Source organism: Amycolatopsis sp. NPDC089917, assembly GCF_040684635.1.
Taxonomy (GTDB): Bacteria; Actinomycetota; Actinomycetes; order Mycobacteriales; family Pseudonocardiaceae; genus Amycolatopsis.
In genome coordinates this window covers 1-57,671 of sequence record NZ_JBFBGL010000042.1, presented here as the reverse complement: position 1 = coordinate 57,671, position 57,671 = coordinate 1, and the positions used below count along the sequence as shown (strand labels likewise).

The 57,671-nt window shown below is 69.9% G+C and carries 48 protein-coding genes (1 of these 48 running past the window's edge); 21 read left to right on the top strand and 27 right to left on the bottom strand.

From position 1 onward, the window contains the following. Positions 1 to 97: the final stretch of a quinone oxidoreductase gene (locus AB0N89_RS27525; protein WP_364209809.1), read on the top strand. 875 nt of this gene lie to the left of the window's left edge; 97 of the gene's 972 nt are visible here — the last part of the coding sequence; its start codon lies off the left edge, out of view; the stop codon is at positions 95 to 97. Next, positions 94 to 624, top strand: a complete 531-nt coding sequence (locus AB0N89_RS27520) for a GNAT family N-acetyltransferase (RefSeq protein WP_364209806.1) — start codon at positions 94 to 96, stop codon at positions 622 to 624. The genes AB0N89_RS27525 and AB0N89_RS27520 overlap by 4 nt, the downstream gene beginning before the upstream one ends. Positions 625 to 761: 137 nt before the next feature. On the opposite strand, the gene AB0N89_RS27515 is transcribed toward AB0N89_RS27520, so the two are convergent. From AB0N89_RS27515 to AB0N89_RS27505, 3 genes are all read right to left on the bottom strand, one after another. After that, entirely contained in the window at positions 762 to 1,337 is a 576-nt protein-coding gene (locus AB0N89_RS27515) for an FKBP-type peptidyl-prolyl cis-trans isomerase (protein WP_364209803.1), read from the bottom strand. A gap of 10 nt (positions 1,338 to 1,347) precedes the next feature. Beyond that, the gene (locus tag AB0N89_RS27510; RefSeq protein WP_364209857.1) at positions 1,348 to 3,603 is read right to left on the bottom strand and encodes a UvrD-helicase domain-containing protein; all 2,256 of its coding nucleotides are present in this window, start codon (positions 3,601 to 3,603) and stop codon (positions 1,348 to 1,350) included. A gap of 331 nt (positions 3,604 to 3,934) precedes the next feature. Further along, positions 3,935 to 4,915, bottom strand: a complete 981-nt coding sequence (locus AB0N89_RS27505; protein ID WP_364209800.1) for a heme o synthase — start codon at positions 4,913 to 4,915, stop codon at positions 3,935 to 3,937. A gap of 300 nt (positions 4,916 to 5,215) precedes the next feature. Here AB0N89_RS27505 and tkt point away from each other — a divergent pair, with 300 nt between their 5' ends. From tkt to AB0N89_RS27470, 7 genes are all read left to right on the top strand, one after another. Further along, entirely contained in the window at positions 5,216 to 7,318 is a 2,103-nt protein-coding gene (gene tkt, locus AB0N89_RS27500; protein ID WP_364209797.1) for a transketolase, read from the top strand. A 14-nt stretch (positions 7,319 to 7,332) separates the two neighbouring features. Continuing rightward, positions 7,333 to 8,445, top strand: coding sequence for a transaldolase (gene tal / locus AB0N89_RS27495; RefSeq protein ID WP_364209794.1), 1,113 nt, complete (start codon positions 7,333 to 7,335; stop codon positions 8,443 to 8,445). A gap of 8 nt (positions 8,446 to 8,453) precedes the next feature. Further along, positions 8,454 to 10,073, top strand: a complete 1,620-nt coding sequence (locus tag AB0N89_RS27490) for a glucose-6-phosphate isomerase (protein WP_364209791.1) — start codon at positions 8,454 to 8,456, stop codon at positions 10,071 to 10,073. After that, complete coding sequence (zwf, locus tag AB0N89_RS27485) at positions 10,070 to 11,599, top strand: glucose-6-phosphate dehydrogenase (RefSeq protein ID WP_364209788.1); 1,530 nt, start codon at positions 10,070 to 10,072, stop codon at positions 11,597 to 11,599. Before AB0N89_RS27490 ends, zwf begins: the two co-directional genes overlap by 4 nt. Then, entirely contained in the window at positions 11,596 to 12,618 is a 1,023-nt protein-coding gene (gene opcA / locus AB0N89_RS27480) for a glucose-6-phosphate dehydrogenase assembly protein OpcA (protein WP_364209786.1), read from the top strand. Before zwf ends, opcA begins: the two co-directional genes overlap by 4 nt. Beyond that, a complete protein-coding gene (gene pgl / locus AB0N89_RS27475) occupies positions 12,615 to 13,370 on the top strand; it encodes a 6-phosphogluconolactonase (RefSeq protein ID WP_364209783.1) in 756 nt (251 codons plus the stop codon). The genes opcA and pgl overlap by 4 nt, the downstream gene beginning before the upstream one ends. An 885-nt stretch (positions 13,371 to 14,255) precedes the next feature. Then, on the top strand, positions 14,256 to 15,458 hold the full coding sequence (locus AB0N89_RS27470) for a histidine kinase (RefSeq protein WP_364209780.1): 1,203 nt from the start codon (positions 14,256 to 14,258) through the stop codon (positions 15,456 to 15,458). Positions 15,459 to 15,465: 7 nt separating this feature from the next. Here AB0N89_RS27470 and AB0N89_RS27465 read toward each other — a convergent pair whose 3' ends face one another. The 7 genes from AB0N89_RS27465 to AB0N89_RS27435 all read right to left on the bottom strand — a co-directional run bounded on the left by AB0N89_RS27465 (position 15,466) and on the right by AB0N89_RS27435 (position 21,474). Next, positions 15,466 to 15,807, bottom strand: a complete 342-nt coding sequence (locus AB0N89_RS27465) for an RNA polymerase-binding protein RbpA (protein ID WP_034311760.1) — start codon at positions 15,805 to 15,807, stop codon at positions 15,466 to 15,468. 65 nt (positions 15,808 to 15,872) lie between these two features. Then, on the bottom strand, positions 15,873 to 16,103 hold the full coding sequence (gene secG, locus AB0N89_RS27460; RefSeq protein WP_016333144.1) for a preprotein translocase subunit SecG: 231 nt from the start codon (positions 16,101 to 16,103) through the stop codon (positions 15,873 to 15,875). A gap of 140 nt (positions 16,104 to 16,243) precedes the next feature. Further along, positions 16,244 to 17,029 carry a triose-phosphate isomerase gene (gene tpiA, locus AB0N89_RS27455; protein ID WP_364209776.1) on the bottom strand — a complete coding sequence of 262 codons (786 nt, stop codon included), beginning with the start codon at positions 17,027 to 17,029 and terminating at the stop codon, positions 16,244 to 16,246. Further along, on the bottom strand, positions 17,029 to 18,237 hold the full coding sequence (locus tag AB0N89_RS27450; protein WP_364209854.1) for a phosphoglycerate kinase: 1,209 nt from the start codon (positions 18,235 to 18,237) through the stop codon (positions 17,029 to 17,031). Before AB0N89_RS27450 ends, tpiA begins: the two co-directional genes overlap by 1 nt. Before the next feature lie 9 nt (positions 18,238 to 18,246). Further along, complete coding sequence (gene gap, locus AB0N89_RS27445; RefSeq protein WP_364209773.1) at positions 18,247 to 19,251, bottom strand: type I glyceraldehyde-3-phosphate dehydrogenase; 1,005 nt, start codon at positions 19,249 to 19,251, stop codon at positions 18,247 to 18,249. A gap of 184 nt (positions 19,252 to 19,435) precedes the next feature. Next, positions 19,436 to 20,617 (bottom strand): winged helix DNA-binding domain-containing protein, encoded by a 1,182-nt coding sequence (locus tag AB0N89_RS27440; protein ID WP_364209770.1) that lies wholly within the window; start codon positions 20,615 to 20,617, stop codon positions 19,436 to 19,438. A 428-nt stretch (positions 20,618 to 21,045) separates the two neighbouring features. Next, a complete protein-coding gene (locus tag AB0N89_RS27435) occupies positions 21,046 to 21,474 on the bottom strand; it encodes a nitroreductase family deazaflavin-dependent oxidoreductase (RefSeq protein ID WP_364209767.1) in 429 nt (142 codons plus the stop codon). A gap of 87 nt (positions 21,475 to 21,561) precedes the next feature. Here AB0N89_RS27435 and AB0N89_RS27430 point away from each other — a divergent pair, with 87 nt between their 5' ends. Beyond that, positions 21,562 to 22,506, top strand: coding sequence for an AraC family transcriptional regulator (locus AB0N89_RS27430; RefSeq protein WP_364209764.1), 945 nt, complete (start codon positions 21,562 to 21,564; stop codon positions 22,504 to 22,506). Between the two features lie 340 nt (positions 22,507 to 22,846). Here the strand turns inward: AB0N89_RS27430 and AB0N89_RS27425 are convergent, their stop codons facing one another. Genes AB0N89_RS27425 through AB0N89_RS27415 form a run of 3 tightly spaced genes read right to left on the bottom strand, consistent with a single transcriptional unit; the run spans position 22,847 to position 29,584 of the window. Beyond that, complete coding sequence (locus AB0N89_RS27425; protein WP_364209761.1) at positions 22,847 to 27,322, bottom strand: hypothetical protein; 4,476 nt, start codon at positions 27,320 to 27,322, stop codon at positions 22,847 to 22,849. A gap of 10 nt (positions 27,323 to 27,332) precedes the next feature. Beyond that, positions 27,333 to 28,133, bottom strand: a complete 801-nt coding sequence (locus AB0N89_RS27420) for a hypothetical protein (RefSeq protein WP_364209758.1) — start codon at positions 28,131 to 28,133, stop codon at positions 27,333 to 27,335. Continuing rightward, the gene (locus AB0N89_RS27415; RefSeq protein WP_364209852.1) at positions 28,130 to 29,584 is read right to left on the bottom strand and encodes a hypothetical protein; all 1,455 of its coding nucleotides are present in this window, start codon (positions 29,582 to 29,584) and stop codon (positions 28,130 to 28,132) included. The genes AB0N89_RS27420 and AB0N89_RS27415 overlap by 4 nt, the downstream gene beginning before the upstream one ends. A 109-nt stretch (positions 29,585 to 29,693) precedes the next feature. Here AB0N89_RS27415 and AB0N89_RS27410 point away from each other — a divergent pair, with 109 nt between their 5' ends. The 3 genes from AB0N89_RS27410 (at position 29,694) to AB0N89_RS27400 (ending at position 33,550) form a co-directional block, all read left to right on the top strand. Further along, complete coding sequence (locus AB0N89_RS27410; protein ID WP_364209755.1) at positions 29,694 to 30,131, top strand: PPOX class F420-dependent oxidoreductase; 438 nt, start codon at positions 29,694 to 29,696, stop codon at positions 30,129 to 30,131. A 274-nt stretch (positions 30,132 to 30,405) separates the two neighbouring features. After that, a complete protein-coding gene (locus tag AB0N89_RS27405; RefSeq protein WP_364209849.1) occupies positions 30,406 to 32,910 on the top strand; it encodes a PQQ-dependent sugar dehydrogenase in 2,505 nt (834 codons plus the stop codon). A gap of 130 nt (positions 32,911 to 33,040) precedes the next feature. Further along, positions 33,041 to 33,550 carry an NUDIX domain-containing protein gene (locus tag AB0N89_RS27400; protein ID WP_364209752.1) on the top strand — a complete coding sequence of 170 codons (510 nt, stop codon included), beginning with the start codon at positions 33,041 to 33,043 and terminating at the stop codon, positions 33,548 to 33,550. Here AB0N89_RS27400 and AB0N89_RS27395 read toward each other — a convergent pair. Then, entirely contained in the window at positions 33,525 to 34,136 is a 612-nt protein-coding gene (locus AB0N89_RS27395; RefSeq protein ID WP_364209749.1) for a TetR/AcrR family transcriptional regulator, read from the bottom strand. The two genes, AB0N89_RS27400 and AB0N89_RS27395, sit on opposite strands and share 26 nt — an antisense overlap. Before the next feature lie 91 nt (positions 34,137 to 34,227). On the opposite strand from AB0N89_RS27395, the gene AB0N89_RS27390 reads away from it, so the two are divergent. Further along, positions 34,228 to 35,106 (top strand): sterol desaturase family protein, encoded by an 879-nt coding sequence (locus AB0N89_RS27390; protein WP_364209746.1) that lies wholly within the window; start codon positions 34,228 to 34,230, stop codon positions 35,104 to 35,106. Here the strand turns inward: AB0N89_RS27390 and AB0N89_RS27385 are convergent. Next, on the bottom strand, positions 35,103 to 36,011 hold the full coding sequence (locus AB0N89_RS27385; RefSeq protein ID WP_364209743.1) for a hypothetical protein: 909 nt from the start codon (positions 36,009 to 36,011) through the stop codon (positions 35,103 to 35,105). The two genes, AB0N89_RS27390 and AB0N89_RS27385, sit on opposite strands and share 4 nt — an antisense overlap. Positions 36,012 to 36,061: 50 nt before the next feature. Between AB0N89_RS27385 and AB0N89_RS27380 the strand changes: the two genes are divergently transcribed. Then, entirely contained in the window at positions 36,062 to 39,070 is a 3,009-nt protein-coding gene (locus AB0N89_RS27380) for an FHA domain-containing protein (protein ID WP_364209740.1), read from the top strand. A 77-nt stretch (positions 39,071 to 39,147) separates the two neighbouring features. Here the strand turns inward: AB0N89_RS27380 and whiA are convergent, their stop codons facing one another. Genes whiA through uvrC form a run of 4 tightly spaced genes read right to left on the bottom strand, consistent with a single transcriptional unit; the run spans position 39,148 to position 43,982 of the window. Next, a complete protein-coding gene (whiA, locus tag AB0N89_RS27375; protein ID WP_005152315.1) occupies positions 39,148 to 40,137 on the bottom strand; it encodes a DNA-binding protein WhiA in 990 nt (329 codons plus the stop codon). Further along, a complete protein-coding gene (gene yvcK / locus AB0N89_RS27370) occupies positions 40,128 to 41,132 on the bottom strand; it encodes a uridine diphosphate-N-acetylglucosamine-binding protein YvcK (protein WP_364209737.1) in 1,005 nt (334 codons plus the stop codon). Before yvcK ends, whiA begins: the two co-directional genes overlap by 10 nt. Next, positions 41,119 to 41,976: an RNase adapter RapZ gene (gene rapZ / locus AB0N89_RS27365; RefSeq protein ID WP_191254737.1), complete on the bottom strand. Its 858-nt coding sequence runs from the start codon at positions 41,974 to 41,976 to the stop codon at positions 41,119 to 41,121. Before rapZ ends, yvcK begins: the two co-directional genes overlap by 14 nt. Positions 41,977 to 42,026: 50 nt before the next feature. Further along, positions 42,027 to 43,982 carry an excinuclease ABC subunit UvrC gene (uvrC, locus tag AB0N89_RS27360; protein WP_364209734.1) on the bottom strand — a complete coding sequence of 652 codons (1,956 nt, stop codon included), beginning with the start codon at positions 43,980 to 43,982 and terminating at the stop codon, positions 42,027 to 42,029. A gap of 250 nt (positions 43,983 to 44,232) precedes the next feature. Here uvrC and AB0N89_RS27355 point away from each other — a divergent pair, with 250 nt between their 5' ends. Both AB0N89_RS27355 and AB0N89_RS27350 read left to right on the top strand, forming a co-directional pair. Then, a complete protein-coding gene (locus AB0N89_RS27355; protein WP_364209731.1) occupies positions 44,233 to 44,970 on the top strand; it encodes a trypsin-like serine protease in 738 nt (245 codons plus the stop codon). 95 nt (positions 44,971 to 45,065) lie between these two features. After that, positions 45,066 to 45,845 carry an exodeoxyribonuclease III gene (locus AB0N89_RS27350; protein WP_364209728.1) on the top strand — a complete coding sequence of 260 codons (780 nt, stop codon included), beginning with the start codon at positions 45,066 to 45,068 and terminating at the stop codon, positions 45,843 to 45,845. 297 nt (positions 45,846 to 46,142) lie between these two features. Here AB0N89_RS27350 and AB0N89_RS27345 read toward each other — a convergent pair whose 3' ends face one another. The 5 genes from AB0N89_RS27345 to rpe all read right to left on the bottom strand — a co-directional run bounded on the left by AB0N89_RS27345 (position 46,143) and on the right by rpe (position 49,840). Next, a complete protein-coding gene (locus tag AB0N89_RS27345; RefSeq protein ID WP_364209725.1) occupies positions 46,143 to 46,586 on the bottom strand; it encodes a PH domain-containing protein in 444 nt (147 codons plus the stop codon). Positions 46,587 to 46,603: 17 nt separating this feature from the next. Beyond that, positions 46,604 to 47,110, bottom strand: a complete 507-nt coding sequence (gene ribH / locus AB0N89_RS27340; RefSeq protein ID WP_005152326.1) for a 6,7-dimethyl-8-ribityllumazine synthase — start codon at positions 47,108 to 47,110, stop codon at positions 46,604 to 46,606. Continuing rightward, positions 47,107 to 48,381 carry a bifunctional 3,4-dihydroxy-2-butanone-4-phosphate synthase/GTP cyclohydrolase II gene (locus tag AB0N89_RS27335; protein WP_364209844.1) on the bottom strand — a complete coding sequence of 425 codons (1,275 nt, stop codon included), beginning with the start codon at positions 48,379 to 48,381 and terminating at the stop codon, positions 47,107 to 47,109. Before AB0N89_RS27335 ends, ribH begins: the two co-directional genes overlap by 4 nt. 53 nt (positions 48,382 to 48,434) lie before the next feature. Further along, a complete protein-coding gene (locus tag AB0N89_RS27330) occupies positions 48,435 to 49,058 on the bottom strand; it encodes a riboflavin synthase (protein WP_005152328.1) in 624 nt (207 codons plus the stop codon). Positions 49,059 to 49,171: 113 nt separating this feature from the next. Further along, on the bottom strand, positions 49,172 to 49,840 hold the full coding sequence (gene rpe, locus AB0N89_RS27325; RefSeq protein WP_039915865.1) for a ribulose-phosphate 3-epimerase: 669 nt from the start codon (positions 49,838 to 49,840) through the stop codon (positions 49,172 to 49,174). A gap of 145 nt (positions 49,841 to 49,985) precedes the next feature. Here rpe and AB0N89_RS27320 point away from each other — a divergent pair, with 145 nt between their 5' ends. The 4 genes from AB0N89_RS27320 (at position 49,986) to AB0N89_RS27305 (ending at position 54,604) form a co-directional block, all read left to right on the top strand. Further along, positions 49,986 to 51,221, top strand: coding sequence for a histidine kinase (locus AB0N89_RS27320; RefSeq protein ID WP_364209721.1), 1,236 nt, complete (start codon positions 49,986 to 49,988; stop codon positions 51,219 to 51,221). Next, positions 51,218 to 51,877 (top strand): response regulator transcription factor, encoded by a 660-nt coding sequence (locus AB0N89_RS27315; RefSeq protein WP_020637219.1) that lies wholly within the window; start codon positions 51,218 to 51,220, stop codon positions 51,875 to 51,877. Before AB0N89_RS27320 ends, AB0N89_RS27315 begins: the two co-directional genes overlap by 4 nt. Positions 51,878 to 51,984: 107 nt before the next feature. After that, the gene (gene phoA / locus AB0N89_RS27310; RefSeq protein WP_364209718.1) at positions 51,985 to 53,370 is read left to right on the top strand and encodes an alkaline phosphatase; all 1,386 of its coding nucleotides are present in this window, start codon (positions 51,985 to 51,987) and stop codon (positions 53,368 to 53,370) included. 109 nt (positions 53,371 to 53,479) lie between these two features. After that, positions 53,480 to 54,604 carry a serine hydrolase domain-containing protein gene (locus AB0N89_RS27305; RefSeq protein ID WP_364209715.1) on the top strand — a complete coding sequence of 375 codons (1,125 nt, stop codon included), beginning with the start codon at positions 53,480 to 53,482 and terminating at the stop codon, positions 54,602 to 54,604. Here AB0N89_RS27305 and AB0N89_RS27300 read toward each other — a convergent pair. From AB0N89_RS27300 to fmt, 3 genes are read right to left on the bottom strand one after another with little or no spacing between them, the layout of a single operon-like run. Next, on the bottom strand, positions 54,601 to 55,107 hold the full coding sequence (locus AB0N89_RS27300) for a flavoprotein (protein ID WP_364209712.1): 507 nt from the start codon (positions 55,105 to 55,107) through the stop codon (positions 54,601 to 54,603). The two genes, AB0N89_RS27305 and AB0N89_RS27300, sit on opposite strands and share 4 nt — an antisense overlap. Next, the gene (locus tag AB0N89_RS27295; protein ID WP_364209709.1) at positions 55,104 to 56,540 is read right to left on the bottom strand and encodes an RsmB/NOP family class I SAM-dependent RNA methyltransferase; all 1,437 of its coding nucleotides are present in this window, start codon (positions 56,538 to 56,540) and stop codon (positions 55,104 to 55,106) included. The genes AB0N89_RS27300 and AB0N89_RS27295 overlap by 4 nt, the downstream gene beginning before the upstream one ends. After that, a complete protein-coding gene (gene fmt, locus AB0N89_RS27290; RefSeq protein ID WP_364209706.1) occupies positions 56,537 to 57,463 on the bottom strand; it encodes a methionyl-tRNA formyltransferase in 927 nt (308 codons plus the stop codon). The genes AB0N89_RS27295 and fmt overlap by 4 nt, the downstream gene beginning before the upstream one ends. Positions 57,464 to 57,671 lie beyond the last annotated feature (208 nt).

Sequence of the window (57,671 nt, the reverse complement as noted above, 5' to 3'; positions counted from 1 at the left end):
CCGGATCGGCGGCCGCTACCCGCTGGCCGATGCCCGTCAGGCGCACGAAGACCTCCAGGGTCGCCGCACCACCGGCAAACTCCTGCTGATCCCGTGACGGCGCCTTGGCCCGAAGACCTGCGGCTCACCGGCGAGGGTCTCGTCCTGCGGGAGTGGATCGAAGACGACGTCGCGTTCCTGCCCGGCCTGTTCGACAATCCCGCCGTCGCGCGCTTCACGCCGCTGCCGTCGCCGTTCGACGAGGTGGCGGCGAAGGGGCATTTGGAAAAGGCCCGGCTCCGCCGCGCGGACGGCTCGGGACGGCGGCTCGCCATCACGACCGACGGCGATGAGCCACTCGGCGAAGTGGTGGTGTTCCTGCAGGAAGAGGGCCACGTCGAGCTCGGCTACGCGGTCGGCCCGGCCCACCGCGGGCAAGATCTCGCGGCGCGGTCTCTGCGAGTGCTCACCGCTTACGCGCTGGAACTCGGGCTCGGGCCGCTCCGGCTGAAGATCGACGCGGGGAACGCGGCGAGCGAGGCCGTCGCGCGCCGGGTCGGCTACGCCCTGACCGACGCGCCTCCGGAGCCGAAGGTCGAGAAGGGACAGGAGATCACCCTGCTCACCTGGGAGTACTCGGGCTGACAGAGAAGTCCGTGAAGGACTCCTTGAGGGACCCAGGGTCCCTCAAGGAGTCCTTCACGGACTTCAGCCGCTAGTGCGGGCCCAGATGGGGTCGGCGAAGTCGGCCGACTCGACGACTCCCCAGCCGGAAGCCCCCATCAGCCCTTGTCGGTCGGGACGCTCACCGCGTCGGTGACGAACACCAGGGTCTCGTTCGGCGCGATGCCGCGGCCACCCTCGCCGTAGCCGAGGTCCGGCGGGATGATCAGCAGCCGCCGCGCGCCCTGCTTGATCCCTTCGAGACCCTGGTCCCAGCCCTTGATGACCATGCCGGCGCCGAGGGTCAGGTCGAACGGCTCGCCCCGGTCGAAGGAGCTGTCCAGCTTCTGCTTGTTGGACCAGGTGACCAGCGAGTAGTTCATCTTCAGGTTGGCGCCGGACTTGGCGCCCTCACCGGTACCGGGCTCCAGGTCCTTGGTGATGAGCTTCTTCGGCGGGTCGCAGTCGTCCGGGATGGTGATGGTCGGCGCCTCGCCGAACTTCCCGGTGGTCTTCACGTCCTCCGCCGTGCACTCCTTGCCTGCCGGGGCCTTCGAGGCCGGAGCCGACGTCGAGGCCGACGCGGGGGCCGCGCCGGAGGACTGGACCGAACCCGCGGTGTCCTGTTTCTCGCCACAGGCCGCCAGGGCGAGGACGCCCGCGCCGATGACCACGATCTTGCCGAATGTGCGCATGCGGCCGACCTTAGCCAAGACCCTCCAGCGCGGGAACAAGGTCACCGGTCTGCACTACGCCCATCCGACGGGTCGCCCTGGTCAGGGCCACATAGAGGTCGTTGAGCCCGCGCGGGGACCCGGCGACGACCTCGTCCGGGGCGACCAGCACCACCGAGTCGAACTCCAGGCCCTTCGCCCGCTCGACCGGCATCACCGACACCCGGTCCCCCGCCTCGCCGAGCGCCTCGGACAGCGTCTCGATCATCGGGACCGGGCACAGCACCGCGACCGTCCCACCGTCCACAGCGGACAGTTCGGCGTCGACGATCCCCGGCAGTTCGGCGACGAGATCCGCGGGGTCCACGGAACGCAGCCACGGCTCGAAACCCGTCTCCCGCACCGAAACCGGCGCATCCAGCTCCGGGTCGACGTCGGCGAGCACCCGGGCCGCGACGGCCATGATCTCCGCCGGGGTCCGGTAGTTCACGGTCAGCTCTTCGAGCCGCCAGCGATCGGCGACGTACGGCGAAAGCACCCCGCCCCACGACCGCGCACCACCGGAAGCGCCGGTCTGGGCGACGTCGCCGACCAGCGTCATCGACCGGTTCGGCGACCGGCGCATCAGCAGCCGCCAGTCCATCGCGGTCAGTTCCTGCGCCTCGTCGACGATCACGTGCCCGAACGTCCAGGTCCGGTCCTGGGCGGCCCGCTGCGCCGCGGTCATCTCGCTGCGGCGATGCTGGCGCTCGGCGAACAGCTCGGCGTCGAGGACGTCACCCACCCGCAGCAGTTCCTCGTCGATGATCTCCTCGTCCTGTTCGAGGATGTCGAGCACGCCTTCCGCGTACGCGCGGTCTTCCCGCTCGCGGCGGGCACGCTCGGCACGGGCGTCGGTGTCGTCCTCGCCGAGCAGCTCGGCGAGCTCGTCGAGCAACGGGACGTCCGACGGGCTCCACTTCGCGTCCGTCGGGCTGTGGAGATGCTCGCGATCGGTGTCCGACAAGGCTTTCCCCGCCGCGCTGCGCAGCCGTTCGCGGTCGGCGAACAGCTCGTCGAGCACGATCTCGGGGGTGAGCTGGGGCCACAGGCCGTTGATCGCGGCGGCCACGTTCTTGTCCGCGGCGACCTCGGCCCGGATGTCCTGGACGTCGCGCGCGTCGAGCAGGTCCTCCCCCAGTCTCCGGGCGGCCTGGCGGGTCAGCGCGTCGAGGAGGTCGGACACGAAGACGCGGCGGGCGAGGTTGTGCGGACGGCGCGACCGGCGGGCCCGTGTCCGCGCCTCGGTGCAGGTCTTGCGGTCGAGCATGAGGATCTCGCGCTCGAATTCGATCTCCAGCACCGGTTCCGGCACGCGCTGGCGGTCGCGGACCGCGTTGGCCAGCACGTCGGCCATCACCGGACGGCCCTTGATCTCGGCGGCCTCGCGGGTGACCGGCCCGGTGGCGTCCAGGCCCGGGTACAGCTGCCCCATCGTGGCCAGCAGCACCCCGGTCTCGCCCAGCGACGGCAGGACCTGCCCGATGTAGCGCAGGAACGTGCTGTTCGGCCCGACCACCAGCACGCCGCGCGTGGTGAGCTGCTGGCGGTGGGTGTAGAGCAGGTACGCCGCGCGGTGCAGCGCGACCGCGGTCTTGCCGGTGCCCGGCCCGCCCTGGACCACGAGGACGCCGTTCGGCGACGCGCGGATGATGCGGTCCTGCTCGGCCTGGATGGTGGCGACGATGTCGCTCATCTCACCCGTGCGACGGCGTTCGAGCGCGGCCAGCAGCGCCGCCTCCCCCGCGAGACCGAGGTCCTGCCCCTGGTCGGCGGCGGAGAGGTCGAGGATCTCGTCGTCGACGCCGACGACCTTCCGGCTCAGCGACCGGATGTGCCGGCGCCGCCGGACACCTTCGGGTGAAGCGGCGGTGGCGAGGTAGAACGGCCGCGCGACCGGCGCACGCCAGTCGACGAGCAGCGGGCGGTAGTCGTCGTCCTCGTCGAACAGCCCGAGCCGCCCGATGTAGGTGGTCTCCTCGGCGTGGCCGGGCAGGAAGTCGAGGCGGCCGAAGCACAGGCCCTGCTCGACGGAGCTCAGCTGGGACAGCCGGTCGGTGTACAGCGTCGTGGCGACATCGCGTTCGGTGCGCGCCTGCGGGGTGCCGCCGGTCTGGCGCAGCGTCTGGTCGAGCCTGCGCTGCGCGTCGACGCGTTCGGCGTCGAGCTTGCGGTAGAGGGTGGTGACGTACTCCTGCTCGAGCGCGACATCCCGCTCGAGCGCGTCGAGTTCCCGGTCCGGGGACACGGACAAAAGCAGCCTGCTTTCGGAGGTGGGACAGGGGCCGAAGAAGGTACAACGGCGCCGGTCATCATCTCATTCCCGCTGTCTCACCCGGACCAGGAGGAAGGCACCGGGTGCCGAGGCCGCCTCTCCGCCACCACCCGGCGGCAGTGTCGCGAAAGCCACTTTCGCGACGTCTGATGTCCCGAAAGTGGCTTTCGCGACATGCTCCACCTAGAGCCAGCTCAGCCAAGCGGATCCTCGCGCTACCACCCGACACGCGTGAAGGCCCCCTTCCCTCGGCTGGTCACTCAGAACCAAGGCCGAGGGAAGGGGGCCTTCACGCGCTACAAAGCTAGAAAGGCAGGCCGATGGCGGGGAGCCCGATGGCCGAGTCCACGGCCAGCGCGACGAACACGATCATCAGGTACGTGTTCGACCGGTGGAACAGCGACATCGGCTTGGTCTCCTCGCCGCGCCGCACCGCCGCGTTCAGGCTGTGCGCGTAAAAGAGGAACCAGCCGCCCGCCAGGATCGCGAACGTCGTGTAGATCCAGCTCGTCACCGGGACCAGCAGCAGCGTCCACGCGACCATCACCCACGAGTAGATGACGATCTGCCGCGCCACGTGCTGCGGGGTGGCGACCACCGGCAGCATCGGCACGCCGGCGCGCTCGTAGTCGTCGCGGTACTTCATGCCCAGCGCCCAGGTGTGCGGCGGGGTCCAGAAGAAGATGACGCCGAACATCACGAACGCGGGCCATTCGACGGTGCCGGTGACGGCGGCCCAGCCGATGACGACCGGCATGCAGCCCGCCGCGCCGCCCCAGACCACGTTCTGTGACGTACGCCGCTTCAGCACGAGCGTGTAGACGAAGATGTAGAACAGGATCGTCGCGATCGCGAGGATCGCCGAGAGCAGGTTCACCGTGAAATAGAGCACGGCGAACGACAGGACCCCGAGCGTCAAACCGAAGATCAGAGCGCCGCGCCGGGGCACCGACTCCTTCACCAGCGGACGCCGTTTGGTGCGGTTCATCACCTTGTCGATGTCCGCGTCGATGACGCAGTTCAAGGCGTTGGCGCTACCAGCGGCCATGGTGCCGCCCACGAGCGTCGCGAGCACCAGCCACGGCGACGGGATCTCCCGTCCCGCCAGGAACATCGCGGGAATCGTGGTGACGAGGAGGAGCTCGATCACCCTGGGCTTCGCGAGGGCGGCGTACGCGCCGACGACCTGGCGGATTGTTCGCCGGCCACCGTGCGGTCGTTCACCGGTCGGATGTACGGCGCTGGTGCTGTCACTGCGTCCGTGCGCAGCGTTCACCAACGACATTTCACTCCCTGCGTCAGTTTTCGGGGCGGGGCCCACCAGGCTTCCGGGTGATGTGGCGGCCCCGGATCCCTAGTGTTCTGAACCCTTCCCCGATGTTAGACGTGCTGTTTCCAGAGGGTGATCGCGGGTCCTCGACCGGCCGAACCATTAGGCTGGCCGCGGTAGGTCGCGGCGTGCCTCTGCGAACGGCCCGGAGCAGGAATATCGTCCCTTCCGGATCGATTGAGATTAGTAGCGGTACACGTGGGTTACCCACGAGGGAAGAGAAGCCACAACCTGATGACGGGGAGTTCGAGTTCAGTGTCCGAAACCGCCTCTACCAGCGAGAAGAACCCACTCCTCCGGCGCAACACGCCCGCCGACTGGACCGACCTCGACACGCGGGCCGTCGACACCGTGCGGGTGCTCGCCGCGGACGCGGTCGAGAACTGCGGCAGCGGTCACCCCGGCACCGCGATGAGCCTGGCGCCGCTCGCCTACACGCTGTTCCAGCGGACGCTGCGTCATGACCCGGCGGACCCCGAGTGGCCCGCCCGCGACCGCTTCGTCCTCTCCGCCGGTCACTCGAGCCTCACCCTCTACATCCAGCTGTACCTCGCCGGCTTCGGCCTGGAGCTGGAAGACCTGAAGCAGCTCCGCAAGTGGGACTCGAAGACCCCGGGCCACCCGGAGTACCGCCACACCAAGGGCGTCGAGACCACCACCGGGCCGCTCGGCCAGGGCCTGGCCAACGCGGTCGGCATGGCGATGGCGGCCCGTCGCGAGCGCGGTCTGCTGGACCCGGACGCTCCGCAGGGCGAGAGCATCTTCGACCACCACGTCTACGTCATCGCCTCCGACGGTGACATCGAAGAGGGCGTCACCGCCGAGGCCTCCTCGATCGCCGGCCGCCAGGAGCTGGGCAACCTCATCGTCTTCTGGGACGACAACGAGATCTCGATCGAGGACGACACCAAGATCGCGCTGTCCGAGGACGTCGTGAAGCGCTACGAGGCCTACGGGTGGCACACCCAGGTCGTCGAGGGTGGCGAGGACGTCGTCGCGATCGAAGAGGCCATCAAGGCCGCGAAGGCCGAGACCGAGCGCCCGTCGTTCATCGCGCTGAAGACCGTCATCGGGTACCCGGCGCCGAAGAAGATGGGCACCGGCAAGGCCCACGGCGCCGCGCTGGGCGCCGAAGAGGTCGCCGCCGTCAAGGAATACCTCGGTTTCGACAAGGACCGGGACTTCCAGGTCGACGACGAGGTCATCGCGCACACCCGCGCCGCCGTCGACCGCGGCAAGACCGCCCGCGCCGAGTGGCAGGAGAAGTTCGAGGCGTGGGGCACCGCCAACCCGGAGCGCAAGAAGATCGCGGACCGGATGTCCACCCGCTCGCTGCCCGAGGGCTTCGCGGACAACCTGCCGAAGTGGGAGCCGGACGCCAAGGGCGTCGCGACCCGCAAGGCCTCCGGTGAGGTGCTCAACGCGCTCGCCGACCCGCTGCCCGAGCTGTGGGGCGGTTCCGCGGACCTCGCGGAGAGCAACAACACCACCATGAAGGGGGCCGACTCGTTCGGCCCGGAGAAGGCTTCCACCGACATGTGGAAGACCAGCCCGTACGGCCGGACGCTGCACTTCGGCATCCGCGAGCACGCGATGGGCTCGATCCTCAACGGCATCGCGCTGCACGGCGGCACCCGCCCCTACGGCGCCACGTTCCTGATCTTCTCCGACTACATGCGCCCGCCCGTGCGGCTGGCCGCGCTGATGAAGGCGCCGGTCACCTACGTCTGGACGCACGACTCGATCGGCCTGGGCGAGGACGGCCCCACCCACCAGCCGATCGAGCAGCTCTCCTCGCTGCGCGCGATCCCCGGCCTCAACGTCGTCCGCCCGGCGGACGCCAACGAGACCGCGTACGCGTGGAAGGCCGTCCTGGAGGACGTCCACCACCCGTCGGGCCTCGCGCTGACCAGGCAGAACGTGCCGGTCCTGGAGGGCACCAGCGCCGAAGGCGTCAAGCGGGGCGGTTACGTCCTCGCGGAGGCGTCCGACGGTAAGCCCCAGGTCGTGCTGATCGCGACCGGCTCCGAGGTCCAGCTGGCCGTCGAGGCCCGCAAGACCCTCGAAGCCGACGGCATCGCGGCGAGCGTCGTCTCGATGCCGTGTGTCGAGTGGTTCGACGCGCAGGACCAGTCCTACAAGGACTCGGTCATCCCGCCGTCGGTCAAGGCACGCGTCTCCGTCGAAGCCGGTATCGCCCAGTCGTGGCACCGCTTCACGGGTGACGCCGGGGTGAACGTTTCGATCGAGCACTTCGGTGCGTCGGCCGACGCCGCCACACTGTTCCGTGAGTTCGGTTTCACCGCGGAGGCAGTCGTCGAGGCCGCCCGTCGCTCGATCTCCAACACCAAGAACTGAAGGGGAACGAAAGCATGAGCAACGACAAGCTCGCGCAGCTGTCGGAAGCCGGGGTGTCGATCTGGCTCGACGACCTGTCCCGTGAGCGCCTGAACACCGGCAACCTCGCCGGCCTGATCCGCGACAAGCACGTCGTGGGCGTGACGACCAACCCGACGATCTTCGCCAACGCGATGTCGAAGGGCGAGGCGTACGACGAGCAGACCCGCGAGCTCGCCGCCCGCGGCGCCGACGTCGAGGCCACCATCCGCGAGCTGACCACCACCGACGTGCGCAACGCCGCGGACCTGTTCCGCGACGTCTACACCGCCACGAACGGGGTCGACGGCCGGGTGTCCATCGAGGTGGACCCGCGGCTGGCCAAGGACACCGACAAGACGGTCGCCGAGGCGCAGGACCTGTGGAAGACCGTGGACCGGCCGAACGTGCTGATCAAGATCCCGGCCACCGAAGAAGGCATCCCGGCGATCACCAAGACCCTGGCCGAGGGCATCAGCGTCAACGTCACGCTGATCTTCTCGGTCGAGCGGTACAAGGCGGTGATCGAGGCCTACTTCGCCGGGCTGGAGCAGGCGAAGGCCAACGGCCACGACCTCAAGGGCATCCACTCGGTCGCGTCGTTCTTCGTGTCGCGTGTGGACACCGAGATCGACAAGCGGCTCGGCGCCATCGGCACCGACGCCGCCACCGCGCTGCGCGGTGAGGCCGCGATCGCGAACGCGCGCCTCGCGTACGCGGCGTTCGAGGAGCTCTTCGCTTCGGACCGCTGGAAGGCTCTCGCCGAGGCGGGCGCGAACGCGCAGCGCCCGCTGTGGGCCTCCACCGGCGTGAAGGACCCTGAGTACTCCGACACCCGCTACGTGGACCAGCTCGTCGTCAAGGACACGGTCAACACGATGCCGGAGAAGACCCTCGACGCCGCGGCGGACCACGCCGACGTCACCGGCGACACGGTGACCGGCAAGGGCGCCGACGCGCAGGCCGTCTTCGACAAGCTGAGCGCCGTGGGCATCGACATCACCGACGTGTTCCTGACCCTCGAGAACGAGGGCGTGGAGAAGTTCGAGAAGTCGTGGACCGAGCTTCTCGAGACCGTCACCGGACAGCTGGAAAAGGCAAAGGACTGATCTGGACCATGGCAGGGGAAACGACCGGCGTCGAAATCGTCGACGCCGCCCTGGCCGGCGAAGCCGCTCCGTTCGCGGAGCGGCTCATCGCCGACCAGGTCGCATCGAAACTGGCGTCCCAGGACGCCACACTGTGGGGTCCCGAAGCCGAGTCCGAAGCGTCGATCCGTCTGTCGTGGACGACGCTGCACAAGTCCTCGCGGCCGTTGATCGGCGAGATCGAGGCACTGCGGACCGACCTGCGTTCCGAGGGCGTCGACCGTGTCGTCCTCGCGGGCATGGGCGGTTCGTCGCTGGCCCCCGAGGTCATCACCGCGACCGACGGCGTCCCGCTGACGGTCCTCGACACCACCGACCCGGGGCAGGTCGCCGACGCGCTCGCCGGTGACCTGGAGCGCACGGTCATCGTCGTGTCGTCGAAGTCCGGCGGCACCGTCGAGACCGACAGCCACCGCCGGATCTTCGCGAAGGCCTTCGCCGACGCGGGCATCGACGCGGCGCGGCGGATCGTGGTCGTCACCGACCCGGGTTCGCCGTTCGCGGAACTGTCCGAAAAGGAGGGTTACCGCAAGGTCTTCCTCGCCGACCCGAACGTCGGCGGCCGCTACTCGGCGCTGACCGCGTTCGGGCTCGTCCCGGCCGGGCTCGCCGGCGCGGACGTCGCCCGGCTGCTCGACCAGGCCGCTTCGGTGGCCGACTCCCTCGCTGCCGACACCGTGGACAACCCTGCGGTCAAGCTCGCGGCGGCATGGGCGGCGGCGCACGAAAAGGGCGCCGAGAAGGTCGTCATCGCGGACACTGGTTCGGGCATCAAGGGCTTCGCCGACTGGGCGGAACAGCTGATCGCCGAGTCCACCGGCAAGCAGGGCACCGGTCTCCTTCCGGTCGCCGTCGAAGGCCCGGACTCCCCCGGTTTCGCCGACGCCAAGGACGACGCCACCCCGGTGGCCGTCGGCCAGGCGCAAGGCGCCGCGAAGATCTCCGTGACCGGCTCGCTCGGCGCGCAGTTCCTGCTGTGGGAGTTCGCGACCGCGTTCGCCGGACGGCTGCTCGGGATCAACCCGTTCGACCAGCCCGACGTCGAGGCCGCCAAGAAGGCCGCGCGTTCGCTGCTCGACAACCCGGACAAGCTCAAGGGCGGCGAAGCGCCGTCCACTGTGGACGGCGCGGTCGAGGTGTTCGGCTCGGATGGCGTTGTCACCGAAGGGAAGCTCGCGGACATTCTGCGGGCTTTCTTCGACTCCGCCCCGGAAACCGGCTACATCGCGGTACAGGCGTACCTCGACCGTCTCGACGACGCGTCGACGTCGCTCCTGCGCGGCGAGATCGCCAAGCGGACCGGCCGCCAGACCACCTTCGGGTGGGGGCCGCGGTTCCTGCACTCGACCGGGCAGTACCACAAGGGCGGGCACCAGAACGGTGTCTTCCTGCAGATCACCGGCGCCGTCGAGCAGGATCTCGACGTCCCGGACCGGCCGTACACCCTCGGCGTGCTCCAGCACGCGCAGGCGCTCGGCGACGGCCAGGTGCTCGCCGAGCACGGCCGTCCGGTGCTGCGCCTGCACCTCGCCGACCGGGCCGCCGGCCTGGCCGAGCTGGTCCGCGCGGTACAGGAGGCAGGCGAGTGACCCGAGCCTGGAACAACCCGCTGCGCGACCCGCGCGACAAGCGGCTGCCGCGGATCGCTGGGCCGTCCAGCCTGGTGATCTTCGGGGTGACCGGTGACCTCGCCCGCAAGAAGCTGATGCCGGCGATCTACGACCTCGCCCACCGCGGGCTGCTGCCCGCCGGGTTCTCCCTGGTCGGGTTCGCCCGGCGGGACTGGGAGCACCAGGACTTCGGCGAGCTCGTGCACGACTCGGTCAAGGAGCACGCGCGGACGCCGTTCAAGGAGTCGGTGTGGAACCGGCTCGCCGAAGGCATCCGGTTCGTCCAGGGCACCTTCGACGACGACGACGCCTTCGACAGGCTCGCGCAAACGGTCAAGGACCTCGACGCCGAGCGCGGGACCGGTGGCAACACCGCGTTCTACCTGTCGATCCCGCCGAGCGCGTTCCCGGTGGTGACCAAGCAGCTCGCCCGCTCCGGCCTCGCCGACGCGAGCGAGGAGACCTGGCGCCGCGTCGTCATCGAGAAGCCGTTCGGCCGCGACCTCAAGAGCGCCAAGGAGCTCAACGAGATCGTGAACGACGTCTTCCCCGAGGAGTCGGTGTTCCGCATCGACCACTACCTCGGCAAGGAGACGGTGCAGAACCTGCTGGCGCTGCGGTTCGCGAACCAGCTGTTCGAGCCGATCTGGAACGCCAACTACGTCGACCACGTGCAGATCACCATGGCCGAGGACATCGGTCTCGGCGGCCGCGCGGGGTACTACGACGGCATCGGCGCCGCCCGCGACGTCATCCAGAACCACCTGCTGCAGCTCCTCGCGCTGACCGCGATGGAGGAGCCGGTCTCGTTCGCTCCGCGCGCTCTCCGCGCGGAGAAGGTCAAGGTGCTCTCGGCGACGAAGCCCCTGGGCCCTCTCGACGAGACCACCGCGCGCGGCCAGTACGCGGGCGGCTGGCAGGGCGGCATGAAGGTGCCGGGCCTGCTGCAGGAAGGCGGCTTCGCGAAGGACTCGACGACCGAGACCTACGCCGCGGTGACGCTGGAGGTGCAGAACCGCCGCTGGGCGGGCGTGCCGTTCTACCTGCGCACCGGCAAGCGGCTGGGCCGCCGGGTCACCGAGATCGCCGTGGTGTTCAAGCGGGCGCCGCATCTGCCGTTCGACTCGACCTCGACCGAGGAACTGGGCCAGAACGCGCTGGTGATCCGGGTGCAGCCCGACGAGGGCATCACGCTGCGGTTCGGGTCGAAGGTGCCGGGGACCACGATGGAGGTCCGCGACGTCACGATGGACTTCGGCTACGGCCACGCGTTCACCGAGTCGTCGCCGGAGGCCTACGAGCGGCTCATCCTGGACGTGCTGCTCGGCGAGCCGTCGCTGTTCCCGGTGAACGAAGAGGTCGAACTGTCCTGGGAGATCCTGGACCCGATCCTCGACCACTGGGCGAAGAAGGGCGCGCCCGAGGCGTACCCGCCCGGTTCGTGGGGACCGCCGTCCGCCGATGAGATGCTGGAACGTACCGGCCGGAACTGGAGGCGTCCGTGATCATCGACCTGCCGTCGACCACGACGTCGCAGCTGAACAAGAAACTCGTCGAGATCCGCGAACAGGGCGGACAGGTCGCGCTCGGCCGCGTGCTGACGCTGGTCATCGTGGCGGACGACGACGACCGCCTCGAAGAGGCGATCGAGGCCGCCAACGAGGCCAGCCGCGAACACCCGTCGCGGGTGATCGTGGTGGCCAAGGGCGCGCGGACCGCCGCGCCGCGGATCGACGGCCAGATCCGGGTCGGCGGCGACGCCGGCGCGAGCGAGGTCATCGTCCTGCGGCTCTACGGTCCGCTGGCCGCGCAGGGCCAGAGCGCGGTCGTGCCGCTGCTGCTGCCGGACGCGCCGATCGTCACCTGGTGGCCGGGCACCGGCCCGAAGGCCCCGGCCAAGGACCCGCTCGGTGAGCTGGCGCAGCGCCGGATCACCGACTCGGCGGCGGAAAAGGCGCCCATAAGGGCACTCACCACGCGGGCGAAGTCCTATGTAGAGGGTGACACCGATCTGGCGTGGACCCGGCTGACCAGCTGGCGCGCGCAGCTCGTGTCCGCTCTGGACCTTCCGCCGCACGAGAAGGTCACCGGCGCGACCGTGACCGGTGAGGCCGACTCGCCGTCGACCGAACTGCTCGCCGGCTGGCTGGCCGAGTACCTCAAGGTGCCGGTGAAGCGGGTCAAGAGCACCGGCGCCGCGGGCATCATCTCGGTGACGCTGGACCGGCGTTCCGGCCCGGTGGAATTGCACCGGCCGGACGGGCGGGTCGGCACGCTGACCCAGCCGGGCCAGCCGACGCGCCGGATCGCCCTGCAGCGGCGGGACAACAAGGACTGCCTGATCGAGGAGCTGCGGCGGCTCGACCCGGACGAGATCTACGAGGCTTCGCTGAACGGGCTCGGCAAGATCTCGTCGGGCACCGCGGCCAAGGCGACCCCGGCGAAGAAGGCGGCTCCGGCGGCCAAGAAGGCGCCCGCCGCGAAGAAGGCGGCGCCCGCCAAGACCGCGAAGAGCGCCTCATGAGCAAGACCGAGGTAGTCGTCTACGAGAACCCGGACCTCCTGGCCGCCGCCGCGGCGGCCAGGCTGGTCACCCGGATCGTGGACGTCCAGGCCGCCAAGGGTTCCGCTTCGGTGGTGCTCACCGGCGGCGGCACCGGGATCGCCATCCTCGCGGAACTGCGCGACTCCAGCGCCCGGGACGCCATCGACTGGTCGCGTCTCGACGTCTACTGGGGCGACGAGCGGTTCGTCCCGGCGGACTCGGACGAGCGCAACGAGAAGCAGGCCCGCGAGGCGCTGCTCGACCACGTCCCGCTCGACCCGAAGCGGGTGCACGCCATGGCATCCTCGGACGGCGAGTTCGGCGACGACGTCGACGCGGCGGCCGCGGCCTACGCGGAGGTCCTGGCGGCCAACGACGCGGCGTTCGACATCATGCTGCTCGGTCTCGGCGGGGAGGGGCACACCGCCTCGATCTTCCCCGAGAGCCCGGCGGTGTTCGAGAAGGACCGCTCGGTCGTCGCGGTGCGCGACTGCCCGAAGCCGCCGCCGACCCGCGTCTCGCTGACCCTGCCCGCGATCCGTCGCGCGCAGGACATCTGGCTGGTCACCGGTGGCGACGCGAAGGCGGACGCCGTCTCGCAGGCGCTTTCCGGTGCGGGCGAGGTCCAGATCCCGGTGGCCGGAGCCCGCGGCAGCCGTCGCACGCTCTGGCTGCTGGACCGGGGTTCCGCTTCGAAACTCACGAAGGTCTATCAGACCCCGACAGCCTGACCTTGTGACACGTGAAGGCCCTTCCCTCGGTTGTAAGGGGTAAGGCACAGGTGGCGTGTCCGGTCACCGCCCGCCGACCTCGGGTGCCGCGAAAGCCACTTTCGCAACGTTGAACGTTGCGAAAGTGGCTTTCGCAACGCTTCCGGAACTCCGACTCCGACTCCGAACACCGGTCCGTGAAGGCCTCCTTGAGGGACCCTGGGTCCCTCAAGGAGGCCTTCACGGACTTGGCCTGACCTGCACGGGAGGCGTCCGCGTGCGCTGGGATCGACGGTGAAGGAATCGGGACACTCAACGTCCCCCGCCAACCACACGGCCTCCAGAACAAGCCCCACCCCGGCGCCGAGACACACCAAGCCACCCCGGCGGGTAAGCAAATGCGAGTCCGCTAAGGAGGCCTTCACGGACCTGGTACCCGGCCAAAGACGCTTAGGCCCCCTTCCTCGGTTGAGCCGAAGGAAGGGGGCCTTCACGCGCATTCGGCGGGTTCGTGACACCCCCATGGCGGACGTCCAGGGGGCCGCTTCTTCCCTACGCTGAGGGAACCCGAGCTCCAGTCCCCGGCCCCAGTCACCGTCCGAACGCGAAAAGTGACATAGATCAACTCGCGCCGGTTCGTCGTCAGAACCGGACCACTCGCCCGTCGAAGTGATCAGCGGACCACCGAGCCCGAGTGGTCCGGTGTGGATCCGACCGACCGAACGTTCATGCACTTGTCCGCAGAACGGACAGTGACGAGACAGTCGCTAGCCCGACTGGGGGAAACTTACCGTCCTGCTACATCCACCCGTTAGCATCCGCACATTTGTTCGTTCCTGCGCGTCCCGATCGGGCGAAGAACACGTCTCACCATTCAAGTCCACAAGACGAGTGAGGTCGCCAGCGATGAGCACAGAGGGTCTCTCGATGCCAGGTATCTCGGTGGGCGGCTCCGGAGCGGAGGCCGCCGACCGGATGCGCCGTGCCGCCGGGGTCATGTCGTTCGCCAAGATCAAACGTCCGGCGCTGGTCGCGCTGGGCATCGACACGCTCGCGATCTTCCTGGCGGCACTCGACGTCTGGCTGGTCATCCCCGAGAAGGCCCAGCCGTACTCCATCTACCTGTCCGGCGCCGCGTGCCTCGGCCTCGCCTTCCGCCGCAAGCTGCCGTTCCTCGCGGTGATCGTCACCGTCCCGGGCTTCCTGGCGGGGTGGTCACAGCTGGCCGCGATGATCGCGCTCGGCTTCCTCGCCACCCGCAAGCAGATGCACTGGCAGACCTGGACCGGGTTCGCGCTCGTTTTCACCTGCCGGTTCGTCCAGTGGCCGCTGGCGGACTTCGTCGAGCTCAGCTGGCGCGAACACGTCCTGGACGGGATCTACGGCGTCATCGTCGCGGGGATGCCGGTGGCCATCGGCCTGCTCATCGGAGCGCGGACCGAGGTCTCGCAGAAACTCGCCGAACTCGCCGCCAGCCGTGACCGCGAACGCCGTTTCCACGCCGACGCCGTCCGCGCGGAAGAGCGCGCCCGCCTCGCGCGGGAGATGCACGACGTCGTCTCACACCAGATCACGCTGATCGCGATGCAGGCCGGCGCGCTGCAGGCGCAGACCTCGGACGCCCGATCGCTCGAAACCGCGCAGGTCATCCGGAAGCTGAGCACCAAGACCCTCGAAGAACTGCGCTCACTCGTGAGCGTGCTCCGCTCGAGCTCCGAAGAAGACGGGCCCCGGCCGGGGATCAACGAACTCGACCGGCTGATCCGGGGCTCGGACGTCCCGGTGCACCTGACCGTCGAGCGGATCCCCGACCTGCTGCCCAGCCAAGTCTCGGCGGCGGCCTACCGGACCGTGCAGGAATGCCTGACCAACGTGCACAAGCACGCGCCGGGCGCCACCGCGACCATCCGGATCCAGGGCGAGCACGGTTCGCTCAAGGTCGAAATACGCAACGAGCGCGCTCGGACGCCCGGTGCGGCCCTGCCCTCGGGAGGGCACGGGCTGACCGGGCTGGCCGAACGCGCTCGACTGCTGGGCGGGAGTTTCGAAACCGCCGACACCGAGGACGGCGGGTTCCGGGTGCGTGCCCGGTACCCGCTCGACCGGTGAGGGAAGGCTAGATCTCCCGGCGCTGGCGCAACCGCTCCAGCGCCTCGGCGAGGATGGCCTCGCCATCGGCGTCGGAACGCCGTTCCTTCACGTAAGCAAGGTGGGTCTTGTAGGGCTCGGTCCGCGGCGCGGCAGGCGGGTTCTTCTCGTCCTGCCCACCGGGGAGCCCGCAGCGCGGGCAATCCCACTCGTCGGGAATCTCGGCGTCCATCGAGAACGAGGGCTGCGCCTCGTGCCCGTTGGCACACCAGTAGGAGATGCGGCGCCGCGGCGCCGACTCACCCCGCTCCGATTCGCCCGAAGGCCCGGCACCCACACGGGTGCCCCGAATCGCGTTACCGCCAACCATGAATCCTCACACCTATAGGGATCGGCGGCGCGCCCCCCATAGGCACGCCGAAACACCTGGATCGATCAGACCTTGAGCAGGAGCCCGAGGCCGATGATGCTGATCAGCCACACCGCGCCCAGCAGCAGCGTGATCCGGTCGAGGTTCTTCTCGGCCACGCTCGAGCCGGACAGGCTCGACTGCATACCGCCACCGAACAGCGAAGACAGACCGCCGCCACGGCCGCGGTGCAGCAACACGGCTACCACCAGCAGCACGCTGGAGGCGATCAACAGGATTTGCAGGAACAGCTTCATGTCATCCTCTGCGCTCTTGGAGAATGCAGGAAAACGGTGTGCCACCGGCGGCTCATGACCGCCAGAACACACCGTACTCCTGGACTCGTCCACTGCTGTGTGACGGACCGGATACCCAGGTTACCCGGTAGGTGCCCCGATCAGGGCAGGGGCCCGCCCGCGGCGAGTGCGCAGAGTTTGGTGAACTCGTCACCATCCAGGCTGGCACCACCGACGAGCGCACCATCGATGTTCTCGCAGGCGACGAGGTCACTGATGTTGTTGGACTTGGCGGAGCCCCCGTAGAGCACGCGGACCGAGGACGCGACCTCGGCGCCGTACTTCTCGGCGAGGGTGGCGCGGATGGCGCCGCACACCTCCTCGGCGTCGGCCGGGGTCGCGACCTTGCCGGTCCCGATGGCCCAGACCGGCTCGTAGGCGACGACGACGTCCTTGACCTGCTCGGCCTTGAGCCCCTTCAGGCCCTCCACCAGCTGGGTCGTGGTGTGGGCGATGTGCTCGCCGGCCTCGCGGACCTCGAGCTTCTCCCCCACGCACAGGATCGGCGTGATGCCGTGCTTGAGCGCGGCCTTGACCTTCTTGTTGACCAGCTCGTCGGACTCGCCGTGGTACTCACGCCGTTCCGAGTGCCCCACGGTGACGAAGCTGCAGCCCAGCTTCGCCAGCATCGGGCCCGACACCTCACCGGTGTAGGCACCGGAGTCGTGCGGCGACAGGTCCTGGGCGCCGTAGGTGAGCGACAGCTTGTCGCCGTCGGTCAGCGTCTGGACGCTGCGGATGTCGGTGAACGGCGGAAGGACCGCGACGTCGACCTTCGCGTAGTACTTCTCCGGCAGGGCGAAGGCGATCTTCTGAACCAGCGCGATGGCTTCGAGGTGGTTCTGATTCATCTTCCAGTTGCCGGCGATGAGCGGTTTGCGCGCCACTAGTCGTTCTCTCCCAGCACAGCGACTCCGGGCAGTTCCTTGCCCTCCAGGTACTCCAGCGACGCGCCGCCGCCGGTCGAGATGTGCGAGAAGCCGTCCTCGGGCAGGCCCAGTCGCCGCACGGCCGCGGCGGAGTCGCCGCCGCCGACCACGGTGAAGGCGTCGCTCTTGACCAGCGCTTCGGCCACGGCACGGGTGCCGCCGGCGAAGGACTCGAACTCGAACACGCCCATCGGGCCGTTCCAGAACACGGTCGCGGCGTCGGCCAGCTTGCCCGCGAAGAGCTCACGCGACTTCGGGCCGATGTCGAGGCCCATGCGGCCGGCCGGGATGGCCGTCGCGTCGACGACGTCGAACTCCGCGTCGGCCGCGAAGCCCGTCGCGGCGAGGACGTCCACCGGCAGGATCAGCTCGACGCCGCGCTTCTCCGCCTCGGCGAGGAAGCCGCGGACCTGGTCCAGCTGGTCCTCCTGCAGCAGCGAGTTGCCGACCTCGTGGCCCTGGGCCTTGAGGAAGGTGTACGCCATGCCGCCGCCGATGAGCAGCCTGTCGACCTTGGTCAGCAGGTTGGCGATCACGCCCAGCTTGTCCGACACCTTCGCGCCGCCGAGGACGACGACGTACGGCCGGGCGAGGTCCTCGGTGAGTTTCTTCAGGACCTCGACCTCGGCCAGCACCAAGCCGCCCGCGTACGCCGGAAGCGCACGGGCGACCTCGTAGACCGAGGCCTGTTTGCGGTGCACGACACCGAAGCCGTCGGAAACGAACGCGCCGCCCGGGACGAGCGCGGCCAGCTCGGCGGCCAGTTCCTGGCGTTCCGCCTCGACCTTGCTGGTCTCGCGCGCGTCGAAACGCACGTTCTCCAGCAGGGCCACCTGACCGTCGGTCAGGCCCGCGACGGTGGCCTTGGCGGACTCGCCGACCAGGTCACCCGCCAGCGGGACGTCGACGCCGAGCAGCTCGGTGAGCTTCGCGGCGACCGGCGCGAGCGAGAACTTCGGGTCCGGCTCGCCCTGGGGACGGCCGAGGTGCGCCGTGACGACCACCTTCGCGCCCGCCTCGGCGAGCCGCTTGAGGGTCGGCAGGGCCGCGCGGACGCGGCCGTCGTCGGTGATGGTCTCCCCGTCGAGGGGGACGTTCAGGTCGGAACGCACGAGTACGTACCGGCCCGAAACGTCCCCGCTCAGCAGGTCTTCGAGGTTCTTCAGCGCCATCGGTCAGGAAAGCTTGGTGCCGACGAGCTTGACGAGGTCGGCGAGGCGGTTGGAGTAGCCCCACTCGTTGTCGTACCAGCCGACGACCTTGACCTGGTTGCCGATGACCTTGGTCAGCGGCGCGTCGTAGATGCAGGACACCGGGTCGGTGACGATGTCGGCCGAGACGATCGGGTCGTCGCTGTAGCGCAGGATGCCGGCCAGGGGGCCCTCGGCGGCGGCCTTGTACGCGGCGTTGATCTCTTCGAGGGTCGCGGCCTTGGTCAGCGTGACGGTGAGGTCGGTGGCCGAGCCGGTCGGGACCGGGACGCGGACCGCGTAGCCGTCGAGCTTGCCGTTGAGCTCCGGCAGGACCAGGCCGATGGCCTTGGCGGCACCGGTCGAGGTCGGGACCATCGACAGCGCGGCGGCGCGGGCGCGGCGCAGGTCCTTGTGCGGGGCGTCCTGCAGGTTCTGGTCCTGCGTGTACGCGTGGATCGTGGTCATCAGGCCCTGCTCGATGCCGAACGCGTCGTTCAGCACCTTGGCCAGCGGGCCGAGGCAGTTGGTGGTGCAGGACGCGTTCGAGATGATGTTCTGCGAGCCGTCGTACTTGTCGTCGTTGACGCCGAGCACCACGGTCAGGTCCTCGCCCTTGGCGGGCGCGGAGATGATGACCTTCTTGGCGCCGCCGGCGATGTGCGCCTTGGCGGCGTCGCCGTTGGTGAAGAAGCCGGTCGACTCGACGACGACGTCCACGCCCAGGTCGCCCCAGGGCAGGTTGGCCGGGTCGCGCTCGGCGAGGGCCTTGATCGTCTTGCCGTCGACGACGATGCCCTCGTCGCTGACGCTGACCTCGCCCGGGAAGCGGCCGAGGATGGAGTCGTACTTCAGCAGGTGGGCCATGGTGGCGACGTCGCCGAGGTCGTTGAACGCGACAACCTCGATGTCGTGACCGGCGGCCTGCACGGCCCGGAAGAAGTTGCGGCCGATGCGGCCGAAGCCGTTGACACCTACGCGAACCGTCACTGCTGCCACTCCCTTGAGACTCGTCCGGGATAGCCCCGGTAAGACGTCCTTTACTCGGGCGCAACCCTAGCGTGCGTGCTCGGGCGACCCTCTTTGCCCTGACGAGACTTCCACCACTCGGTGGGTCAGGTCAAGAATCGATTAAGTGCGTCGCTACCAGGACGTCTTGGGAAAACTCTCAGCTTCACTGTGCTAGCCGTCGCTCCAGGGGTGTCCGCATCCGTGGCGTGACTCGCACCTCTCCGAACCACTCGGCCAGGTGGTTCGCCTCCGCCTCGACGGCCCGTTCGGCCTCCGCGCCGACGTCCTCCAGGAGGTGGTGGACGACTTCGCCGCCGGGACGCTGCGCCCAGCCGCCGACGATCCGGCCGTCGGCCCAGACGGTGGGCCCGATGTTGCCGGTGCCGTCGAACAGCGGAGCTCGATGCGGGCCGAGGTACCAATCCCGCTCGATCCATCCCATCGCCGCCGGGTCGAGGGACGGGAGCAGCGCGACCCACGGCTCGGGCTCCGCGACCGGTTCCAGATCGTCGGCGAGCACGACCCCGGGGACGCCGTCGAGGTCGACCTCGATCGGCTGAACCGCGGCGAGCGCCTTCTTGGTCTGCCCGACCGTCCAGCCCGCCCACCATCGCAGGTCCGCGATCGGCGCCGGCCCGTAGGCGAACAGCCACCGGCGGGCGAGTTCGGCCCTTGCCTCGTCGGCGTCCCATCCGGCGAGGCCCTGTGGCAGCCAGTCGGCCATCGTGGACCAGTAGTGCTGGCTGCTGATCCAGCTCCCGCGCGGGCGGCCGCGGACGATGCGGCCGTCGACCGCGAGCTGGAACAGGACCCGGCTGGTGACGTTGGCGATCGCCTCGTACGGCTTTCCCTTCGACATGACGAGCTGCTGCCTGAGGCGCGGCTCGTCCTGGGAAAGCTGTTGCGCCGTGGCGGAACCACGGGCCTTCAACGCTTGCTCTGTCGCGTCCTCGACCTCGGCGAGCCAGCGTTCCGGCTCGGGCACGTTCTCCGGGTGTCCCTGCGTGCCGAGATGCTGTTCGAGCAGGCGGCGCTGCTTCTTGGCGATGTCCGCCGAGCACGCCGCCTGGATCAGCGCCGCGTTCTCCTGGCCGACCACGAAGACCGTGCGGCGCATGCCGAGCATCCGCACCAGCGCGCGCTCGTCGTAGAGCGCGTGCTCGACGTCCTCGACGCCGTCTCGTTTGAACCGCGCCCACGCCGAGAGATGGACCGTCGCCGGGTCCGTGGCGTGCAGCGCGACGACCGCGTCCGCCACGGCGTGCACCGACGAGGCGGGCACGGCCAGGTGGTGACGCGAGGCGAGGCGCGCGCGGCGCTGCCGGACGTCGATCTTGGGGGTCACCGCTCGGTTCTACCACCGGCCCCCGACAGAACCGGTCCCGAGCGGCGGTGACAGGTCGGCCTCGTGGGTCGTGAGTGGAGATTCGGGTCAGTGAGAGGCGAGGCGAATACGGCGTGATCGAGTCTCCCGTCGAGCAGGACTTTCGCGGCATGGCCTGAAGTGGCCTCAGGAGCCGATCGCGACCTTGACCGTCCACAAGGGACGCTCCTTCTCGCCCGAATACCCGTTTTAGGCACTTGTACGCCTTCGCGAAGGGGTCGTGAGTGGCAAAGAGGGTTAGAACGCTCTTCACCACTCACGACCACCCTGACCGAACCAGTACTTTCGCGTGACGGAATGGACGACACGGGTGATCAGACGGACGACACTCGGCGACGCCCGGATCGCCACTTACGAGCACCCCGGCAGAGCGCCCCGCTTCAGCCCCCTCAGACGCGCTCCAGCTCGAACACCGGGATGACGCGGGTGGTCTTGCTCTGGTAGTCGGCGAACTGCGGCATGACCGCGGACTGCCTGGCGTAGACGTCCTCGCGCTCGGAGCCGGTGAGCACCCGCGCGCGGACCGGGAAGGTCTCGGTGCCGAGTTCGACCTTGGTGTCCGGGTTGGCCACCAGGTTGTGGAACCACGCCGGGTTGTCGTCGGCGCCGCCCTTGCTGGCGAAGATGTAGATCCGGTCGTCCTCCAGCAGCGGGACGAGCGGCGCGATCCGCTCCTTGCCGGACTTCGCGCCGGTGTGGTGGACGAGGACCAGCGGGTAGCCCTCGAACATGCCGCCCGCCTTGCCGCCGGTCTCGCGGAACTCGGCGATCACGTTCCGGTTGATCTCGTCGAAGTCGAAATCGATCGTTTCTGCCATGGGACCGATCGTATGGCGCACGGGGTGACCGTATCGATGCCTGAAACAGCCATGGACATATCCATCTGTCGCATTATCATCGAGCTCGTGGACCTCTTGGCCGAAACACTCGCCGTCGGCGGTGTCCGGGGCACCGCCGGGGCCCGGATCGAGGGATCCGGCCCGTGGGGCATCCTCTGGCACCGCATCGCCGGCGCGGCCTTCTACGCCGTCACCTGCGGGACGGCCTGGCTGGACCTGCCCGGCCACCCACCGCGCCAGCTCATGCCCGGCGACGTCGTCCTGCTGCCGAACGGTCAGGAGCACACTCTGCGCAGCGCTCCGGACGCCCAGGTCATTCCCCAGCTCTGCTCGGTGGCGGAGCGGGCGCGGAAATGCGGCGGCGTGCTGCGCCTCGGCTCCGGGGAAGTGCAGACCCACGTCCTCGGCGCTTCCTACGACTACGACCCGGCGGTGTCGACCCAGGTGCTCGCCACCCTGCCGGACGTGGTGCACATCCGCGCGAACCGCGGCGGCGACGGGCTCGACGACACCGTCCGGCTGCTGTCGCGGGAACTGGCGAGCCCGCAGATCGCCACCGATTTCGTCCTCAACCGGCTGGTCGACATCCTGCTGGTCCAGCTGCTCCGCGTATGGCGGACCGAGAAACCGGCCGAGGCGCGGGGAACCTGGCTCGGCGTCCTGGGCGATCCGCTGGTCAGCGTGGCCCTGGCCAAGATCCACGAGGATCCGGCGCGGCCGTGGACGACCGACCTGCTCGCGGCGGAACTGGCGACCTCACGCAGCACACTGACCCGTCGTTTCCGCGAAACGACCGGCCGGACCCCCGGCGACTACCTGACCCAGTGGCGGATGGACCTGGCCGCGGTCCGGCTCCGCGACACCGACGAGACAGTGGACAGTATCGCCCGTTCGGTCGGCTACACGTCGGTGTTCGCGTTCAGCCGGGCTTTCCGGCGGTCACGGCACGAGGCTCCCGGGCAATACCGCGCCTCCAGCCGCGAAAGCCTCAGGCCCGTCCCGGCCGGGTGACCCTTCGCGGCGGACCGCACCGGCCGAGGTCGTGAGTGTCGAGCGCCGCGAAAGCCACTTTCGCGACGCTGGGCGCTGCCGGAGGACGCTGGGCCGAGGTGGTACTTTCGCGTGTCTGAGTGGACGGCACGTGTGATCAGACGGACGACACACGTGGCGGCCGAGTTCCACCGCGTGTCGTCCGGCCAGTCACCCGTGTCGTCCGTCTGGTCACGCGAAACCCGCCCGACCCCAAGTACCGAAGACACGGTCCGCTGTTACCCGGAACGCCACTCACGACCACCTGTACCGACGCCTCACAGCCGCCTTCGCCTTTCCTCTCAAGAAACCGGATCGGCCGTCAGGCCGGCTCTTCCTCCTGCTCGGGCTCCTCGGCCGGGCGCGTGAACAGCCGCGTCGCCGAGAGCCGCGCGACGCCGTCCGGCTCCCCGAGGTCGTCGGTCGCGTTCCGGATCGTCGCGTCGACGGACAGGTACTTGCGTCCCGCCCGCAGGTCCGCGTCGTTGCGCAACCGCACGATCAGCGGGAACTCGCTCAGCGCGCCGGCGTCGAACAGGCCGGTGGTGTAGATCAGCTGGACGCCCAGCGCCTCCGCGACCGCGCGCTGCAGCTCCAGCAGATACCCGGCCGACGCGCGGCCGATCGGGTTGTCGAGGAACAGCACGCCGGAATGCCGGTTCCGCGCCTTGCCGCGGTTGTTCGCCCGCAGCGCCGCCAGGGTGCAGTACAGGATGATCGCCGCGGTCAGCTGCTGCCCGCCGGAGAACACGTCCCGGATCTCGGAAACCCGTTGCCGTTCGGTCCGCAGCACGGAGTCCGGCTTCAGCATGTCGACCCGGAAACCCTTGGGAGCGGCGGCCTGCACGCCACGTAGCACGAGCGAAAGCCCGTCCCGCTTGACGTCCCGGCCGTCCGAGGTCTTCCCGATCGCGGCCTCGTCGACGACCTCGCCCAGTTTCTCGGCGAGCACGTTCTCTTCGAGTTCGGTGAAGCGGATCCTGAGGAACTCCTGGCCCGACCAGTCGCCGAGTCCGTCCGGCAGCCGCGAAACCCGTTGCGCGGCTCGAAGAGTGCGCAGCGCGCCGTCGACCATGCCCTGCAGGCGCGTGATGATGCCGCCGCGGTGCCGGTCGATCTGCGCGAGGTCGTCGGTGAGCGTGCGCAGCCGCGGCCGCAACGCCTCGGCCCATTCCGCCGCGTGGGCGGGCAGCTGGTCGCGGCGGACCGAGATCACCTGCTGCCGCACCGGCGTGCTGAGCTTCTCGAACCGCTTGTCCGTCGCGTACTGCGCGAGCTGGTCGGCCGCGGCCCGCACCCGGCGGTCGCCCGCGTCGGCGGCGTCCTGCGCCTCGGTGAGCGCGGTGTTGAGCCGAGAATGCCTGGCCCGCGCGGATTCGACGTCGCCGTCGAAGGCCGCCTCGTCGTCCTCTTTGGACAGAAGATGCGCCATGGACTCGGCAAGCAGACCGAATCCGGACGCGGACGTCTTCGCGGACTCCAGTGTCGCTTCGGCGGCGGCACGGCGTTCCTGGAGCTCTTCCCACTTCCGCGCGGCGGCGGACACTTCGAGGCTGGCGTCGTCGATCAGCGCCAGGCCGTGCTCGATGTCCTTCGGCCGCGCGTCGGAGGAGATCGCGGCGAGGGCCGACGGCTGCTCCGGGAGCTGGCTCAGTTCGGCCTTGCGGGTCGCGACGAGGCCGACGATCTCGGTGCGTTCCTCCTCCAGCACCGCGACCGCCCGGTTCGCCCGCGCCTGTGCGGCCGCCCGCGCCGAGGCGTCAGAACCGTCCGGCGTCTCCAGCAGCGCCGAAGCCCGCTCGCGGACGGCGTCGTCCAGCGCTTCGAGGGCCGCCCGCGCGGACGCCTCGACGCTCTCGGCCTGATCGAGCTCGGCCCGGAGATCGCTGCCGACCTCGACCTTCGCGTACGCCTCGGAAGCCGACGCGAAAGTACGCCGCAACGCGTCCACCGGTTCGGCGGGCGAGGGGTCGTCCTCGGTGACGTCACTCGATCCCGGGACCTCGGCCAGTTCCGATTTCGCGGTCGTCGCCGTGCGCCGGTGGCCGTCCGCGGTGCGCTGTTCCTCGCCTGCCTGCTCACGCAGCCGGGAAGCCTTCGCCGCGGCGTCGGACGCCGTCGACTCGGCCCGCTCGGCGGTCTCCGTCGCGCGCTCGACGTCGTCCGTCCACTCCGGGATCTTCGCGGCGCGCGTGGCGAGGGTTTCCAGGCCGCGCGCCCGATCCCCCGCCTCGGCCGAAACCGTGCGCAGTTCGGGGATCCTCTCCCGCAGCCCGGCTGCCTTCTCGCCGAGTCGCTGGAACTCCTTCTCCGCCTGTTCCAGCGCGGTTCGCGCGGTCTCGTGCGCGGTGCGCGCGTTCTGCCGCTGCTCGGCCAGGGTCGCGATGCTGCCGGGCGGGTAGTCCTCGCGCCAGGTCTTGAGCTTCCACGACATCGCGCCGTCGTCGGCCAGGGACGTCGTCAGCGCTTCGAGGCGGCGCTGCCGTTCCGCGTGCCGGAGCGCGATCGCCTCGCGCTCGGCGTCGGCGGCTTCCTCGTCGTACATCGCCGGGTTGGGCGGCACGAGGAACTCGATGCCCGCCTCGCCCGGCAGGCGGTCGGTCGTGGTGGCCTCGGTCGTGGCGACCGGGATGATCGTGCTGGGCAGCAGACGCCGCTCCGCCAGGACCTTCTCGGCGAGCCGGATCTGCTCCGGTTCGTTGAGCAGGATCCCCGAGACCAGCTGGGGCGCGCGGGCCAGCACGGCCGCCCGCCGCTTCTTGTCCAAAGTGGACAGGTAGCGCCAGCCGGACCACGCGTTCATCCCGGCGGCTTCCAGCGCGTCCAGCGCGGCCTGGACCTCTTCGGGAGCGGGAAGGAGACCACCCGAACCGAGCGCGTTGAGCGCGCGCTCGTCGACGGACTCCTCCATCCGCAGCGCGGTCTGTTCCTTCTCCGCGGCCGAACCCGCCTCGCGCAGGCGTTCCAGCAGCACCGGGAGATCGGTCTCCAGCGCGACGTCGTCCGCGCCGAGGAGTTCGCTCAGCCGGGGTTCGACGGCGAGCGCGTCGGTGCGCCGATTGGCCCTGTCGAGCTCTTCGGCCGCGCGTTCCAGTCTGTCCTTTGTGGACCCCGCGAGCCGGTGCGCGTCGTTGACGGTGGCCTGTGCGGACCGCAGATCCTCCGTCACGCGTTCGAGTTCCTGCTCACGGCGGACGAGTTCCGCGGCGGTCGTCTCGGCCTCGGTCCTGGCCGCGCGCGCCGCCTCGGCGACGTCGGACCCGGCCTTGAGCGCGCCGGACCGGACGGTTTCCGCGATCTCCTCGCGGATCTCGGCGATCCGCGCGCCCAGTCCGCGGGCTTCCGCACGGCGCTGGGCCGCGAGGTTCGCCGACTCGTCCCGTTCGGCCTGGGCTTTCTCCGCTTCGGCGCGCAGGGCGCCGACGTGGGCTTCGGCCTTCGCGGCCTGCTCGGTGGCGTTCTTGGCCAGCGCCAGCAGTCCCCTGGCGAGCGCGCCGGCCGCGGTGTTGCGCGCCTGCAGCGCGGGCTGCGCCTTCTGCTCGCGATTCCCCACCAGTTCCCGGAAATCGCGGGCCTTGCGGGCGGCGTTGAGGTGGTTGAGCACGGTGGCGCATTCACGCCAGGCCTCGGCGGCGGTCTTGGCCTCGGCCAGTTCGCCGTCGATCCGCTTCTTGCCCTCCTGAGCCTCGTCGAGCCGCAGTTTCCCGACCAGGCGGCGGAGTTCGGTGACCCCGGCGGTGAGGCGACGGTGGTCGCCCTCGGCCAGCTTCTCGGCGGACTTCACCTCGTCGACGTGCTGTTCGAGCCCGCTCAGGCGCTCGTTCTCCAGCTTGTCGCGGGCGGCGACCTGACCGGCGAGCGTCCGCATCTCGGCGCGGGCCGCGTCGGCGAGCTTCCGCGACGCGGCGGCGACGCCCTCCTCTTCCGCCAGCGGCGTGAGCAGATCGAGTGCCCCCGCGACGAAGTCCCGCTCCGACAACAGGTCCCCGCGCTGAGCGAGGTTGTGCGCGTAGGTCGCGACGACCTCGGCGAGGTCCTTCGGCTCTTCTTCCGAAAGCACCGCGCGCAGCAGGAACTCGACGAACGCCTCGTCGGTGCTGAACGCGAAGGCGTCCGCCGCCTCGCCCTCGCCCGCGTTCATCGCGCGCTGGTACCGGAAGAGCTCGGTGTCGAGGCCGAGGCCGTCGAGCCGGGACGTCCACTCGTGGTGGCGCCGGGTCCAGAACAGCTCCAGCTCCGGCTCGCCGCCGTGCACCTTGTCGAGCTGGTCGTGGAAGCCGGACATCGTCAGCAGCCTGCCGTCCGACGTCAGCGGCAGCGTGTCCAGATCGAGCGAGGGCGTGGGACGGAAGCAGTACCAGGAGTCGGCGAGGTTCTCCGAGTCCGCCGACACCACGTGCCCGCGCCATTCCGACACCTTGCCGGTGATCACGCGGTGCCCGGTCTCGACCTGGAGCCACTCCAGCACGACGTGCGAGACGTCCTTCGCGGCGACGAACTTCTCCAGCACCTTGGTGTTGGTCGTGCCGACGACCTGGCGGCGGCCGGGCAGCATGACCGAGAAGATCAGCTTGATCAGGACGGACTTGCCGCCGCCGTTCTCCAGGAACAGCACGCTCGCCGGCGACGGCCGTCGCGGCGGCCCCTCCCCCGCCAGGTGGATCCCGGCGCTGAACAGCGCGTCCTGCTTGGGCGCGGTGATGGCCGCGCCGACGCCGCTGAAGTCCAGCACGACGTCCTGGTACCGCGCGCCCGCCGGCCCCACCGAGTGCAGGCGAACCCGCGAAAGCTCGTACATCTCTTCCCCTCTAGAGCGTGTCCGACGCGGTGGCGCGCAAAGTGCCGCCGCCGTTGGCCACCGAGACCACGTTCAGTTCGAGCAGATCGTCGAAGGCGGCGTCGGCGGCGAGTTCGCGCACCTGCACCTGATAGCGCGGCGTCGTGCGGTAGGTCCCGCCCTGTTCCCCGCTGACCTGGACGAGAAAGCCTTGATCGGCAAGGAAACGCAGGGCCCGGGCGACCATGCCGCGTGTCGTGTCCGACGCCAGCCTGCCGTCCTTGGTCGCCGCGGCCGCCGGACGCCGGGCGTAGGCGCGCCAAGCCTGTTCGAGTTCGGGAGCGTCGGCCAGCGGGTCGTTGTTCGCCTCCGCCTCGGCCGCGCGCTCGTCGAGGATCCGGCACGCTTCGCGCACCATCGCGTCCACCTGCTCGACGCTGACGCGGCCGATGTAGGTGTCGTTGGCGAGGTCGTCCGGGCGCGGGTAGCCGAGCGCGGCGGTGGCCAGATGGACGAGCCCGTGCAGGACCTTCTCGGTCTCACGGCGTTCGCGGATCTTGCTCTGCCGCGCGTAGCTGTCCATCTTGATCTCGAAGACGGACTCGTCGGTCGCCGCCAGCACGGCGCCGGCCTGGAGGTTGACCTCCAGCACCATCAGCCCGAGTCCCGCCGCGACCGCGTGCGTGAGCTGCTTGAACGCCCTGTCCTCGCCGTAGCGCCGGACGAGATCGCCGTAGACGACGTCCCGCGACGGCAACTGCTTCGGCCGCATGCCGAACGACACGAGCCGGGCCGCGGATTCGACGTCCCCTGTAGAAATCCCCGTCGTCACGCGACCTCCTCCTCTTCCTGATCCTCACGATCGACCCGGGCCGAAGAAAGGAGCAGATCCGCTCCGCCGAACTCGGGGTCTTCGAGCAGCACGCCGTCGTCGACGGCCAGCAGCACCTGGCGCTCCCCCTGCCGGAGCGCCGCGCCGACCTCGGGACTGTAGGCGTGCACCGCCCGCAACGCGACCAGGGCGGGCAGCCCGGGATCGATCCGCCGGGCCTCTTCGAGCAGACCGGACAGCCGTCGCGGTACCTCCGGCAGATCGAGCAGGTCGTCGGCGAGGCGCCACTGCTCGTCGCCGAACCTGTCGGTGACGTCGGCGGGCATCAGCTCGGGTTCCGGGATCTCGCCGACGAGCTGATCGCGTTCCGGCGCCGGCCGCAGCAGGAGCGACACCAGCGAGGACAGCGACGGCACCGTCGGCGGGGAGATCCCGGCGCCGGCGTGGAAGAACGACTCGGCGGGCGCGACGGCCTCGGCGATCGGCAGGCCCAGCGTCGGCATCAGGAGCTGGCCGAACAGGTCGATCGTCGCGCGCTGCGGCGGCCCGGAGAACTGCTGGCGGTCCTGTTCGGCGCGGAACACCGCGCCGGCGTCGGCGAGGCGCGACTGGAGCCGCGTGTGGCGGCGGATGCAGTCACCGACGATGTCGACGAGTTCGGCGGCGCGGCGTTTGCGGTCGAGGTCCTCGGTCTCGTCCCTCGACGCGGTGATGTTCTTGAGGATCGCGTTCTCGGCGCGGAAGCGGGACTCGATATGGGACAGCGCCTGGTCCAGCAGGTCCGGGACCTCGCGTTCCCAGTCGACCGCGCGCACGTCACGCCGGGTGGCGTCGAGTTTGGCGCGCAGGGTCTCGCCGTACTGGACGGTCCGGTAGCGGGCCTGTTCGGCGGCGAGCTTGGCGTCGGCGAGGCGGCCGCGGTTGATCAGGTTCTCCAGTTTGACCTCGGCCGCGATCTGGGCGGATTCGACGTCGGTGTCCAGCGCGCCGACGAGCACGTTGATCGCCTCGTCGGTGGCGCGCAGGTAGACCTCGCCGTCAGGCGCGGCCAGCTCGACGAGCAGCTTGAAGTCGAACTGGCGGCGCTGGTAGCCGCCACCCGGGCCGATCGAGCCGTAGACGCGGCGGAACCCGCGATCGGTGGTGCCGACGTTGATCAGGTTGTCCAGGACCCACCGGGCGACCTTGGCGTGCTCGTCCGGCGTCCGGCCCGGCGCCTGGAGCGCGACGAACGGCAGCAGCCGCGTGATCACCTGTTCGTGGTCGGCACCGGTGTCGAAGTCCATCGACACGGTGACCTGGTCGATCGTGTGCAGGGCGATCTCGGCCATCTGGTAGATCGTGGCGTCCGCCCAGTCCAGCTTCGCCTTGCGCGAGTCGAGGTCGTGCAAGGGCGCGGTGCAGGCCAGCGCCTTGAGGCGGCGGGTCAGCCCCTCGTCGGCCAGCCCCATCCCGGTCAGCTCGTCGTCTCGCACAGCAGGCCAGGCTAGTCGGCACCCCCGACACCCCGCACGGGTGACCGGGGTGCCCGGCCCTCCGGGCGGCGGTAGCGTCTGGTTCATGCGTGAAATGAGCCGGGACGAATGGTGGGCCTTCGCGAGCGAGGGGACGCGGACGGGCATGCTCGGCCTGGTCCGGGCGAACGGGGCGGCGATCGTGACGCCGGTGTGGTTCCTGCTGAACGAGGGGCCCGACGGGGACGAGCTGATCTTCACCACCGGCACCGACACGCTCAAGGGGAAGGCGCTGCGGCGCGACCCCCGGCTGTCGCTGGCCGTCGACGACCAGAAGCCGCCTTACTCGTATGTGCAGTTCACGGCCGAAGCCGTGTTGCACGACGACTACGACGAGATGCTCGAATGGGCGACCAGGCTCGGTGGCCGGTACATGGGCGAGGACAAGGCCGAGGCCTACGGCAAGCGCAACGCCGTACCCGAGGAGTCCTTGGTGCGGGCCAAAATCGTGAAGGTGATCGCGCGGGCCGACATCGCCGGCTGACGCCCTCCCCTTCTGGAACGCCTTTAGTCCTCGTCCCGGTGAGCGCGACGCCGGGCATCACACTCCGTGAGTGTCTTCGTCGACTATTGACACGAAGCACCCGCTGGTGTGTGATCTGAAACATAGATAGGAAAGTTTCCTAACTAAAACGTCTCCTGCCGGGCCCCGCCCCGGTCCGCCGTTGCACCTCCCGTCCCCCACTTCACGCATGGAGGCTCCAGTGGCACCCCGACCCCCGTGGCGCGCGCTTGTCACGTGTGCCGCCGCGACGGCGATGACCCTCGCCGTCCTGCCGGCCTTGCCCGCCGGCGCGGCACCGACCGACTACGAATCCGAAGCCGCGACGATCTCCCAAGGCGCCGTCGAGAAGAACCACACGGGCTACTCCGGCACCGGGTTCGTGAACTTCGACAACGTCGTCGGCAGCTATGTCGAGTACACGGTGAACGCCGCGCAGGCCGGAACCCAGACCCTGACTTTCCGCTACGCCAACGGAACCACGGTCGACAGGCCGGTCTCGCTGAGCGTCAACGGCACTTCCTCCGGGACGCTGCCCTTCCCCGGCACCGGCGCGTGGACCACCTGGAAGACCGTCACGAAGGACGTCGCGCTGGCGGCCGGGGCCAACAAGATCCGCACCACCGCGACGACCGCGGAAGGCGGTCCCAACGCGGACAAGCTCACCGCGAGCGGAGTGTCCGACGCCGAAGCGCCGACCCCGCCCAGGAACCTGGCCGCCAAGGACGTCAAGGCCCGTAGCGCCACCTTCACCTGGGAGGCCGCGACCGACAACGTCGGCGTGGTCCGCTACGACGTCATGCGCGGCGGCAACGTCCTCAAGAGCGTCGACGGGAACACGCTCACAGCGACCGTCGACAACCTCCAGCCGAACACGGCCTACGACATCTCGGTCGGCGCCTTCGACGCGGCCGGAAACCCTTCGCAGCAAAGCAATGTCGTGCAGTTCACGACGCCGTCCAGCGGGGACACCACACCGCCGACCGTGCCGGGCAACCCGCGCTCGACGTCGGTGACCGCGAACAGCGTCTCCCTGGCGTGGAACGCTTCCACGGACGACAGCGGCACGATCGCCGGCTATGACGTCTACCAGGGCGCCACGAAGGTCGCGACGACACCGTCCCTCGACGCCACGATCACCGGGCTGACGGCGAACACGTCGTACACGTTCACGGTGAAGGCCCGGGACCTCGACGGCAACGTCTCCGCCGCGAGCACCGCGGTGACCGCCAAGACGAGCGGCGCCGCGGGCGGCGGGATCCCCGAGTACGACAAGGACATCACGAAGGTCGACCTCGCCTGGTCGGTCGACTTCCTGCCGGACGGCAGCGCGCTGGCGACCGAACGGGACCGGTTCGAGATCCTGCGGATCACCCCGTCGGGCGAGAAGACCACGGTCGGCAAGGTTCCCGGCGCGGTCGGCACCAACGGCGAGGGCGGCCTGCTCGGCATCGCGATCTCGCCGAACTACGCCACCGATCACGCGATCTACCTGTACCACACGGCTTCCGGCGACAACCGGATCGTGAAGATGACCTACGACAACGGAAAGCTGTCGTCCACGTCGACCCCGGTGCTCACCGGGATCGCCAAGAACCGTTACCACAACGGCGGACGGCTCCGCTTCGGTCCGGACGGCAAGCTCTACGCCACCGCCGGCGACGGGCAGAACAAGGACACCGCGCAGAACAAGGGTTCGCTCAACGGGAAGATCCTGCGGGTCAATCCCGACGGCTCGGCGCCGGGCGACAACCCGTTCTTCTCCACCGGCGGCAACGCCCGCTACGTCTGGAGCTTCGGGCACCGCAACCCGCAGGGCCTGGCGTGGGACTCCCGCGGTCAGCTGTGGTCCTCCGAGTTCGGCGACGGCAAGCTGGACGAGCTCAACCTGATCCAGAAGGGCGGCAACTTCGGCTGGCCGCAGTGCGAAGGCACCGACGGCAGCTGCGGCGGCACGGTCGCGCCGAAGAAGACCTGGCCGACCAGTTCCGGCGGGCCGAGCGGGATCGAGATCGTCAACGACTGGATCTACGTCGCGGCCGTCACGAGCGAACAGCTCTTCGCCACCCAGATCAACGCGTCGGGCAACGGCGTCGGCTCGGTGCAGTCGCTGTTCTCCGGCCGCTGGGGCAGGCTCCGCTCGGTCACCAAGACGCCGGACGGCGGCCTGTGGGTCACCTCGACCAACGCGGACAAGAACGGCGGGACGCCGAGCGGGATCGACAACGTGGTGGTGCGGCTGAAGTTCCCGGGCGGCGTCCAGCCGGGAGCGTTCAAACTGGCCAGTTCCGCGTTCGCCGACAACGCCTCCATCCCCGACAAGTACAGCTGCGCCGGCGACGGCACCGCCGGCCAGGACACCTCACCGCCGCTGGCGTGGGGTGCCGGGACCACCGCCGCCAAGGGATACGCGATCGTCTTCGCCGACGTGGCCAACAACGGCAACAAACTGCACTGGGCGATCTGGGACATCCCGGCGTCCGCCGCGTCGCTGCCCGAAGGACTCGGAGCGGGTTACACCGTCCCGAACCAGAACGGCGCCAAGCAGAAGGCCATGGGCAGCGGGGCGAACACGCAGAAGTACTTCGGCCCCTGCCCCGGCGGTTCCAGCCATCCCTACACGTTCACGCTCTACGCGCTGAACACGGCGACGGTGCCGGGCTTGTCCTCGTCCTCGACGATGGCGCAGATCGAGACGGCGATCAAGAACGCCTCGACGGCCAACGTCAAACTGCGCGGCAACTCCAAAGCCGCGTCCTGAGTCACGGCCGGGGTGTCCGGAGCGGCGCCGGGCACCCCGACCGTATCCAGTGTGAACTGGAGAGACGCCACCCCGTCCGGTTTTTCCGGGCGGGGTGGCGTTTTCCGGTGAACCGCCTAGGCTTCAGCCGGTGAAGGACTGGACGTTCTGCCCCCGCTGCGGCGACCGGACGAGGCTCGCCGGCGAAGGCGAAGACACGCACGCCGAGTGCCCCGCCTGCGGCTTCACCAAATACGACAATCCGCTGCCGACCACCGTCGGCCTCATCCTCGACGGCGACCGGATCCTGTTGCTGCGCCGGGCGCACGAGCCCCGGAAAGGCAGCTGGGACACCGTCGGCGGTTTCCTCGCCGGAGCCGAGACGGTCGAGGAGAATCTCGTCCGCGAAGGGCTCGAAGAGATCGGTTGCGAACTCCGGAACCTGCGCTTCGCCGGATCGTATTCGTCCGTCTACGGCGACACCGGCCTGAAGACGATCGGGCTCGCCTTCGCCTGCGAACTCCCGCCGGACGCGGAAATCGTGCTGTCGGAGGAGAACTCCGAGTACGCCTGGTTCCCGCTGGACGGCCGCCCGCCGCTCGCCTTCGCCGACTGCGAGGCCGCGGCGGCCGCACTCACCAGCCGAACAGGTTCCGCATGATCCGCGAGCAGCGTTCGGTCATCGCCGCGGCGTCCTGATCGGGCTGGTCGATCCACCAGCTGATCAGCGAATCGACCACCCCGGTCCACACCTGGGCGATCGCCTCGATGTCGCGTTCGTCGTCCAGCCCGCGCGAACGCATCAGCTGCGCGGCGCCGACCAGCGCGAACCCGTCGAGCCGGTAGCGGTAGTCGACCGCGACCCCGGCGATCTCCCCGGTCGAGGGCACCGTCGGGTCACGCAGCAGCTTCCACGCGTACCGGTCGTTGTCGAACGTCTCGAAGATGGCCGAGAGCACCGCGAGCGGCATCCGCTCGGGCGGCTCGCCCTCCTCCGCCATCGTCTCGGCGACCCCTTCGGTCAGCCTGTCCCCCGCCCGGTGCAGGCAGGCGAGGTACAGCCCGTCCTTCGAACCGAAGTACTGGTACAGCAAGGGTTTCGTGACGCCGACCCGGCGGGCGATCTCCACCATCGACGCCCCGGCGTACCCGTTCCTGCCGAATTCCTCCGTCCCGGCGCGCACGATCTGGGTTTCCCGCTCTTCGCGGGGCACCCCCTTCGTGCCGACGGCCCTTGCTTCTGTCACGGCGGATATCTTACCCTGAGGTAAATGACCCTAGGGTAAGTTACCTCAAGGTCAGATAGCGATGACGAGTCCTGGAAGAGGGTGCGGCGCGGTGGCGGAGTTTCTTGCCCATCTGAGTGACCCGGTGCTGATGGCGACGCCGGTGTTCCTTCTGTTCGTCGCGATCGAGATCCTCGCGCTGCACGTCCTGGGCCACGACGACAACGTCATCGGCTACAGCGTCAAGGACACCCGGACCAGCATGTCCATGGGCGCGGTGGCGGTGGTGATCAACGGTGTCTTCCGCATCGCGATGCTGTTCGTGTTCGCCGCGCTCTACGAGCTGGCGCCGGTGAAGTTCAGTCCGCACGACTGGTGGACCTGGGTCCTGATGCTGCTGGGCCAGGAGATCGTCTTCTACGCCTATCACCGGGCGAGCCACCGCGTCCGGATCATGTGGGCGGGCCACCAGGTGCACCATTCGAGCGAGCACTACAACTTCTCGACGGCGCTGCGGCAGAAGTGGACCCCGTACTTCCAGCTGCCGTTCTGGTCGATCCTCGCCTTCGCCGGCATCCCGCCGTGGATGATTCTCACCGGCCTGTCGATCGACCTCGTCTACCAGTTCTTCGTGCACACCGAGAAGATCCGGAAGCTGCCGCGCTGGTTCGAGTACGTGTTCAACACTCCTTCACACCATCGTGTGCATCACGGCAGCGACAAGGAGTACCTGGACGCGAACTACGGCGGCATCCTGATCGTCTGGGACCGGATGTTCGGCAGCTTCGTGCCCGAGGGCAAGCGGCCGACCTACGGGCTGACCAAGAACGTCGACTCCCACAACCTGCTCAAGGTCGGCTTCCACGAGTACGGCTCGATCCTGCGAGACGTCCGCGCCGCCGGGTCGTGGCGGGACAGACTCGGGTACGTGTTCGGGCCGCCGGGCTGGCAGCCCGCGAAGGTCGAGGCGCTGAGCACCACCGCGAGCTAGGACAACGCGGCGGAGAGGACCTCGCCGGTCCGGCGTTTGGCGAGGTAGAACGCCGCCTCGTGCGGTTTCGCCCCGTTGTCGACGGTGTAGCCGCCGTCCAGGACGCCGTCGGCGCCGGGGAACAGCGGGCCGAGGTCCGGTTTCGCGGCGACGAGGTCGTCCCGGTCGGCCAAGTTCACCCAGCGGGCGACGCCGGGCGGGACGGACGGCGGCTGCGGGCGGGTCCGTTCGTAGACCACCGTCCGCAGGCCCAGCGGCGACCCCAGGGTGAGCAGCAACGGCAGCGGACGGCCGTGCAGATGAGCGGCTTCGTAGGCGACGACGGAGCCGAGCGAGTGCCCGATGAGCACTTCGGTCTCCGGGCCGATGAGCTCGGAGACGCGGTCCTGCACCTGTTTCCGGATCGTCTCGTCGGTGAGGTACAGCGTCACCTGCCTGAGCGCCTTGACCACCACGCGTTCGGCGAACGCCACCCCGAGCCTCGCGAACGGCCGCAGCCGCACCAGCGCGTTCAGCACCGGACGGGCGGCCGCGCGGACGCCTTGGACCTCGTCGGAAGATCCGCCGAGGCGGGCCAGATCGGTTCGCGCGCGGTCCCGATCGCTCTCGCGGGACGACCGGGAGGCCGCGTTCCGGAGCCACTCCGCCGCCAGCGCCTCGGCGAGCTCCCACTCGTCCGCGGTGAGTTCGTCCGCGCCGCCTTGCTGGCCGTCACGGAGGAAAAGGTCGCCGTAGAAGGCCATCCGCGCGTCGCCGGGACGGGAGTCGCGCCACAGGGCGTCGGCCAGCGCGGGATCGCCGGCGAGCCGGACCCCGCCCGCCAGGCTCGGCAGCCATTCGGCCTCGAGGGTGTCCGCGGACTTCTGTTCCTGGGCGATGCCGTGCACGAGGACGATCCGGGCCATGGCGCACAGTATCGCCGAAGTGCTTGCCGGTGCACCGCCGATGAGACAAAGTGATCTCCGTGGGAGAGCGGAGGTCGTTGGTCGTCGCGTCGCAATGCGATTCGCTGAACCTTCTCTCGTTCCTCCCCGAGGTCGGCCGGGACGTTTCGGCGGCCTTGCTGGATCCCGGCATCGGCGGCTGCGTCCCCGCGCTCGCGGACGGCCGCGGCCTGCTCGTCGACCCGACGATGACCGAACTCGACGACGCGCTGGTGGAGGCGTTCGAACGCGCTTCGGAGGACGAGGCGACGCTGTTCCTGTCGCTCGTCGGGCACGGTGAATACGCCGACGACGACTTCTACTTCCTCACCAAGGAAACCAGCCTGCCGGTGGACAGCAGGCAATCGTTCCTGTTCGCCCAGCGGATCAAGGAACTGCTCGGCCGCTACTCGACGCTCGACGGCCTGGTCGTCCTGCTCGACACCTGCCACGCGGGGATCGGCGCGCTTCAAGCGGGTCAGCGGTGGCTGCGGATCGTCGGCGCGGCCGGGAGGCGGTTCGACCTGCTCACCGCGTCGGACGACCGTGTCGCCGCGAACGGCTGTTTCAGCCGTTCGCTGGTCACCGTGCTGCGCTCGGGGCACACGAGTTTCGGCGAGCACGTCCGCTGCGCGGATCTCAAACGGGTCGTCACCGGGTTGTGCCCGGCACAGACCGCCGTCCACCTCGGCTTCGACGGCACCCGCGAGATCGTCGGGGCCGATCAGGGCCTGTGGCTCGCGCTCAACTCCTCCCCCACGTGGCGTCGTTCGCCGCTGGCGGGCAATCCCGCCGCTCCGGACATCGAGCGGCTGACCGCGGACTACCGGCAGAAACCGGAACTCGGGGAGATCGTCGGGCATCTGCTCACCGGGGCCCGCCTGGTCACGATCGGCGGGACGGCCGGTGCCGGGAAATCGGCGACGCTGGCCGCGCTCGCCCGCCCTTCGGTGGCCGGATCCTATGTGCCGCCGGACTTCCTGCACGCCGTCCTGTTCGCCACCCGCGGGCAGACGGCGGAACAGCTCGCCCGGGAACTGGCGCGCCAGCTGCGGCACACGATCCCGTGGTTCGCCGAGTCCGGCGAGACGTTCCTGAACACCCTCGACGACAGCGCACGAAACGGCGCAAGCGCTTTCGATCTGGCGATCCTCGGTCCACTTCGGACCGTCTCTCCACAGTGGACGAACAACCCGGTGCGGATCGCGCTGGACGGGCTCGACGAGCTCGCCCCCGAGGTCGCCTCGCGTCTGATCGGGTTCCTTCGCAGCCTGTCCACCGATCCGGACCTGTCGTGGGTGAAGACGGTGGTGGCGACGCGGACCCCGGAGAACCTGCCGTCCGCGACCGTGGTGCGGCTGATCCCGGCACCCGACGACCGCAAGCCGGATCCCTCGGTCATCGCCTATCCGCGGCCGTCGCAGGAGGGCTGGGATCCCTTTCCCCGCCCGATGGGGGACGAAGAGGGACCCCGGACGAACGTGCCCGGCACCCAGGCCGGTCACGATCCCGGTGCGGTCACGTCACCGACGATCACGCCCGCGACGCTGATCGTCGACGCCCCAGGGCAGACCGTGGTCAATCACGAACTCTCCTTCGGGATCACCACCCTCGGCCGCAGCCGCCAAGCCGACATCCGCGTCTCCGACACGCGCGTTTCCCGGATGCACTGCAAGATCCGCTGGGACGGCGAACGCGCGTGGCTGACCGACCTCGGCTCGGCCAACGGCACCGTCGTCAACGGGGAGCGGGTGACCGACACCGTACTGACGCACCGCGACGTGATCCGGCTCGGCGACTCGACGGTCACCTTCATCAGCGTGAGCCAAGAGGAGAAGTGGCCGGAGCCCGCGGAGGAATGGGACGAAGACACCGGCTCGATCCCCTCGCCTCGCCCGGCTCGCGCGATCCTGCCGGAGCTGCTGCGGTCGGCGGCCCCGCGCGGCCCGATCCCGATCTCGATCCTGACCAAGGCGAGCGCCGCGAGCGGCGGCCCGGACCGGACGGTGCGGGTCCGGGACGAGCTGGCGGTGCTGGGCGACACCGTCCGCCGGACACAAGCGGGACTGCCGGCCGAAACCGTCCTGTGGGCCGATCCTTCGCCCGCCACGGTGGCCGGCTTCCACCTTCACCTGGCGGCGGCCACCGCCGACGTCCCACCCTCGATGGGCGGCGAGGACCCGACGCTCGAACAGGCCTACGCCGCCGCGAACGAAGCCGAATACTTCTGGATCGCGGGCCTGCACGAAGACGCGCTCGCTTCCGTGGAGCGGCGGGCGTCCGGGATCCCGGTTGAGAACAGGGAGAACTGGGCGATGTGGGCGCGGCGAGCGGAGCGGGAGCTCGGGGCGGCACACCCGATCACGGTGCGCTGCGAGGCCCGGCACGCGACTTGGACGGGCAAAGCGGGCGACCTGGCCGGAGCGCTCGCCCTGTTCGAGGTTCTGTCGCCGATCGCCGTCGACGCGTTGGGCGGGGGCGACGAGGAAGTCCTGAGCATCCGCAACAACATCGGTCATCTGCTCGGCGAACTGGGCCGCCCGGAGGATTCCAGGGCCGCTTTCGAGTCCCTGGTCCAGGACGCGACCGGCGCGCTGGGGACGAGCCATCGGGAGACCCTGCACGCCCGGCATCTCCTCGCGGTCGCGACCGGCAAGACCGGTGACGGCGCGGAATCCCTGCGGTTGAGCCGGGAACTGTTGCCACGGGCGAAGAACGCGTTGGGCGACGACGTGATCGTCATGCACGTCCGGCACAACATCGCCTTCTGGAGCGCTCTGACCGAGGGTGCTCCTCCGGCAGTGCAGGAGTACGAACAGCTGTTGACCCAAGCTCGGGAACGCCTGGGCGACAGGCATCCCGACGTCCTCGATCTCCGATTCGGGCAGGCGCTGGTCCGGGCCGAAGCCGGTCAGATCACCGAAGCGCTCTCGGAGTGGGCGTTGCTCTTGGGAGACTCGGTCGAGGTCCGGGGCAAACGGCATCCGGAGACCGAGAAGGTCCGGGAACAGCTGGCGCACTGGCGACCGCGGGAAGCCTGACCCACGCATTTAGTCCTCTGGATGCGGTCCTTGCGCGTGCGACGAAACGCATGGAGAGGACTAAATGCGGAAGGGGGTCAGGCCTCGTCTTCTTCCAGCATGTCCGGGGTCACCGCGGATTCGGTGTCCGGGATGCCTTGTTCCTTCGCCTTCTTGTCGGCCATCGCGAGCAGGCGGCGGATCCGGCCGGCGACGGCGTCCTTGGTCATCTGCGGGTCGGACAGCTGGCCCAGCTCTTCGAGCGAGGCCTGTCGGTTCGACAGGCGCAGCTTGCCCGCGGCGAGCAGGTGCTCGGGGGCGGACTCGCCGAGGATGTCCAGCGCCCGCTCGACCCGGGCCGCCGCCGCGACGGCCGCGCGGGCCGAACGCCGCAGGTTGGCGTCGTCGAAGTTCGCGAGCCGGTTCGCGGTGGCGCGCACCTCGCGGCGCATCCGCCGCTCTTCCCACGCGAGCACGCTCGTATGCGCGCCGAGGCGGGTCAGCAGGGCGCCGATGGCGTCACCGTCGCGCACGACGACCCGGTCCGCGCCGCGCACCTCGCGCGACTTGGCCTGGATGCCCATCCTTCGTGCCGCACCGACGAGCGCCAGCGCGGCCTCGGGGCCGGGGCAGGTGACTTCGAGCGACGACGAGCGGCCGGGTTCGGTGAGCGAACCGTGCGCCAGGAAAGCGCCACGCCAGGCTGCCTCCGCGTCGGCGACGCCGCCGGACACGACGGCGGCGGGCAGCCCGCGCACCGGGCGGCCGCGCTGGTCGATCAGGCCGGTCTGCCGGGCGAGTCCCTCGCCGTCCTTGACCACCCGGACGACGTACCGCGTGCCCTTGCGCAAGCCGCTGGAGGAAATGACGTGCACGTCGGACTGGTGCCCGTACAGTTCGTGGATCTCCTTGCGCAGCCGCCTCGCCACCGAACCGGTGTCGAGTTCGGCCTCCACCACGACGCGGCCGGCCACGATGTGCAGCCCGCCCGCGAATCGCAGCATCGACGCGACCTCCGCGCGGCGCGGGCCGATCTTGGTGATCTCCAGCCGGCTCAGCTCGTCCTTCACGGCGGCGGTCATCGCCATCGCTGCCCCTCCATACCTTCAGCTCCTCCCCCGGTGAGACCGAGAGCGTCTCGCATACAGCCCGCGAGCGCATCAGGATCATGCCGCCCCGTCACGACCGGGTCAGCCACCGCCCCCAGCAACGCCCGCGCGCCGAGTTCCCCTGCCGCGTCCCGCAACCGGGCTGGTGAGGGCACCGAGTCCCGGTCCGCGATGACCGCATCCACCCGCAATTCCGGGGCGTGTTCGAAGAGTACGTCCAAATGCTTCTCCGGGGAGAATCCCGCCGTCTCCCCCGGTTGGGGGATCAGGTTGAGGATGACGACCTTCGTCGCCTCCGTCCGGATCAACGCGTCGTGCAGGTCCGGCACCAGCAGATGCGGCAGCACGCTGGTGAACCACGACCCCGGGCCGAGGAACACCACGTCCGCGCCGAGGACGGCGTCGATCGCCTCGGGACATCCGCGCGGCGGCCGATCGGCCTGCCCGGTCGGGTGCAGGCTGATCCGGTGCACCTGTCCCGGTGTCGTCGCCACCGCCACCTGACCGCGGATGCGCCGCAGCGCCTCGGGGTTCTCGGCGTCCAGTCCGGAGACCTCACCCTGGATTTCCAACGGTTCGGGTGACATCGGCAGGACCCGGCCGGAGATGCCCATCAGCCTGCTCGCCTCGTCGAGCGCGGCGACCGGGTCGCCGAGCACCTCGAACAACCCGGCCAGCAACAGGTTCCCGACCGCGTGCCCGGCGAGCGCGCCGTCACCGCCGAAGCGGTGCTGGAACACCTCCGCCCACAGTGTCCCGCCGTCCTCGGCGGCGAACGCGGCGAAGGCCTGCCGCAGGTCGCCCGGCGGCAGCAGGCCGAGTTCCCGGCGCAGCCTGCCGGACGAGCCCCCGTCGTCCGCGACGGTGACCACGGCGGTGACCTGCGAGGTCACCCGGCGCAACGCGGTGAGGGTGGCGTGCAGCCCGTGCCCGCCCCCCAGTGCCACCGCTCGCGGCTCGCTACTCGCGGCCAAGGTCGCGGTGCACCACCTTCACGGCCATACCGTCCTCATTGGACAGACGCTGGGCGAGTTCCTCGGAGATGGCGACGCTGCGGTGCTTCCCGCCCGTGCAGCCGACGGCCAGCGTCAGGTATCGCTTGCCCTCGCGCTTGTAGCCCGCGCCGATCAGGCGCAGCAGCTGGTGGTAGCGGTCGAGGAACTCGTCCGCGCCTTCCTGGCTGAGCACGTAGTTGCGGACCTCGCCCTCGAGACCGGTGTGCTCGCGCAGTTCCGGGATCCAGAACGGGTTCGGCAGGAACCGGACGTCCATCACCAGGTCGGCGTCCATCGGCAGGCCGTACTTGTAGCCGAACGACAGCACGGTGACCCGGGTCTGCGTGCTGGCCTCGGAGCCGAAGGCGTCCTCGATCTTGGCACGCAGATCGTGCACCGAAAGCGACGACGTGTCGAGGACGAGGTCGGCCTCTTCCCGCAGCGGCTCCAGGAGCGTGCGCTCGGCGGTGATGCCGTCGGCGAGCCTGCCGTCACCCTGCATCGGGTGCCCGCGGCGCACGGCCTCGAAGCGGCGCACCAGCACCGCGTCGGTCGCTTCCAGGAACAGGACGCGCGGCTTGTAGCCGCGGGCGTCGAGGTCCTTGATGACGGACGCCAGGTCGTCGGTGAACGCGCGCGAGCGCACGTCCATCACCACGGCGACCTTGGTGATCGCGCCCCGCGCCTGCGCGCCGAGCTCGACCATGGTGGCGATCAGCTCGGGCGGCAGGTTGTCCACCACGAACCAGCCCAAGTCCTCCAGGCATTTCGCGGCGGTACTGCGGCCCGCGCCGGACAGCCCGGAAACGACCGCGACCTCCATCCCGGATCCGCGGCCTTCTTCTTGCGCACTCACGACGGTCCTTTCCCCGATCACGTACTGGACTCCCCCGCCGCCCCGGACTCCCCTGCGAGTGCCGCGACGACCGCCTCCGCGGTGCGCCTGCCGAAGCCGGGCACCGCCTCGATCTCTTCGAGTCTTGCTTCGCGAAGTTTCTTCACCGAGCCGAAATGCTTGATCAGCGCGGTACGACGAGCCTGCCCCAGTCCCGGCACACCGTCCAATGCGGACACCTGCATCCGCTTGGACCGCTTCTCCCGGTGGTACCGGATGGCGAAGCGGTGCGCCTCGTCGCGCAGCCGCTGCAGCAGGTACAGCGCGTCGGAGGTGCGCGGCAGGATCACCGGATCGGGATCTCCCGGCAGCCACACCTCCTCCAGCCGCTTCGCCAGGCCGACCACGGTCAGATCGGTGATGCCGAGCTCCGAGAGCACGTCCGCGGCCGCGGTGGCCTGCGGGCCCGCGCCGTCGACGACCAGCAGGTTCGGCGCGTAGGCGAACTTTCGCGGCTTGCCGGTCTCCGGGTCGATGCCGGGACGGTCCGGATCGACCTCGACGCCCTCGGCGTTTTCCTTGAGATACCGGGAAAAACGGCGGCGGACGACCTCGGCGATCGACGCGACGTCGCCTTCCTCCGCGGCCTCGCGCAAGGCGAAGCGCCGGTACTCGGACTTGCGCGGGATCCCGTCCTCGAACACCACGAGCGACGCGACCACGTCGCTGCCCTGGATGTGGCTGATGTCGACGCATTCGATGCGCAGCGGCGCGGTTTCCAGCGCCAGGTAGTCCTGGAGTTCCGCCAGCGCGGCCGAGCGGGCCGTGAGGTCGCCGGCGCGGCGCAGTTTGTGCTGGGTGAACGCCTCGCCGGCGTTGCGCGTCACCGTCTCCGCGAGCGCGCGTTTGTCACCGCGCTGCGGCACCCGCAGGCTCACCTTCGACCCGCGCAGCCCGGAAAGCCATTCGCCGAGCGCTTCCGCGTCGGCGGGCAGTTCGGGGACGAGCACCTCGCGCGGCACCGGCGGACCGCTGTCGGGATCGTCCGCGCGTTCGGCCTGTTCGCCGTAGAACTGCGTGAGGAAATGGTCGACGAGGTCCTGGACGTCCATCTCTTCGGCCTTGTCGATCACCCAGCCGCGCTGGCCGCGGACGCGCCCGCCGCGCACGTGGAAGACCTGGACCGCGGCTTCGAGTTCGTCGTGGGCGAAGGCGACGACGTCCGCGTCGGTGCCGTCGCCGAGCACGACCGCCTGCTTCTCCATCGCGCGCCGCAGGGCGCCGAGGTCGTCACGCAGGCGGGCGGCGCGTTCGAACTCCAGTTCCTCGGACGCGGCCGCCATTTCCTGTTCCAGACGGCGGATCAGCGCGTCGGTGCGGCCGGCGAGGAAGTCGCAGAAGTCCTCGACGATCGCGCGGTGCTCGTCGGCGGAGACCTTGCCGACGCACGGCGCGGAACATTTGCCGATGTAGCCGAGCAGGCATGGCCTGCCGATCTGGCCGTGCCGTTTGAAGACGCCCGCCGAACAGGTGCGCGCCGGGAAGACCCGGAGCAACAGGTCGAGCGTCTCGCGGATCGCCCAAGCGTGCGCGTACGGGCCGAAGTACCGCACGCCCTTCCTCCGCGCGCCGCGATAGACGTGCAGACGCGGGAACTCCTCGTGCATCGTGACGGCGAGCATCGGGTAGCTCTTGTCGTCGCGATAGCGGACGTTGAACCGCGGGTCGAACTCCTTGATCCAGTTGTACTCCAGCTGGAGCGCCTCGACCTCGGTGCCCACCACGGTCCACTCGACGCTCGCCGCCGTGGTCACCATCTGGCGCGTGCGCGGGTGCAAGCCGGTGATGTCGGCGAAGTACGAGTTCAGCCTGCTGCGGAGGCTTTTCGCCTTGCCGACGTAGATGACCCTCTTCGTGGCGTCACGAAATTTGTACACGCCAGGGGCGTCCGGGATGCTCCCCGGCGAGGGACGGTAGGTGGTCGGGTCAGCCACGTGGTCAAGCCTATGGGGCACCACCGACAGTCTTACGAGCCCCCGTCCTTAGACCGGCTCCGGTCAACCCTTCGAGTGGCCGTTCCCACGATTCGGTCCGTAATTCACTACGTATACCGACCTAAGTCGGGTATTCGGCCGGAACCGACGTTCGTTGGTTCCTATCGGGTGAACCGGGTGATTACTTTCCGTCCCAGTTCCACTTCACTCGGTTTCTTCGTCAGATGACGCTCGAAAGGACTCCTGCACCGTGAGCCGTCTTCGTACGCTGGGCGCCGCCACACTCGCCGCCGCAGCCCTCACCATGACCGCGGGCGCCGTCGCCTCCGCGGGCACCCCGACCGGTGTCCAGCCGAACATCGTGGGCGGCGGCACCGCCCCCACCGTGAGCTGGGGCGCCCAGGTCTACGTCAACACCCCCGGCCGCGACTGGGATGGCTTCAACTGCTCCGGCAGCGTCATCGCCCAGCGCTGGGTCCTGACCGCCAAGCACTGCCTCGACTCCGACGGCAGCGGCATGCGCGTCCGCGTCGGCAGCAACCAGCTCCAGGGCGGCCGCGTGATCGCCGTCGACCGCAAGGTGTCCTCGCCCGCCGGTTCCGACATCTCGCTGCTGCACCTGGCCTCCGACGCCGGTGTCACGCCGATCACGCTGGCCAGCTCGAACCCGTCGACCGGCAGCACCAACCAGCTCTACGGCTGGGGCCGTGAGACCCCGACCGGCCCGCCCGCCTCGGCGCTGAAGGTGGCCAACGTCCGCGTCAGCGGTAGCTCGTCGGACGCCTACGGCGGCCCGGCCATCCAGAGCGTCGGCATCAACGGTTCGGCGTGGAAGGGCGACTCGGGCGGCCCCCAGGTCTCCAACGGCGTCCAGGTCGGTGTCGCTTCGACCGTCCAGAACCAGAGCGGCTCGAACACCCGCGGCACCAACAACTACGGCAGCGTCGCTTCGGCCCGCTCCTGGATCCGCACGACCACCGGGGTCTGACCTCACACCCCGGTGGGGGCCCCTCCGAGACGCGACCCGTCTCGGAGGGGCCCTTTCGCGTCAAGGTGTCGGTGGGGTGTGGGACGCTCGCGGGCATGCGGATCGCGACCTGGAACGTGAACTCGATCGGGCCCCGGCTGCCGAGGGTGCTGGAGTGGCTCGGCTCGGTGCAGCCGGACGTGCTGTGCCTGCAGGAACTCAAGAGCGGCACCGACGCCTTCCCCTACGACGCCGTGCGGGAAGCGGGCTACGAGACGGCCGCGTACGGCATCGGGCGCTGGAACGGCGTGGCCATCCTGTCCCGTGTCGGCCTGGAGGACGTGACGCGCGGGCTGACCGGCGAGCCCACCTTCGAGGACAAGACCGACGCGCGGGCCATCGGCGCCACCTGCGGCGGGGTGCGGCTGTGGTCGGTGTACGTGCCGAACGGACGCGACCTGGAGAACCCGCACTACGACTACAAGCTCGCCTGGCTCTCGGCGCTGGAGGCGACCGTGCGGGAGGAGCAGGCGCGCGGGCTGCCGTTCGCCGTGCTGGGCGACTTCAACATCGCGCCGACCGACGCGGACGTCTGGGACATCGGCGTGTTCGCCGAGTCGACGCACGTGACCGAGCCGGAGCGGAAGGCGCTCGCGGCGCTGCGCGACCTCGGCCTGTCCGACGTGTTCCCGCGGCCGCTGAAGTACGACCACCCGTTCACGTACTGGGACTACCGGGCCGGGAACTTCCCGAACAACAAGGGGATGCGGATCGACCTCGTGTACGCCGACTCCCGTGTCTCCGATGCGGTCACGGATTCCTATGTGGACCGTGAGGCGCGGAAGGGCAAGGGGCCCTCGGATCACGCGCCGATCGTGGTGGATCTTTCGCTCTAGGCTGCCGCGCTGGTTGTGTCATGAGGGGTCCCCATGGGACAAGTTCTGTCCTATGGGGACCCCTCATGACATCCCGGCACCCTCACAGGGGCGTGACGGGCGCTTGCCCGGCTGAGGGTGGCGGAGGTCGGTTCCTGTGTCCCGAAAGCCACTTTCGGGACGCCAGACGTCGCGAAAGTGGCTTTCGCGACGTGAACGGACGTGAGCGCCCGCGTTACCCGTGCACCACCAGCGCCACGCCCCACCCCGAGTGCAAGGAACGGACCGTTCGTAGCACGCGAAAGAGACCGAAGCGGCTCAGGACTCCCAAGCGGCCTTGTGCAGCCGCCGCAGCGCCCGCACCGCGGCCACCGCGCGGTCCCGGTCCACCGCCTGCACGGCCATGACCGAGTAGTACTCGTCGTCCGGCAGCTCCAGCCGCGCCCACGAAGCCCCGTCCGGGAAGCTCACCGAGAGCACCTCGCTCCACGCGAACTTCTTGGTCAGCAGCACGTTCCGGACCTCGATGCCGTCGGCGTCGGCCTTCACGCGCGCGGTCGCGAACAGCATCGTGCCCGCGGCGAGCAGGATCCCGATGCCGATCATCGCCGCCTGGTCGGACGGCTGGAAGATCACGCCGGTGTCCGAGCCGCGCAGCAGGACCGCGACGACCACGAACGTCGCCAGCAGGATCACCGCCAGCACCGAGCACATCACCAGGGCGCGGCGGGGCCGCACCACCACGACCTCGGACTCTGTCATCACATCCGCCTCGACGCTCACACGAAGCCCCGCTCGGTCCACGGCTGGCGCAGGTTGCGCAGCGCGTGCGCGGCGTCCAGAGCGGCGACGGTCGCTTCGTAGCCCTTGTCCTCGACGGAACCGGGCAGACCGGACCGGTCGAGGGCCTGCTGCTCGGTGTCGCAGGTCAGGACGCCGTTGCCGACCGGGGTGCTCTCGTCGAGCGCGACCCTGGTCAGGCCCGCGGTGACCGCGTCGCAGACGTACTCGAAGTGCGGCGTCCCGCCCCGGACGACCACGCCCAGCGCGACGACCGCGTCGTGCGTCCGGGCCAGCGCCTGCGCGGCGACGGGCAGCTCGACGGCACCCGCGACGCGCACGACCGTCGGCTCCTCCTCCAGGTCCGCCACCTTCGCGGCCTCAAGGGCTCGTTCCAGCAGCGCGCCCGTGATCTTCGTGTGCCAGCGCGTGGCCACGATCCCGAGCCGGATGTTCTTACAGTCGGACAGGTCGAGTTCGACGTCCGGACGGCCCTCGCCGCTCACCGCGTGCCACCTCCGTTGCCCTGGTCGACCTCGGCGCCGACCTGGTCGAAATGCTCCAGCTGGGACAGGTCGTGCCCCATCCGGTCCCGCTTGGTCTTGAGGTAGCGCAGGTTCTCCGGGTTCGGCGAGATCGGCAGCGACACCCGGCCGGTGACCCGCAGACCGTAGCCCTCCAGCCCGACGCGCTTGGCCGGGTTGTTCGTCAGCAGCCGCATCGAGCGGACGCCGAGGTCGCACAGGATCTGCGCGCCGGTGCCGTAGTCCCGCGCGTCGGCGGGGACGCCGAGCTGCAGGTTCGCGTCGACGGTGTCCGCGCCGGCGTCCTGCAGCTGGTAGGCCTGCAGTTTGTGCAGCAGGCCGATGCCCCGGCCCTCGTGCCCGCGGATGTAGAGCACGACGCCGCGGCCTTCCTTGGCCACCGCTTCCAGGGCCGCCTCCAGCTGCGGGCCGCAGTCGCAGCGCAGCGAGCCGAAGACGTCGCCGGTGAGGCATTCGGAGTGCACGCGGACCAGGATGTCCTCGCCGTCGCCGATCTCGCCGAAGACGAAGGCGATGTGCTCGATGCCGTCGAGCAGGCTGTCGTAGCCGACCGCGCGGAACGTGCCCGCGTTCAGCGGGATGCGCGCCTCGGCGACCCGCTCGACCTGCTTCTCGGTGCGCCGCCGGTACGCGATCAGGTCGGCGATGGTGATCATCTTGAGGTCGTGGTCCGCGGCGAACACTTCCAGCTCGTCGCGGCGGGCCATGTCGCCCTCGTCCTTCTGCGACACGATCTCGCAGAGCACGCCGGACGGCGAGAGCCCGGCGAGGCGGGCCAGGTCAACGGCGGCTTCGGTGTGACCCGGGCGCCGCAGGACGCCGCCCTGCTTGGCGCGCAGCGGGACCACGTGGCCGGGACGCCGGAAGTCCGACGCCTTGGACGCCGGGTCGGCGAGCAGGCGGACGGTGTGCGACCGGTCGGCCGCGGAGATGCCGGTGGTGATGCCCTCGGCGGCGTCGACCGTGACGCTGTACGCGGTCCCGCGCTGGTCCTGGTTCGTGTGGTACATCGGCGGCAGGTCGAGCCTGTCCGCCTCGGCCTCGGTCAGCGCCACGCAGACGTAACCCGAGGTGTAGCGCACCATGAAGGCCATCATCTCGGGCGTGGCCTTCTCCGCCGCGAAGATCAGGTCGCCCTCGTTCTCGCGGTCCTCGTCGTCCACCACGACGACCGGACGGCCCGCCTTGATGTCGGCGATCGCCGCCTCGATGGCATCGGCGTTCACGGCCACCCCGCCTCCACAGGGGGTCAGGTCGGCCGACCCCGGAATCGCACTCGTCTCGCTCACGCCCGCTCCTCCGTACCGCCATTGTCCCCCTGCGTGCGCAGGTGCGGCATGGCCAGCTTCTCGACGTACTTGGCGACCACGTCGACCTCGAGGTTCACCAGGTCACCCGGGGTGTTCCGGCCGAGGGTGGTCAGTTCGAGGGTGGTCGGGATCAGGGCGACGGAGAACTCCTCGTCGGTCACCGAAGCGACCGTGAGGGAGACGCCGTCGACCGCGATCGACCCCTTCTCGACCACGTACCTGGCCAGCTTCGGAGGCAGGGCGAACGAGGTGAGCCCCTGCTCGTCCCGCTTCAGGAAGACACCGGTGCCGTCGACGTGGCCCTGCATGATGTGCCCGCCGAGCCTGCCGCCCGCCGGCGTCGCGCGTTCCAGGTTGACGACGTCGCCGACGTTCACCTTCGCGAGGCTGGAGCGCTGCAGGGTCTCGTGCACGACATCGACGGTAAACTCACCGCCCGCCACCGCGACCACGGTGAGGCACACGCCACTCACCGCGATGGAGTCGCCGTGGCCGGCGTCGCTGGTCACCAGCGGCCCCCGCACGGTCAGCCGCGCGGCGTTGGGAACCTGCTCGACCGCGGTGACCTCGCCGAGTTCCTCGACAATGCCGGTGAACACTCTTGCTGCCCTCCTCCTGGGTGGCGTCGTCGCCGGCGACGACACTCCCCTCATCCAACACCCACGGGAGCCGATTCCTTCTCCTGACCCGATGGGTGGATCAAGAGCCGGGATCAGCCCCGGGCGCGGGCCGCCTGCTCACGCAGCGCCGCGACGGCCTTACCAGGGTCTTCGGCGCCGTAGACGGCGGAACCGGCGACGAAGCAGTCCACTCCGGCCTCGGCGGCCCGCTCGATGGTGTCGGCGTTGATCCCGCCGTCGATCTCGACGACGAGCTTGAGGTGACCGGTGTCGACCAGGCGCCGCGCGGTGCGCACCTTGTCGAGGACACCCTCGATGAACGACTGGCCGCCGAAGCCCGGCTCGACCGACATCACCAGCAGCGTGTCGTAGTGCTTGAGGGTGTCGAGGTGGTCCTCGATCGGCGTGTTCGGCTTGATCGACAGACCGGCCTTCGCCCCGGCCGCGCGGAGGTTCTTCGCCAGCATGACCGGGTCGTGCGCGGCCTCGACGTGCACGGTGACGTTGTAGGCGCCCGCCTCGGCGTACCCGATGGCCCATTTGTCCGGGTTCTCGATCATCAGGTGGCAGTCGATCGGCACGTCGGTGGCCTTGAGCAGCGACTGCACGACGGGCAGCCCGAGAGTCAGGTTCGGCACGAAGTGCGCGTCCATGACGTCGACGTGGACCCAGTCCGCGCGGGTGTCCCCCTCACCGGCGACGGCGCGGATCTCGTCGCCGAGCCGGGCGAAGTCCGCGGAAAGGATGCTGGGGGCGATCAAAGGTCGGTGAGCCACGCGCCCGAGTGTAGGAGGGCACCGCTAACGCCCGCTAACCGGCTGTGACCGGTGTGACGGCCTGGAGTATGACGCGAAATGGCACCACAGTGGGAGGTGCGCGCACGCGCGGCCGAATAGCGTTCCGGTCATGGTCAACCCACTCACAACCCTGGTGCGGATCGGCAGCTACCGCAGCGTGCCGTTCGGACTTCTCGGCATGGCGGCGACGGCGGTGCCGTTCCCGATCGCGCTGATCCCCGCCGTCCTCATCCCCGGCGACGCGAGGGCGAAGCTCGTCTACGGGATGCTCGCGATGGGCGTCCTGGTCGGGCTGATCGGGTTGACCGGGCCGATGCGGCGGGTCGGCATCTGGTTCGCCAACCAGATGCTGGGCACCCGGATCGCGCAGCCCCCGCCCTATACGAAGATCGCCTGGGCGGAACGCTGGCGTTCGGCGGCCTGGCTGCTCGTGCACACCGGGCTCGGCTGGGTGCTGTTCGGTCTCGGCTGCTTCCTGATGTTCGGCTTCGCGTTCGCCTTGATCTGGCTGGGCGGCGGTGGCAGCCCCATCGAGTTCTTCGGCGAACGGATCCGGGTCGAGTCCGGTGCCGCCGGGCTGTGGACGCTGCCGGTCGCCTTCGTCACGCTCGTCGTCATCGCCTACGTCCTCGCCGGTTTCACCAAGCTCTTCCAGTACAGCGCGGTCTCGCTGCTGGGCCCGTCGGCGGCCGAACGCGTCGCCGCGGCCGAGGTCCGGGCGAACCACTTCGAGCAGCGCAACCGGCTGGCCCGCGAGCTGCACGACTCCATCGGCCACACGCTGACGACGTCGACGATCCAGGCCGCCGCGGCCGCCGAACTGGTCGATTCGGAACCGCAGCTGGTGCGCCGGGCACTGGGCACCATCGAGGAGTCGTCCAGGGCCGCGCTCGAAGACCTCGACCACGTCCTCGGCCTGCTGCGGGACGACCGGTCGTCCCGCGAACCCGAACGGCGGCTCCCGGAAGCCGGGACGCTGGCCGAGCGGGCCCGCGCGGGTGGGGCGGAGATCGACTACGAGCTCACCGGTCCCGCCGCCGAACTGCCCGCGACGCTTTCACGAGAGGCGTACCGGATCGTCCAAGAAGGACTGACGAACGCGTTGCGGCACGCCCATCCCGGCCCGGTGACCGTGCGGATCGCGGTGCTCGCCGACGCGCTGCGGATCGAGATCGTGAACCCGCTCGTGGAGCACACGGTCGCCTCCGGCCGCGGCGGCAACGGGCTGCCGGGGCTCACCGAACGCGTCGAGGCGCTGCGCGGCGAGCTCGTCGCGGGTCCCGCCGTCGACGGGGAACCGTTGTGGCGGCTGGTGACCACGATCCCGCTACGGTCGCGCTCATGACCCTGCGTGTCCTGATCGTCGACGACGAACCGCTGCTGCGCGCCGGATTGCGCTCGCTGCTGGACAACCAGCCCGATCTGACCGTGGTCGGCGAGGCGGGTGACGGCGGCGAGGTGGTCGATCTGGTGCGGCGGGTGAACCCCGACGTCGTCCTGATGGACGTCCGGATGCCCGGGGTGGACGGGATCGAGGCGACCCGGCGGGTGCTGGCCGAGATCCCCGAGCCGCCGAAGGTCCTCGTGATCACGACGTTCGACAACGACGACTACGTCTACGACGCGCTGCTGGCCGGGGCCAGCGGATTCCTGCTGAAGCGGGCCCGCAAGGAGGAGTTCGCGCACGCCATCCGGACCATCGCCGCCGGAGAGACGCTGCTGTTCCCGGACGCCATCCGGCGGATGGTCACCGCGCGCCCGGCGCCGTCCGGTCTGGCGCCGCGGCCTTCTTCGCTGACGAAACGGGAGACGGAGGTGCTGCGGCTGATCGCGACCGGGAAGTCCAATGTGGACATAGCGGCCGATCTGGTCATCAGTCTCGAAACCGTCAAAACCCACGTGGGCAACATCTTCGGGAAACTGGGCGCTTCCAACCGCAGCCAGGCGGTCGTGTTCGCTTACGAGACAGGCATCGTCGCACCGGGTCACAGTCTGCGCTAGCGGACCGCCGCTGTTCTTCCCGTGTTCACCCGGAGAACCCCGGCCGCACACATGCGCGGTGACTAATGGGACTGCCCTGATCCCCAGGTATCCCAAGGAGATTTTCGATGGCTTCGCTGTTCACAGGACGGCGCAAATGGCTCGCGGGCGGGGCGCTCGGCGTCACGCTGATCGCGCTGGCGCCCGCCGCGCTCGCCGCCGGCGACGACGCCCGCCTCGCGTCCGCGCAGGGTGACCGCACCCAGGACGTGCGCGCCGCGATCAAGGGCGGCAGCGCCCGCAACGTCATCCTGTTCATCGGCGACGGCATGGGCCAGTCCGAGATCACGTCGGCGCGCAACTACGAACGCGGCGCGGCCGGGCGGCTCGCGATGGACGGCCTCCCCCTCACCGGCGACTACACGACGTACGCGGTCGAGAAGAACAACCCCTCGAAGCCCGACTACGTGACCGACTCGGCCGCTTCCGGCACCGGATGGGCCACCGGCGTGAAGACCTACAACGGCGCGATCTCCGTGGACCCGTACGGCAACGCCGTGCCGTCGATCCTCGAGATCGCCAAGCGTTCGGGCCTGCGCACCGGTGACGTCACCACCGCCGAGGTCCAGGACGCCACCCCCGCGGTGCTCGGCTCGCACGTCGTCAGCCGCGACTGCAAGGGGCCCGACGAGACCAGCGCGAAGTGCGCGGTCAACGCCAAGGAGAACGGCGGCGCCGGTTCCATCGCCGAGCAGCTGGTCCAGACCAAGCCGGACGTCCTGCTCGGCGGCGGCGCGAAGTACTTCGACCAGAAGGTCAAGGCCGGGAAGTTCGCCGGCAAGACCGTGCTGGACCAGGCGAAGTCCGCCGGCTACCAGGTGGTGAACACCGCGGCCGACCTCGACGCGGCCAAGCCCGGCAAGCCGCTGCTCGGCCTGTTCGCCTCCGGCAACCTGCCGGTCAACTGGACCGGCCCGGCCGCGAAGCAGGGCGGCACCCCGCCGACCCGCTGCACGCCGAACCCGGCGCTGCCCAAGACCCAGCCGAAGCTGGCCGACCAGACCCGCAAGGCGCTCTCGCTGCTCGACGACCGCCGCAAGGACAAGGGCTTCTTCCTCCAGGTCGAGGGCGCGAGCATCGACAAGCAGGACCACGCCGCCGACCCGTGCGGCCAGATCGGCGAGACGATCGACTTCGACCAGGCCGTCGCGGCCGGGCTCGCGTTCGCCCGCAGTAACCCCGACACCCTGGTGATCGTCACCGGCGACCACGGCCACACCAGCCAGATCATCGGCAACGGCACCGTCAGCCCCGGCCAGACCGCGACCCTGATCACCAACGAGGGCGCGAACATGACCCTCAACTACGGCACCGGCATGCCCGGCTCGTCGCAGGACCACACCGGCACGCAGATCCGCGTCGCGGGTTACGGTCCGCAGGCGGCGAACGTCGTCGGCCTGACCAACCAGACCGACCTGTTCGACACCCTGAAGCGCGCCCTTCGGCTGCGCTGACCGGTTTCGGAAAGGTGGGGTAGACCCCAGTGAGGGGTGGGGGTCTACCCCATGGCCCCCTGGCTTCGGCCTCCCTAGCTTGGGAGGTACCGAAACCAGGGGGTATCTCATGCGAAAGTCCTTACCCGGTAAGAAGATCATCGCCGTCGGTTCGCTGGTCGCGCTGCTCGCGGCCACGACCGCCGGCCCGGCGGTCGCCGCGACCGGGCCTCGTCACGAGGTCGACGAAGCACTGAAGGCACTCGTACAGGACGGTGTCCCCGGCGCGCAGGCGACGGTGACCAGCGCGTCCGGGCGGTCGTGGTCGGAGCGCGAAGGCGTGGGGAACCTCCAGACCCGGATGCCGTTCCCGCGCGGCGCGAAGTTCCGGGCGGCCAGCGTCACCAAGCCCTTCGTCTCCGTCGTGGTGCTGCAACTGGTCGCCGAGGGGAAGGTCGGGCTGGACACCCCGATCGACCGCTACCTGCCCGGTCTCGTGGCCGGGAACGGCAACGACGGCACCAAGGTCACCGTCCGGCAGCTGCTCCAGCACACCAGCGGGCTCCACGACTACGTCCGCGATCTCGACATCGACGCGTGGCGGCACCGGGGTGCCGAGCCCGAGGAGCTGGTGGCGATCGGCCTGAAGCATCCGCCGGTGTTCGCCCCCGGCACGGGCTGGACGTACTCCAACACGAACTACGTCATCGCCGGCATGCTGATCGAGAAGATCACCGGCCGGTCGGTCTCCACCGAGATCGCGAACAGGATCACCCGGCCGCTCGGCCTGCGCGGGACCTACCTGCCGGTGCGCGGCGACGAAACCCTGCCGTCCCCGCACCCCCAGGGGTACACACCGCGTCCGGCGGGGCTCATCGACTTCACCGACTTCGACCCGTCGGCCGCCGGGGCTTCCGGCGGGCTCGTCTCGACCGGTGAAGACCTGACCCGTTTCTTCGGCGCGCTCGTCGACGGCCGTCTCCTGCCGAAGGCTCAGCTGGCCGAGATGCAGCGGACCGTTCCGGCGCCCGTCGGCGTTCCTGGCGCGGAGTACGGACTCGGCCTCGCGTCCGTGCCGCTGTCCTGCGGCGGCGAGTTCTGGGGGCACGGTGGCAACATCCCCGGCTTCGCGAACCTGTCCGGCGCCGTCCCGCACGGCAAGCGGGTGAACGTCGTGGCGAACCAGGATCCCTTGCCGGACAAGGCTTCGGATCACCTCGCGGCCGCGATCGACGCGGGGTTCTGCGCGCGCTAGACCGCCGGGAGCAGGTCCAGCGCGGAGGTCCAGGGCGCGTCCGGAGTGAGCCGCGTGGTGGTGACGCCCGCCGATTCGAGGGTGTCGAGATGCCGCCGCCACGCCGGATGGTGCACCCGCGTGTCCTGGATCTGGTAACCCAGCACGATCGTGATCCCCGGCGCGCCGAGGACGTCGCCGAGCAGGGTCAGCGCCTGGTTGTCGGCGATGCCCAGGGCCAGTTTCGCCACCGAGTTCGCGGACGCGGGCGCGAACAGGAACACCGAGGGATCCGGATGCGGCCGGGGTTCGCCGGGCAACCGGGAAGTGCTGCGGACCGGCAGCCCGGCGCACGCCTCGAGGTCACCGATCCCGCCGGTCTCCCCCAGCCAGCGGGCCGCGGTCGGGGTCAGCGTGATCGCGAGTTCCCAGCCGCGGTCCGCGGCCGGTTTCGCGAGCTGTGCGGCGAACCGGGTGTCCAGTCCGCCGCACGAGCTCGCGACCAGGCCGAGGACCCTGCTCACCCGGCGGAGTCCGGCTTCCGCAGGACGGCGCAGAACATCGCGTCCGTGCCGTGCCGGTGCGGCCACAGCTGGACGTACGGGCCGTTGCCGAGCTGCGGGACGCCGGGGAAGAACTCCCGCGCGTCGACGATCTCGGCTTTCGCGCGGCGCGCGGTCTCCCCCACGACGCCTTCGGTCTCGGCCAGATGCGGCGAGCAGACGACGTAGGTGACGACGCCGCCGGGGCGGACCAGGTCCAGCGCCGCGGTGATCAGCTGGCCCTGGAGTTTCGTCAGGTCCGAGATGTCACTGGGCTGGCGGCGCCAGCGCGCCTCCGGACGGCGGCGCAGCGAGCCGAGACCACTGCACGGCGCGTCGACCAGGACGCGGTCGTAGCCCGGCTCGAGGTCGGTCTCGCGGCCGTCGGCGACGTGGACGGTCACCGGAAGGCCCTGGACGGCGTTCTCGATCAGCTTCGCGCGATGCGGCGCCTTCTCGACGGCGTCGACGGTCGCGCCGCTGATCGACGCGAGCGCGCCCAGCAGCGCGGCCTTGCCGCCCGGACCGGCGCACAGATCGAGCCAGCGCTCGTCGGAGCCGGTCAGCGGGACCTTGGTGACGGCGACCGCGCACAGCTGGCTGCCCTCGTCCTGGACCGCGGCCAGCTTCTCCTTGATCGGCTCGATGTCGCCGGGGTCGCCGGAGCCCGCGGGCAGCCGGACACCGTAGGGCGAGTACGGGGCGACGTCGCCGCCGGTGATGGCGGCCAGTTCGTCGGCGCTGATCTCGCCGGGGCGGGCGACCAGGTGCACGTCGGGGCGGTCGTCGTCGGCCTCCAGGGCGGCCTTCAGGTCGGCGCCCTTGTCCCCCAGCGCTTCCGCGAACGAACGCGCGACCCAGCGCGGGTGCGCCGTCCGCAGCGCGTAGGCGCCGATCGGGTCGGCTGCCTCGTCCGGGGCCAGTTCGTTCAGCCAGGTCTCTTCGTCCTTTTCGGACACCGAGCGCAGCACGGCGTTCACGAAACCCGCGATCCAGGAACCGACTTCGGCGCGGACGAGGTCCACAGTGGACCCGACGGCGGCGTGCTGGGGGATGCGGGTGCGCAACAGCTGGTACGCGCCGAGCCGCAGGCCGTCCAGCACGATGGCGTCGACCTTCTCCAGCGGACGGTCCAGGCAGGCCGCGATGACGGCGTCCAGCATGCCGACCGCGCGGCAGGTCCCGTAGGTCAGTTCGGTGGCCAGCGCCGCGTCGCGACCGGAGATCCGGCGGTTGCGCAGCAGCTGCGGCAGAACCAGGTTCGCGTACGCGTCGTCTTCCCGCACCGCGCGCAGGACGTCGAAGGCGACCTGCCGGGCCGGGTCGATCTGCGGCGGGCGGCTGGGCCCTTCCTTGCGCGGGGCCGGACGGCCTCGCTGCGGCCTCGACGGCCGGCGTTCCCTACGCTCGTTCACTGCAGGCGCTCTCCTTGTTCGATCCTCGTACCGCGCGCCCAGTCGGTGGCCGCCATCCGCTTCTTCCCCTGCGCCTGCACTTCGCCCAGCCGCACCGGTTTCGACGCCGTGCCGACCAGGACCCGCTTGCGTTCCACGACCAGCTCACCGGGCGGGGGGCCCGGCTCGTCGACGACCGTCACCGGGCCGAGCTTCAGCCGCTCGCCCCGGAACTCCGCCCACGCGCCCGGTTCCGGGCTGACCGCGCGGATCTGCCTGTCGACCGCGGCGGCCGGGTCGGCGAACGACACCCGCGCGTCCTCGACGGTCACCTTGGGCGCGTAGCTCACGCCGTCCCCGGTCTGCTCGACCGCGCGCAGCGTGCCGTCGGCGATCCCGTCCATCGTGGACACGAGCAGCTTCGCCCCGGACTCCGCCAGCCTGCCGAGCAGCTCCCCGGCGGTGTCGCCGGCACCGATCTGCTCGGTGATCACACCGTAGACCGGGCCCGCGTCGAGTTCCTTGACGATCCGGAACGTCGAGGCGCCGGTGATCTCGTCCCCGGCGCGGATCGCGGCCTGGACCGGCGCGGCGCCGCGCCACGCGGGCAGCAGCGAGAAGTGCAGGTTGACCCAGCCGTGCGCCGGGATGTCCAACGCGGCCTGGGGCAGCAGCGCGCCGTACGCGACCACAGGGCACGCGTCCGGGGCGATCTCCGCGAGCCGGGCGAGAAACGCGGGGTCGCTCGCCTTCGGCGGGGTCAGCACCTCGATCCCGTGCTCGTCGGCCAGCGCGCCGATCGGGGACCGGACGACCCGGCGGCCGCGACCCGCCTGCGCGTCGGGGCGGGTGACCACGGCGACGACCTCGTGCTCTTCGGACGCGAGGAGCGCGCGCAGCGACGGGACGGCGGGTTCTGGGGTACCGGCGAAGACCAGGCGCATCAACGCACCTCCACCGGGGGGACGGGTACCTCTGACAGGGCGAACATCGTCGAGAAGTCTAGAAGGGTCCCGCTTCCCCGGCGCGCCCGCTCTCCCCTTGCGGTCAGGGGAAGTCCGTGAAGGCCTCCTTGAGGGACCCAGAGTCCCTCAAGGAGGCCTTCACGGAACGCAGCGGCCTAATCCCGTGGCCAGGGGAGCACGACGGCCC

Coding starts and splice junctions, on each gene's coding strand:
- AB0N89_RS27405 (WP_364209849.1), top strand. CDS start 30,406: ATGACCCTCGCCGTCCTGCCGGCCTTGCCCGCCGGCGCGGCACCGACC.
- AB0N89_RS27490 (WP_364209791.1), top strand. CDS start 8,454: ATGGCAGGGGAAACGACCGGCGTCGAAATCGTCGACGCCGCCCTGGCC.
- AB0N89_RS27425 (WP_364209761.1), bottom strand. CDS start 27,322: ATGTACGAGCTTTCGCGGGTTCGCCTGCACTCGGTGGGGCCGGCGGGC.
- AB0N89_RS27320 (WP_364209721.1), top strand. CDS start 49,986: ATGGTCAACCCACTCACAACCCTGGTGCGGATCGGCAGCTACCGCAGC.
- AB0N89_RS27345 (WP_364209725.1), bottom strand. CDS start 46,586: ATGACAGAGTCCGAGGTCGTGGTGGTGCGGCCCCGCCGCGCCCTGGTG.
- AB0N89_RS27470 (WP_364209780.1), top strand. CDS start 14,256: ATGAGCACAGAGGGTCTCTCGATGCCAGGTATCTCGGTGGGCGGCTCC.
- AB0N89_RS27410 (WP_364209755.1), top strand. CDS start 29,694: ATGCGTGAAATGAGCCGGGACGAATGGTGGGCCTTCGCGAGCGAGGGG.
- AB0N89_RS27515 (WP_364209803.1), bottom strand. CDS start 1,337: ATGCGCACATTCGGCAAGATCGTGGTCATCGGCGCGGGCGTCCTCGCC.
- AB0N89_RS27350 (WP_364209728.1), top strand. CDS start 45,066: ATGCGGATCGCGACCTGGAACGTGAACTCGATCGGGCCCCGGCTGCCG.
- AB0N89_RS27465 (WP_034311760.1), bottom strand. CDS start 15,807: ATGGTTGGCGGTAACGCGATTCGGGGCACCCGTGTGGGTGCCGGGCCT.
- AB0N89_RS27385 (WP_364209743.1), bottom strand. CDS start 36,011: ATGGCCCGGATCGTCCTCGTGCACGGCATCGCCCAGGAACAGAAGTCC.
- AB0N89_RS27435 (WP_364209767.1), bottom strand. CDS start 21,474: ATGGCAGAAACGATCGATTTCGACTTCGACGAGATCAACCGGAACGTG.
- AB0N89_RS27505 (WP_364209800.1), bottom strand. CDS start 4,915: ATGTCGTTGGTGAACGCTGCGCACGGACGCAGTGACAGCACCAGCGCC.
- tal (WP_364209794.1), top strand. CDS start 7,333: ATGAGCAACGACAAGCTCGCGCAGCTGTCGGAAGCCGGGGTGTCGATC.
- fmt (WP_364209706.1), bottom strand. CDS start 57,463: ATGCGCCTGGTCTTCGCCGGTACCCCAGAACCCGCCGTCCCGTCGCTG.
- whiA (WP_005152315.1), bottom strand. CDS start 40,137: ATGGCGATGACCGCCGCCGTGAAGGACGAGCTGAGCCGGCTGGAGATC.
- AB0N89_RS27305 (WP_364209715.1), top strand. CDS start 53,480: ATGCGAAAGTCCTTACCCGGTAAGAAGATCATCGCCGTCGGTTCGCTG.
- rapZ (WP_191254737.1), bottom strand. CDS start 41,976: ATGGAGGTCGCGGTCGTTTCCGGGCTGTCCGGCGCGGGCCGCAGTACC.
- pgl (WP_364209783.1), top strand. CDS start 12,615: ATGAGCAAGACCGAGGTAGTCGTCTACGAGAACCCGGACCTCCTGGCC.
- AB0N89_RS27415 (WP_364209852.1), bottom strand. CDS start 29,584: ATGGGGCTGGCCGACGAGGGGCTGACCCGCCGCCTCAAGGCGCTGGCC.
- secG (WP_016333144.1), bottom strand. CDS start 16,103: ATGAAGCTGTTCCTGCAAATCCTGTTGATCGCCTCCAGCGTGCTGCTG.
- phoA (WP_364209718.1), top strand. CDS start 51,985: ATGGCTTCGCTGTTCACAGGACGGCGCAAATGGCTCGCGGGCGGGGCG.
- AB0N89_RS27315 (WP_020637219.1), top strand. CDS start 51,218: ATGACCCTGCGTGTCCTGATCGTCGACGACGAACCGCTGCTGCGCGCC.